We start from the raw sequence: 41390 nt of genomic DNA on the forward strand, positions 1-41390 counted from the left end.
CGCGCTCGAATACAGGAATTGGCATCGGATGTTTCAATCACGGAGGAGCGTATCGCCATCGAGGTGGCGCTTCTGGCCGATAAAGGCGACGTGACCGAAGAGACGGTGCGTCTCAAGACCCATTTGGCGCATATGGAGGAGCTGTTGGAGTCCGACGAGCCCGTCGGACGGCGTCTGGATTTTCTCTCGCAGGAAATCCAGCGCGAAGTGAATACGCTGGGCGTTAAGACACGGGACTGCGAGGTGGCGAAGTACGTCCTTGACATGAAGAGCGAGTTGGAGAAGATTCGCGAGCAGGTTCAAAACGTCGAATAGATGATGGGTGCGGCGAAGAAAGGCGATGTGTTTGTGCTGTCCTCGCCCTCGGGAGCGGGGAAGAGCATCATTCTCAGCCGGGCACGGCTCGCGGATCCGGCTATTCTGGTTTCGGTATCCGCCACAACGCGGTCTCCCCGTAAAGGGGAGACCGACGGCTGCGATTATTACTTCTTGTCGCATGCGGAGTTCATGAGGCGCGTGGATGGCGGCGAGTTCCTGGAATGGGCCGAGGTACATGGCAACCTTTACGGAACATTGCGCTCCGAAATGGACCGCCTGGCGGCATCGGGACAGGATGCGGTGCTCGAGGTCGACGTGCAGGGGGCGGCAAGTCTGCGCGCTCTCGGGTGTGCGATAGTGTCCGTGTTCATTATGCCGCCGTCGCTCGAAGAGTTGGAGCGGCGTCTCAGGCAACGCGGCACGGATACGGCGGAAGTCATCGCCCTGCGGGTAAAGAACGCCCGTGGGGAGATGGCGCGATACAAAGAATACGATTTCGTCATCGTCAACGATGACCTGGATACGGCCGTGGCCGATTTTCAGGCGATAATTCGGGCCCGGCGGTGTCGCGCAGAACGCTTCGAGTGCCGTCTGGAAGACGGCGGCGAGGCGTCCAGGGCGAAGGTGTAAGCAGAGAGGCTGCCCGCAGTGATGAACGGCGGCGGGCAGGCGAAGAGGAGGATGTGGCAGAGATGGCAAGAATGTACTCCCCGGAAGATTTTGCGGGAAAGACCGACAGTCTGTATCGATTGGTGCTTGCCGCGGCGCGCCGGGCGGCTCAACTCTCGAAACCCGATGCGCGCCCACTGGTGCCGGTGCGCTCAAAGAAACCCACGGTCGTGGCCCTCGAGGAAATCCTGGAAGGCAAAGTGGCGGTGGGCGAGGCCAGTACAGATGAAGAGGGCTACTTCGACTAAAGAGATCGTCCTGGGTGTTACGGGGTCGATCGCCGCGTACAAAGCCTGCGATATCGCGTCCCGGCTGGTCGAGAACGGGTATACGGTGACGCCGGTGTTGACGGCCTCCGCGCAGCGCCTGGTGGGTCCCGCGACGTTCGAGGCGTTGACGGGCCGCAGGGTCATCACGGGGATGTTCGAACCGTTCGCAAACCCGGAGATCGAGCACATCGCCGTGGCCCAGCGCGCCAACCTGTTTCTGATTGCTCCCGCAACAGCCAACATTATTGCCAAGGCCGCGCGCGGCATCGCCGACGATTGGCTCAGCACGACGCTGCTGGCTACGAGAGCGCCGATCGTTTTTGCGCCTGCCATGAACACCAATATGTACAATCATCCGGCCACACAGGAGAACATCAAGATACTAAAATCGCGGGGCTGCAGGTTTGTGGGGCCGGGGACGGGCAAGCTGGCGTGCGGCGCGGTTGGAATCGGCCGCATGCTCGAAGTGTCACGAATTCTCGAGGCGGTCGAGATCGCGTTGCACGAGACGAAGGACCTGGCGGGTTTGTTCGTCGTGCTCACCGCCGGAGGAACCCGGGAACCCATAGACCCGGTGCGTTTTATCGCGAATCGGTCTTCGGGCAAGATGGGCCGCGCGTTGGCAATGGAAGCCATGAAGCGCGGGGCCCGCGTTACCGTCATCGCCGGGCATATGGATGTGCCCCCTCCCGAGGGCGCCGAAGTGATCGTCGCGGAGACGGCAAGCAGCATGGCGGAAGTGGCCCTGAGCCTGGCGCAGGACGCCGACGTCTTCGTAGGGGCCGCGGCTGTTGGCGACTACCGCGTCGAGAGTCCCGCCACTACGAAACACAAACGCAGCGGCCTAGGGGTCCAGGTCGACCTGGTGGAGAATCCCGATGTCATCAGCCAGGTCAGCGCCGTAAAACGGGACGGTCAGGTTGTTGTAGGTTTCGCGGCAGAGACCGACGACCTGATCAAGAACGCGAAGACCAAGCTGAAGAAGAAGAAGCTCGACCTGATAGTGGCAAACAGGGTCGACATGGCAGATTCGGGTTTTGGCACGGATACGCTGCGTGGAAGCCTGATAGATGCCGATGGAAACGTCGAGGACCTTGACCTCGTCAGCAAGGAAGACGTTGCCAGGATTCTGTTCGACCGCGTTTCCGGCCTTCTGGATTAAGGGGTAAGGGCGATCCGCCGCCCCTCCTTGGCCGACTCATAGGCCGCCAGCACCAATTCGAGGGCGATACGGCCGTCCTTGCCCGTGGCGGCCGGCGGCGTACCGTTCAGCAGGTTGTCGACCCATGGGCGCGGCACCGCGGCGATCCGGTCTCCCTGGCTTGCCGGTTTTGGGATATCGAACGTCTGCCACGCGCGCGTATCGTAGCGGAACAGTTTCAGCGCATGCCCATCAGGACATCCAGGAACGCTGCACGAGGGCCCATCGCCGTAATTCTGGATGAGCATGCCCTTGTCTCCGTAGATTTCCGTGGTGCATTCGCCGGCGTCTACCGTCGAGCTGTTGAATATCGCGGCCATCGCGCCGTTTTCCAGCCGGAAAAGGGCAATGCCGTTGTCGTCGGGGGCGACGGAGGTCAGAACGTTGTCGATTTCAGCCATGACGCTGACGGGCTTGCCGAAGGTCCAGCACAGCCAGTCGATGGGATGGGCAGCGTCATCAGCGAACATGCCGATGTTGGTTTCGGCGCGAATATGCCAATTCGTAGGGCCGTTGATGAATGCTTCGCTGAATAACACGGGAATGCAGTGTCGGCGCCGGACCACGCCGATGCTTCCCAGCGCGCCGGTCCGCACCAGTTCACGCATTTTGATGTTGGCGGGGTCGTGGCGCATCTGCCATGCCATTGCGAGGATGATGTTGCTGGCGGCCGCGGCATCGTTCATACGGTCGCATTCGTCGAGCGTCATGGCCATGGGTTTCTGAAGGAGGATATGCTTGCCGGCCGCGGCGGCGGCGATGCAGAGTTCGGCGTGGCGGCTGGTTTCGCTTCCGATCATGACCGCCTGGACCCGCGCATCCGCCAGCACCCCGTCGACGGTGCTCTCGTATTGCATGCCCGTACGCGCGCAGATGGGCCGCGCGCGCTCGGCATTGTCGTCGTACGCCGAAATCAGCCGCACATCCGGAAAGTCTTTCATGACATCCGCGTACATGCCCACATGGCCGTGGGCAAAACTCAGCACGCCGATTCCGAGTGGGGGCTTCATGAATATCTCCTTTCATTCGAGGTGCATACTCCTAATTTAGAGCACGCGGCGAGCGCAAGTAAAGGAGAGAAGCCGCCGGGGGTGCAACAAGCGCAACGGACCGCGCGGCTTTGCCTGGCAAAACCTTGGGTCAGGGACGGCGAATTGATGGCGTGCTTTCTTTGTGCATTGAAGGTGTGCTTAAATCATAGGGTGCGGATGGTCTGGCGCAGTCGAAGAAATGAGGGCCGTTTTATGGAGGAAGTTATCCGAGTACAGGCGACGGATGCACTGATCGTGGTGGATATCCAGAAGGATTTCTGCCGTGGGGGGGCGCTGGCGGTAGAAGATGGGGATGCTGTCGTGCCGGTCTTGAACCGGTTGATACCGAAATTCGGGTGCGTGGTGTTCACGCGAGACTGGCATCCCGTTAATCATTGCAGCTTTGACGACGAACCGAGATTCGAGGACAAGAGCTGGCCGCCGCATTGCGTGGCCGACACTCCCGGCGCCGAGTTCCATAAAGATTTGAAACTGCCCAGTCACGCGATTGTCATCAACACGGCAACCGAGCCAGACGAAGAAGCATATAGCGGTTTCCACGGCACCGAGTTGAAGGAGCGCCTTAACGAGCGCGGGGTCGCACGGGTATTTGTGGGCGGCCTGGCAACGGACTACTGCGTTAAGTACACCGTTCTGGACGCCATACGGGAGGGATTCGAGGTGGTCCTGGTGGAAGATGCCTGCCGCGGCATCGATATCCCCCGGGGTACCGCGGCCGAGGCCCTTGCTGAAATGCGCCAGACCGGGGCCGTGCTAGTCCGCGCGGAGGACGTGAAGTAATGCCTGCGAAACCGTGGTGCCAACGCGAAGGGTTGGCGCTTCTGACCGACCTCTATGAGCTGACGATGGTCGCCGGCTTCTGGAAAGAGCGCCGTGCTGACCAGCGCGTATGCTTCGAGTACTTTTTCCGGCGCCTTCCTCCGAACGCGGGGTTCGCGGTCGCCGCGGGACTGGGCCCGTTTCTACAGTATTTGGAGAACCTCCGTTTCAGCGACGAAGATATCGCGTACCTGGATACGCTGGGCTTGTTCGACGAGGCGTTTCTCGGCTATCTGCGGGGGTTCAGCCCGAGTCTGACCGTCCGCGCGGCGCCGGAAGGCTCACTGGTTTTCCCCTACGAGCCGATTGTCCAGGTGGAAGGACGGATTCTCGAAGCGCAACTGGTGGAAACGGCGCTCTTGAACACGTTGAACTATCAGACGCTTATCGCGACCAAAGCCGCGCGGATCTGCCTGGCGGCCGAAGGCGAGCCCGTAATGGAATTTGGTTTGCGCCGTGCGCATGGTCCGGACGGCGGTCTCAGCGGTTCCCGCGCGGCTTACGTCGGAGGATGTGCCTCGACCTCGAACGTCCTCGCCGGGAAGATCTATGACATCCCCGTATCCGGTACGCATGCTCACAGTTGGGTGATGAGTTTTCCAAGCGAGTTGGAGGCGTTCCGGGCGTTCGCGCGGAACTATCCCGACCGGTGCGTGTTGCTGGTCGATACGTACGACACTCTGCGGAGCGGCGTGCCCAATGCGATCACGGCCTTCAAGGAACTGCACGCGAACGGGCACAAGACGCGCCCCGCAATCCGTCTGGACTCGGGCGATTTGGCCAAGTTGAGCAAACTCGCGCACGGCATGATGACGGAATCGGGATTCACCAACCCGCTTATCGTTGCATCCAACGATCTCGATGAAGATTTGATAGCGGACCTGAAACGGCAAGGCGCGAAGATCAACGCCTGGGGCGTCGGCACGCATCTGATCACGTCGGGGGACTGTCCGGCCTTGAGCGGGGTATACAAACTGGTGGCCGTCGCCGATGGCGAGACGTGGCGGCCGCGCATCAAGATATCCTCCAACATCGACAAGGCAACCGACCCCGGCCGGAAGCATCCGGTCCGTTTCTTTGACAGTCAAGGCCATCCCGTGGGAGACGTCTTGTATACCAACGGCGAACCGATCTCGAGAACGGGTGATATCGAAGGCCGCCGGCGGAGCGATCCGCACATTCGCGCTCGGATTCTGCATGCCGCACGCGGCGAAGACCTTTTTGAGACTTATGTTGAACGGGGCGAACGCAAAATTGCTCAACCCCCGTTGGCGGACATCCGGGAAAGGGCTCAACGGGGTATCGCGTCGCTTCCGGACGAGTTCAAGCGGTTGCGCAACCCCGAGATTTACCGAGTCATGCTGTCGGAATCGGTCGGAAGGGGTAAAGCCGAACTCCTGGAGAATCCGGATCTTGCCTGAGCGGTATGGGCGTTCCACGGCGGCCAAAGGGTTAGAATAAGAGGATACGGTCATCAGTGCAGAACCAAGGGGCGAAGTAGAGCTATGCGATTGGTCAAGATCGGAGTGGCCTCGGTCTCAGTGAAGGTGGGCGACTTCACGGGGAACGCCGCGCGATTACGCGAAGTGATTCAGGCGGCGCGCGCTCAGCGCGTGCATCTGCTTGTGACGCCGGAATTGGCTCTCTCGGGATACAGCCTGGAGGACCGGGTGTTTTGGCCTGACATCGCCCGCCGCAGTTGGCAAACACTCGAGGACCTTGCCGCGGACGCCAAAGGCATAGCATTCTTCGCTGGTCTTCCCGTGTGCATGGGAGCGATGATGTACAATGGTGCCGCGCTGGTGCACGATGGGGCGGTGCGCGGAGTTATCTTGAAGAAGTATCTGCCGACGTACAGCATCTTCTACGAAGGACGCAACTGGACCGCATGGCGCCAGGGCGTTACGGAAATACATGGTGTGCCGGCGGGCGATCTCGTGTTCAAACTCCCCTTTGGATGCGTAAGCGCCGAAATCTGCGAAGATCTGTGGTCAAGCAACCAGCCCGCGGGCGAGCGTGTGCGGGCGGGGGCGGAGATCATCTGCAACGGGAGTGCCTCGCCGTTCACGCCGCTCAAGAACGAACAGCGGAAACGGCTGGTGCTTGGCGCGGCGGGCAGTCTTGCGTGCGTCTACGCGTATGCCAATCTGCTCGGGTGCGATAGCAGCCGGTTGGTGTTTGACGGAGGAGGTCTGGTCGCTACGCCCGATGGGCTCGTTGCCGAAGGGCCGGTGCTTTCAAAAGACTACTGGACCCTCGCCGCGGGCGTGGTCAATTTGGACGATGTAGGGCGTGTCCGAGCTGAGAATTCGACCTGGCGGCACAACGCCGAAGAATCTCAGCACTCTTGTGGTCCGTTGTTCGTCGACATCTCTCAGGGCGCCTACACGCAGGCGGATGTCAGGGAGTATGCGGCGCAACTGCCTGGGAATCTGTTCCTGGCGAGCGGCTCTGAAATGAGCGTAGGCGCCGATGCTTTTCTGGATCAATTGTTTGATGCGCTCGTGCTCGGGCTGCGGGACTACTTCGAGAAGGTGGGCGCGTTCGACACGTTTCTGGTGGCGCTTTCGGGCGGCAGGGACAGTGCTCTCTGCCTGCTGCTTGCCGTGAATGCCGCGAAAGCGCTGCGGGCGGGCGGGGCCGCGGGAGAATATGCCCGCCGCGTGCGAGCGGCGTATCTCCCCAACAAAGAATTCAGCAGCGACGCCACGCAGTCGGCGGCGCGCGCTCTGGCCGAAGAGCTCGGCGTGCCGTTTACGGTATCGGACATCAGTGACGAAGCCCGGATTGCCTTCAAGAAGGCGGTTGAATTAGCGGGCGGTGCAGACAAGGTTACGCCGCTGGCAAGACAGAACCTCCAGGCCCGCATTCGCGGAAGCATGATGCTCAATTGGGCTAACAATGAGCGGGGCTTGTTGCTGGTAACCTCGAACTTGAGCGAGGCCGCCGTCGGATACACCACCACCGGGGGGGACAATCAGGGAGGGTACTCGCCCATAGCGAATGTCCCCAAAACCATTGTTTCCGCGCTCCTCGAACGAATTGCCGCGCGCGACAAGATAGCCGCTCTCGGGCAGGTGCTCGCAATACCGCCAAGTGCTGAGTTGGCCCCCAATCAAACCGACGAAGACGACCTTATGCCCTACGTGGTTCTGGATGATTTGCTGTTTCTGTTCGCGCGGCGGCGGATGAGCCTGCCCGATTGCTGGCGCATCCTCGTGTCCCGGCATCAGGACCACGATGCCGAGCAGCTCCGGACGTGGACCGCCCGCTTCGGAAAACTGTTCGTTCAAAGTCAATGGAAACGCGAGCAGTTGCCGGTCACGCTGAAAGTGTTGGACCTTGACCTGGACCCCAAAACGGGGTTCCGGTTCCCGGTGACCCAGAGCATCGAGGCCGAACTGGAAGAGTTGGCGGCCGCCAGACTCTAAACGTCCCGCTGTTCCAATTCGCGGCGCAGCGCGTCGAGGTTCTCGCGCGTGGCAGCGTCGAGATGGTCTTCCATGCGGGTGGCGCGTCCCGGTTTGTGTTGTGCCCTGTGAAGGCTGTCGCGGGCCTGTTGAAGGCTTTCCTCGATGGCGCGCAGGAAATGGTCGGGATGCATGGTGATAGCGCCGAGACCGGCGCACAGGTCGCGGATGCCGCGGTCGCTGGTTACCACGACTATCGAGGAACGGTCCCCGGCCTCGTAGACTTCACGCTCGATCAGCGCATCGGCGGTTTGTCGAGCGGGAGAGTAGATAACCTCGAGGCGGGGTCCCGAGAGAAAGGGCGAGACGAGGTCAGGGCGGCGTCCGCGTCCGTCAAAGATGATCTTGGCGGCCTTCCCGGCGTCGGTGCAGAATCGGGCCACGCGGTCGATGAGCGTTTCACGCGCGGCCTCAAAATCGCTTTTCGCCAATGCTTTCAGGCGGCGGCAGTGGTGAACGACGTTATACCCATCTATGTAGTAGAGGCTGGTCATCTCAGGCGCGGCGCATCCCTTTTGGCGATGCCGTCAGTTCACATAGACGCGATGGACTCTCGGCCCGATGCAGGACAGGATGTCCTGTCCAACGGTTCTGGCGCGTGCTGCAAGTTCGGCGACGGTGACAGTTTCGGCGCCGTCCGAACCGATAAGCACTGCCGTATCCCCGACGGTGACGCCGGGCACCTCGGTTACATCAACGACGATTTGGTCCATGGAAACGCGCCCGCGCACGGGGCAGCGGCGTCCGCGTATGAGCACATCGCCGTTGTTTCCGAACTGAGCCTTGTAGCCGTCGGCGTATCCTACGGGAATGAGCGCCGTGCGCGTGGGGCGCTGGGTCGTGAAAGTCCGCCCGTACCCGATACTCCATCCCGAGGGGAGTTCTTTAATGAGTACTATCTTGGATTCCCACCGGCCGACGGGGCGCAGCGGCATTCGTTCCGGGGGCGTATCGGTAGGCCAAACGCCATAGGTCATGAGCCCAGGACGCACCATGCCGAAGGAACTGGTGGGATGGCCGACGATAGCGCCGCTATTGGCGGCGTGCGCCACTTCGTAGGGAATGCCCTCTTTCTCGATTTGCTTGAGGATTTGTTTGAAAATACGGATCTGGTTTGCTGTCGCGGGGTCGTCGATGTCCTCCGAGCTTGAAAAATGAGTTGCCACCCCTTCGATGTCGACATGAGACACACGGGTGATGTGCCTCATGGCTGAAATGACGTTGTCCGGATCCAGGCCTTCGCGCCCCATGCCGGTATCGACCTTGCAATGGACCGGAATGACCCGGTTGCGTTTTCGCGCCAGCTCGCCCAGCCGTTCCGCGGCATCGACGTCCGACAGAACCAGGCGCAGGTTGTGCTCGATCGCTTCCAGGAACGCCTCCTGGGGCGGTTGTACGAGAACCGTGATCGGCGCGGTGATGCTGGCCGAACGCAATATAATGGCTTCTTCGACGGTTGCGACGCCGAGCATGGCAACGCCCGCCTGTACAGCCCGCTGAGCGATGGCCACGGAGCCGTGCCCGTAGCCATTACCCTTCACGACAGCCATGATGGCGCATTCTTTGGGAATCATGTCGCGCACGACGCGCAGGTTCTGTGCGTACGCGGCAAGATCGACAACAAACGTTGATTGTGCGGTGCTATCCATCTCAACTCCCTAATCCCAGGACGCGCCAGTTCAATTGCGCGTACCGGACACCCGAATACACCGTGTAAATGGCCACACCGATAATGGCCCAGAAGGATGCTTCAAGCAATACCCACGCATATTCCGTGGTTAATGCGGGTAGCCACAACGCGACCAGATTCTGGATGATGAGAAGCCCAAGAAACACATGTACGTAAACCATCTGAAGCACGGCCTTGGTTTTCCCGTACTTGTTTGCGGCGATTATGACGCCCTCGCTGGCAGCCAGCGACCGCACCCCTGTCACCAGGAACTCCCTCGCAATGATGACAACGACGGTCCAGCGTGGAACAGCGAGCTCGGGCATCCCGACCATCATGACAAACACGGTGCAGATGAGAATCTTGTCGGCAAGCGGATCCATGAGCTTTCCAAAATTCGTGATGAGATTGCGGGCGCGCGCGATTCTCCCATCGTAGTAGTCGGTGATGGTGGCGGCAATAAAGATGACGTAGCCGGCCGCGTAACACTCAAGGCGGTCTATGGACAAGAGGACCAGCAGCACCGGGGTCATGACAAGACGCAGCAGGGTAAGCTGGTTGGGCAAGTTGAGCAATGGACCGCCGGGTTTGGTTGCCGCCCTCCCGTTGGGTGTGTGTTCTGTCATGGGTGCGTTCATTGGATCAAGACGGACCGTTCCAACGTTTCGGTGTTCTGGCAAATACAATGCTCTCATTCTAACAAATCACACGCGGCGAAACACGCGCGCTGTTGGATGCTCAGGCACGGGGTGGAAGCAGGTTTTAGAGACCGGAGTCCCGGCCCGCTTCGGGTTCGAAGGGGTTGCCTTGAGGGAGAGGCCGCTCGTTCACATCGGGGGTGCCCGCCTCTACGCGCTCCTTGGAAGCGCCGGCGTCGGGCCGCACCACGATCTGGTACGTAAACCATCCCACGGCGAGAATTGCGCAAATGGCGGCCCATGTGAGCAATTCGGTTCGCCAATTCTGCGCTGCCATGGGCTCCTTGGCCGTGTTCCGCAAAATGCGTATCGGGGCGGGTTCGACGGATTCATGATAGAGGTTGATGAACCGCTCCGCATTCAAGTCCAGGAACGCGCAGTAGGACTTCAAGAACCCCTTGACGAAACAGGGCTCCGGCAGTTCCTCGAAATTGCTTTGTTCGAGCGCTTCGATGTAGCGAATAGGAATATGAACGCGCTTGTAGGTCTCGGTCAGAGTCAAGCCCCGCGCCTCGCGCCGCTCACGCAATTCATCGCCGGGAAAGGTGACCTTGCTGCTCATGCGACCTCATTCTTGGGCGGCGCGTTGACGAGAATTTCCCGCGCCTTACTGCCGATGTGTGGACCCACGATTCCCCTCAATTCCATCATGTCGATCAGACGTGCTGCCCGAGTATAGCCCACGCGCAGCCTTCTTTGCACCATCGAAATCGAAGCCTGCCCGGTTTCGAGAACGATCCGGACGGCGTCGTCAAACAGCTCATCGTCCTGGTCAGCCAGGTCGTCGAGGTTATCGTCGGCTTTCCCGAACCGCTCGATTTCCTCACGGTACTGAGGGGGAGCCTGGGTTCTCAGATACGCCACCAGGCGGTTCATTTCGTCATCGCTGACGAACGCGCTTTGGATGCGGGTGGGTTTGGACCTGCCCGGAGGGAGGTACAGCATATCGCCCTTGCCGATAAGCCGCTCGGCCCCGATCTCGTCCAGAATGCAGCGCGAGTCAACCCGCGACGACACCTGGAAGGAGATCCTGGCCGGGAAATTGGCTTTAATCACCCCGGTAAGGACGTCTACCGACGGCCGTTGCGTGGCTATAATGAGATGGATGCCGACGGCCCGCGCAAGCTGGGCCAATCGGGCAATGGCGTCCTCGACCTCTGCCCGGGCCAGCATCATCAGGTCGGCCAACTCGTCGATAACGCACACGATATAGGGCAGTTTGCGGATGATGTTCATCGACTCACCCGACTCCCCTTCGGTCTGAGGCATCTCGATTTCGCCGTTTTCGACGCTGGCGTTGTATACCTCGATGTTTCGTGTGCGGAGGTGAGCGAACAGGCGATAACGCTCTTCCATCTCGTTGATCAGCCAGTTGAGCCCCGATGCGGCCTTCTTGGCCTCGGTGATTACCGGAGTGATCAGATGGGGAATATCGTTAAAGATGGACAACTCGACCATCTTGGGGTCGATCAGCATCAACTGCAGGTCATCCGGGGTCTTCTCCACGAGGAGGCTGGCCAGGAGCGTTTTTACGCACACGGTCTTGCCGGCGCCCGTGGCTCCGGCAACCAGCAGATGGGGCATGGCCGCCAGATCCACCACATGGACCTCGCCGCCGATCCCTTTGCCCAACGCGAGGGGCAAAACGTAGTCGGAACGCGAAAACGCCCGAGATTCCAGCAACTCGCGAACCACCACCGTTTCGCGGTCCTTGTTAGGCACCTCGATGCCGACCCTGCCCTTTCCGGGGATGGGGGCTTCCACGCGTACGCGATAAGCCTTGAGCGCCAGGGCGATGTCGTCGGCAAGGGCATGAAAACGGCTTACTTTGATGCCCGGCGCGGGTTCGAGCTCGAATCGGGTAATCGTAGGCCCCCGCGTAACCTCGACGACCTGCGCCTCGATGCCGAAGGTCTTCAACGTATCTTCCAGGAGGGCACTGGTCGCATACAGGTGATCCTCCAGGTCCGGCTCGACTGGCGGCGGAGGCGTATCGAACATGCTGAGCGCGGGTTTGGCGTACCGCTTAGGATAGACATAATCGGGCGGAAGCTCGTCTTGCGGAGGCTTCTTGCGCCGCGGCAGAAGAGGCCTGCGCCGCATGGGAACGCTCTCTTCCGGCTCGCCGGATTCGGGGTCCGCCTCTTCTTCTTCGTGCAGGCCTGTGAGCTCTGCCGGTTCCTCGGAAGAAGCGCTCGAATCCGGTCCGGCGCCAAGCACGGGGACTTCCTCAAACGGAAGCTCCGGAGTCTCTGGAGGAGGCGGGTCTTCCGCGTTGGCCTGCCGCAATCCCGAACGTATCCGGATGCGGCGCTCGACGGGTTCGGGCGCGATTTCGGGTTCCCCGGCTTCCGCTTCCGGCTCCTCGCGTGACCCGACCACGCCCCATGCCTTGTCTTTGCGCCGAAGGACTTCGGCGGGGTTCTTCCGGCCAGCGGAGCCGCTGCGTGAGCTGTGACCAAGCAGCTCTATCCCGCGGGCTACCATGCCCGTCATCATCATGAAGGTCATGCGCAGAGCGTTAAGGGCTTTCACGAATAAAAAATCCGTGGAAAGCAGCAACCCTATACTCGAAAAGGTGAGCGCCACAACCGTGGCCCCGATCATGCCGAAATGAGTACGCGTGAGGTCACCGAAAAAGGCGCCAATCGTGCCGCCTCCGCCAACGCCTTCGCCAGCAGCCGTCAGCTGAATATGCAACAGCGCGGCAATTGAACACGAAAGCAAGAACAAACCGCCCACGCGCGACATCAACCGGTCAAGCGGCGTGTGACGCAGCAACATGATGCCCCACACACAGGTGATACAGTAGATAACGTGCGCGCCGTAACCAAGCAGAAGCGTCAGGAACCACGCAACCCAGGCCCCAGGCCAACCGAGAGGATGACCCGTGTCGCCGATGCCATCCATGGGACGCCGAATATTGCCTTCGTAGCCATCACTGACCAGCGCAAGAAAAAGAAAAATCGTGAAAGCAATAAACAGGACCCCAACAACTTCCCTCATGCGTTCGACAGAGATTTTCCGCGGCGAACCCATAACGTCTCCCCAAAATAATCACTTGACAAAGTGAGTCTAACAAATGAGGGCCGTTTTGGCAACTAAATATAGTATCCTGCCGGGGCCTGACCACAACCAATTGTGACTTTATTGTTTAGAGTGGTTTTCTTCTTGTTCCCACTACTGCATATTATGCCACGTGGGCCTCAAAAAGGGAAATTGCGTCGATGTTTTATTGATTCCGGCGCGGTAATTTTGGTGGGCAGGGGCCCCTAACGCGAGACTTGCAGCCAGGCGGACCGTATTCGTGTTTAGCGTTTTGCGCTCGGGGTCATATCGGCCTCGAGGTCGCCGGTAGCGAACTGCACGCCGTCCAGCAGGAATCGCAAGATCGCGGGATTCCAGAACAGGTCATGTTCGTGGCCGAGCCCGCAGTAGAAGACGCGTCCCTCGCCGTACGGCTTGATCCAGGCGAGCGCATAATCGCCGTCGGTGCGATGAAGCTCCGCCACATTGGGTTCGCCGGACTTCTTGAGGTCGAGCGAGAGCAACACGCGGTGGGTGTTGCGCGAATAGGGGCCTGTCACTTGGTAGATTTCATCACGAACGCTGAACTCGGGCCCATCGAACGCGCAAAGCAGGGGGTGGCCGGGCTCTTCGACGCGAATCGTGACCTCTTTATTCCAAGGATGGTTGTCGAAACGCCCGCCGACGATGTCGCCCCATTCCTCCCATTCGGCGAAGATGGCGAGCGCCGCATGAAGCGCCACAACCCCTTTGCCGTTTCGGACGAAACTCGCGAGGCTTTCCTTGAGCACCGCATCGCGTTTGCGTGCGGCGTCTTTGTCGGCGTCCGAAAGCGTTTCAAAACCGGGCGGAAGGAACAGCTCGCTGTTGGCGTTGTTGAAGAATACAGCGTCGAATCGCTTGAGGCTTTCGGGTTCGAAGACGGCGATATCATCCGAGAACTCAACGCTGAACGCCCCGGTTTTCTCGGCGATGCTCCGCAGGGCCGCCTTGCCATAGGGGATGGCGCTATGCACATATCCCGTCGGCACGAGGGAGAACACCAGCACTTTGCGCGGACTCTTCGGCGCAACCGTGGGCTTTTCCGGAGCGGCTTCGCGGATCTTGGCCAGTTCATCGTCCGTAGGCTCCGCCAGGGTCGCCGCTTCGGCTGCGCGAAGGTGAAACGTCCCGCCCGCCACAACGCACAACGCTATACAGGCCGCAGCTCTCATATCGCATCCTTTCTGACCGCGCACTCACGCGGCGGTCGAGGCCTCATGCGGAGCGAAGCGCTGACACGCTTCCATCCCGCATCAGCGTTTCAATGAGCCTATTCGGTTTCCACAATATACCCATGGTAGAGGCCCATATAGTAGGGCAGGAGAAACACGGCGCCGTCTGAGAGGCTCGTGCCGTTGCCTCCATTGTCCAGTCCCCACGGATCGTAGTTCCAGTGGTCGAAATGCGTCTCGTCGACGGGAATGACTTTGCCATTTACGCGATAGCCATTCCGCTCGACGTGCCCTCCTCGCAGGTACGGCAGCAGGGGCTGAATATCGATGCGGTGGCTGTTGATGTGGCGCCAATCGAACCGGTCGAGCGGGAAACGCATGAGGGTTTCGACCGAATCGGCCAGCCAATCGCCCCGCGGGTCAAGGTCGAGTTCGCCAAATGCGTCGGCAAACTTCTGTCCTGTTGCTTGAGACGCGTAAATGAAGTTGAAGAATGGGTTCATCTCCGGCACTTCGAGAGCCCAGTATCGCGCGAAACCGAGAAGATAGAAGTTGCGGAGGCGCGGGTCTTTCTCGTATTTGAGCAGATTGTAGTAGCTCATGAACGCCATTTCGTCGTCGGACTGGTTGCCGTCTCCCCATCCTTGGCTCATTTTGGGATTGGTGGTATTGGCGGCGTATGCGTGTTCGTTTACCAGGTGTTCAATGGCTTCGCGGTACCTGGGCTGGCCGCTGATGTGTTCTGCCGTCACCAGGTACGAGAGAATGCTGAGGGAATTCAGGCCGCGTTCTTCCCACCAGTCGATATCGTGGTTGATGTGTTCGGGACCGTACACCGCCCAGCGCGTCGGCGTTCCGTCCCAATCCACGAGATTGAACCCATGCTCGACCAGATGGTCCGTGATTCCCACGACCACGTCGCGCACGCGCAGTTTTTCCTCTTCGGAATCGGCCACGAGGTCGTAGTAAAGGCCGTAGAAGAAATAGTGGCCGTCGAGTTCATCGGAACTGGTATCGACCTTGTAATACCATTTTCCGTCGGCGCTGGTGGGCCAGCGCGGGTGGATGACCTTCCATTTCTTATCATTCCGCTGGTTTCGCTGGTCGCCTTCAGCCGTGTACTTCGTCTCGTTCGGGTTCCACCCGCCGTCGACGGGAACGACCGTGCGCGCCACGAAACCCGGCAGACTGGGTTGCGGCCCGCCCTGCGTAACCGCGCCCAGGAAGCGCAAGGCTTCGAATGCGTCCTTTGCGCGTTGCTTGGCTTCGGGATCGCCCGTCGCAGCATAGGCGAAGCACTCGCCGGCGCCATACATACTGGTCCACAAACCATCGTTATCGCTGTCGCGTTGTTGAATACCAACCTTCTTGCCCTGTTCGGATGTGGTCACCTCAAGCACATAGCCGTACTCGGTCCGTCGGTGGTACTTGTCGATCTCGTCCTCGTAGAAGCGCGCCTTTTCGGCCAGAGTCATGGGTTTGTACCAGATGCAGCCGACGCCTCCCGCGGTAGCTATCCAGGCGCGGCGTTCGCTGTCCACCGCAATGGCACGGATGTCGTCGTCGGGTACCCAGCGCGGCCCCTGCCGGTACGCCCAGTGCTTGCCGTCGTAGCGAACGGCCCCGATGTGCGTGCCGAAGTACACCGCGCCGTCCGTGCCGGCCGCCATGGACGTGAAATCGTTGTAAGGCAGGCCCTCGCGGCCGGTGTACAGGGTCCACCCACCGCTGAGGCAACCAGTGCCCTGGGGACTGGCGAACCAGAGCCGCCCCAGAGAATCGAACAAGACGCTCCGCACATCGGCAGGCGCCCAGCGGCGTGTGCTGTCTTCGGGGAACAGGGGCTGCCAGGCCGCGCCGCCGGTGCTGTAGAACAGGCCGCTGTCGGCCGCGGCCGCGAGTTCGCCATTGGGACCCCGGGCAAAGTCACGCACGGCGCGGTTGCCGGTCAGGAGGCTATTGAGCCCCTCGACGGGCTCGAGGCGGTTGATGGCCAACACGTACAGGCCGTCTTTTGTGCCGACATACAACCCGTTTGCAAACACGAGGCAGTGTACGTCTTCCGGACCGCTTGCCGTTGGGGGCAGGGCGGCAACGGGCGCGTCGACGGCAAAGAAGTACAGCTCCCCGCGAAAGACGAGTGCGAGATTCTGGCCGTCAGCAGCCAGAAGCGGGACGGAATCGCCCGAGAACCGCTCGACAGGGGTCCATGTGCCGTCTTTGAAATAGGCCAAGCCTTTGGCAGTTCCCGCCCACACGGTACCGTCTTCCGTCACCGCGATGTCGTTCGTATCCGCGCTCGGAAGGCCGGCCTTTTCGCCGTAAACGGTGCTCATCTCCTGATCGAAAACGCCCACCCGCAGTTGAGCGTCGCCCGCGTATGCCTGGCATGTCAGCAGGGCGCATGCTGCGCCCGCGATGATCAAGATTCCTGGATTCCAGTTCATCGTGCTATCCTCCTTTGAGTGAAAGGAAACAGGCGTGCAACGGGGCTCCCCTGACTATGAGCACTCCGTGTTTCGCGACTCTCGTGATGAGCAGCTTCCGCACCTGACAAACTATCGCATGTTTTCCGGGCGCGGTTCAATGAAGGATGAGACCGGTGATCCGGCAACTCGCGGAGCGGACGATGAACACAGAAATAGACGACAGGGAATGGTACGCGCGGGAATTCGGGCAATTTGTGCCGCCCGACGTTCTTGATTTCGGGGTCCGGGTGGCGCCATCCCCCGAATCAATGACGGCGGAACCGGTCCGGGCGGCCCTTTCTCATGCGCTGTTTGACCGGCCCCTCCGCATGCACTATGCGCCCGCAGACGCGCGCCCGGATACAAACGATTATGTCGGGATGCTCAGCGCCGAGGCGGAGCTGCCGGGCCTGTGGGGATTCGAGCCAGGCCAGTCCGGCCCGGAAACACTGCAGACAGCTCTCATCCAGAAGCGCTTTGCCGGCATCCTGGCCTGTTCCCCGGATGATCTGCCGGCAGCACTGCCCGATTGGGCGATGGAAATCATCGACCGGCTGGGGCGGCTGGTCGTGTTGGACGTGAGCTTGAGCGACGAGAACGCTGCGTGGCACGTCGCGCAACTGTGCATGCAGTATCCGCGAGCAAAGTTCGTTGTCGAGGCCGCGGGAAGCTATCAGACCCTCACCGAGGCCGCCCAGGGCCTGTACCAGTTCAAGGACGTGTTGAACCTATTCTTCACCACGGCCGGCGTCACGGAATGGCAGATTCTAGAAAGTCTTTTCGCCGCCATCGAACCCCACAGGATCCTGTTCGCGACCGGAGGGCGCCGCGCCCTCGAGCGGGGCAAGACGGTCGTCATCAATGACTACCTGGTCGAAACCGCGCCAGAGCACACAAAAGACTTCGACGGCGACACGCCCCCGTTCACGCTTCGCCTTTACGAAGAGGTCTGGGCAATTCGGTCCGCCATGGAACGCCTGGGAATCAATCGCGACCACATCCTCGACTTCTTCTGCGACAACGCCGAGCAACTTCTCAACGTAGCAACACGCAAACCATAGGGGATTGCTCGCGGCCAGCGGCGCCGGGAACAAGAGAGAGCCGGGGTCACGGCCTTTCAGGACTTCATGCGCAGGATTTCGTACCCGTGCTTGGGCGCGGATTTCCCCTTGAGCAAGACCGACCCGGTGGGCCGTGCCTCGGCCTTGTCCTTAATGATTTCGTACGTTGTTTCGCCCACAACGACTTGCCCCGGGCCTGCAATCGAGCAGAAGCGCCGGGCCACGTTTACCGAATCCCCCACAACGGTGAATTCCATCCGGTCGGGCGAACCCACGTATCCGGCCACGGTTTCGCCGGTATTGATGCCGATCCCGATTTCGAACGTTGGCTGGCCGCCGGTTTCCCGAAGGGCATTGAGGTCTTCGTTTTTCGCTTGTATGGCCATGGCCGCGCGCACGCAGCGTTCCGCGTCATCGGCAGCGGCGATCGGCGCGCCGAACACCGCCATAATCTCATCGCCGATGAATTTGTCGAGCGTCCCCGCATAGGTGAAAATGATTTCGGTCATGGCCGTGAAATGCTGATTGAGCATCATCACGAGTTCGGTGGGCGTGAGGCGTTCGGCGATCTGAGTAAAGCCGCGTATGTCGCAGAACATGGTGGTGACGGTATGTTTGTCGCCGCCGAGCTGCAGGGCGGTATCGTGTTTCATAACCTGCTCGACGATAGCCGGCGACAGAAATCGGCCGAGATTCGCGCGCCTCTTTTCGGTCGTGACCATTTTTTCGTAGAGGCGCACGTTCTCGATGGCCATCGCGGACTGGGCGGCAAGAGATGTGAACAGCTCGAGGTCCTCGTTGCTGAAGACCGCGCCCGGGCGGCTTGTGTCAAGGTAGATGGACCCAATAATGCGCCCCTCGGTCTTCAACGGAGCGCACATGGCGCTCGTGATGGCTTGCTGGATGATGCTTGCCCGCCCGCCAAACCGGTCGTCTTGATCTCGGCTGGCCATCAACACGGGTTCGCCTTTGTCGGCGGCTTTCTCGGCGATGCCCATGCTTGGCGAGCCGGCATGCAGCTCGTGGCCCATCTGGCGCGCCACCTTGACGGTCAGGCGGCCGGCCTGGTCGTCACGCAACAGCACGAAGCCCCGTTCGGCCTCCATGACTTCCATAACCTTGTCGAGCATTTCGCTGAGCCGCCGGTCCAGGTCGAATTCCGAGGCCATGAGTTTGCTCGCATCGTACAGTGCGGCCAGACGCCGGTAGGCGCGGCTCATGCTGAGGAGCTCTTTGCCCGTATCCACCTCTATGACTCGCGTCGTGCTGGCGTCCGAAAGCCCGCGCCTGCCGATCATGGTCATACTGTTGCCGATGCGATCCATCTCGGCGCGGATCAGGTTCAGATCCTGTATGATCGAGGAGTCTTGCGTCGGTGTTCGGGGCGCCATGACGCACCCCAGACCTTCCGGGTCGCGGTACACGATATGGCATTTGCTGCCAAGCCAGATATCGTCCTGATGGGACAAGACGCGTTCCACGATGCGCTGGCGGTTGACGTAAGTGCCGTTCATGCTCTTGAGGTCGATCAGTACGATTCTTCCGGCGCGGCACTCGATCTTGGCATGGTGACGGGACACCTCGTCGGCCAGCAGGACCGCGTCGTTGTCTTCGGCGCGGCCCAGGAGGATAGTATTTCCCGCAACCGGCAGGGTGATTGGCGCAAGGCCGGGTTGTTCGATATACAATTCTGCCATGGCCCGTGTCCTCTGGTCGGAGACGATTCTAACAACCCGGCGGGAAGGGGTCAACGCGAGTCCAGGAGCAACCAGCAGGCCGTTCTGTTCCTGAACAGGACGGGCGAGGAGACCCGCACATGCATCTGCAGGACCTGTGCAGCAAGTACAACATCCGGTTCAAGCGTCAACTGGGCCAGAACTTGCTGGTTGACGACAATATCAACCGCATCATGGCCGATGCGGCGAACCTGACAAAGGAAGATGATGTCATCGAAGTAGGGGCGGGATTGGGCGCTCTGACCCAGTATCTGCACCCGGTCGCGAAGCGCGTCCTGGCCATCGAGATAGATTTCTCGTTCATGCCCTGTCTCCATGACCGCTTCGGAAACGTGGAAAACGTAGTGTTGTTCCGGGGAGATGTCTTAAATCATGGCGTGGACAAACTGGCCGGCGAATTCTTGCCGGGGGGAACGCGCTACCACATGCTGTCCAACCTTCCCTATTACATCACGACGCCCGTACTGTTTCATTTCTGGGAATCGCCCCTGCCGATGCAGCAGATGGTCGTAATGGTGCAGGAGGAGGTGGCTTTGCGGCTTACGGCGGCGGTCAACACTTCCGACTACGGCATGCTGGCGATGGCCGCGCGCTATTACGGGGAGATTGACATCGTGCGCCGCGTCTCCCATACCTGTTTCCGGCCAATGCCCAAAGTCGATAGCTGCATCGTGCGCTTGCGCAGGCATGAAAGCCCTCTGTATCCTGATGTCGACCGCGGCTTCCTCATGAGGCTGATGCGGGCGGCGTTTGGACAACGCCGGAAAACGTTGTGTAACTCGTTGACGAAGTCGGGGAACTTCGGCGCGCCGCGCGACGCCGTTCTCGAGGCCATGGCAGCCGCATCGATCGCGCCCCAGCGGAGGCCACAGACAGTGACCCTGGATGAGTTCGCGCGGCTCGCACAGGAGATCCGCTCCCGGCTCGATACATAGGGTCCGATTCGTAAACCACAGGAGCATCGCGCTAATGAACGAGCCAACACAGCCGCCGGCGGCGGAGACGAACGGGGCCGGGGATACGCCGGAGAAATACGATGCCTATGTTATCGAGGCTCTCGCCAGCGGAGTGTTGGCGCTCGATCTCAAGGGCCGTATCGTGGCGGCAAACGAGGCGGCGTGCGCTCATCTGGGCATGGGACCGCGCGCGTTGACCGCGGGCGCCTCGCTGACGGATTTTCCCAAACTCGACGCGATGGCGCCCTACTTCGTCCAGGTCTTGAGGACAGGGCATGCCATTGAACGCCAGGAACTGGTTGTTGATATGGAAGACGGCGAGAATAAAGAGATCGGGCTTTCCGCGGGGCCGCTGATGATCGCCGGCGTCATACAGGGGGTGGTGTTTCTCTTTACGGACATGACGGAACGGCGAAAATTCGAGCGGGCGGCCGAGATCAACCGGCAATTGGCGGCGCTCGGAGAACTCACAGCCGGCGTGGTTCACGAACTGCGCAATCCTGTCAGCGTTATCAGCGCCATGGCCGAGATCCTCATGCGGAAATTGGGCGAGGAGGATGACCGCCATTCCGCCGCAGCAACCATTTACCGGGAAGCGGGAAGCCTCGAAAAAGCCATTTCTCAGTTTCTGGGATTTGCCCGGCCCTACGACGTTCATCCCGTCCATTGCACGCCGGAGGAAATCGCCAGCCGGGCTGTCCAGCTCTGTTTGCGCCGGGCCGAGAAGTTTGGCGTAAACCTGCGCAGCCGCGTCGCGCCCGATCTGCCCGAAATGCAAGCCGACGTGGGACGGGCCGCTCAGGCCCTTGCCAACATCATCAACAACGGCATCGATGCTTCGGGACGCGGCGGCGGGGTGTGCCTGAATGTCCGGCAGGAAGGCAATAAGATCGTGTTCGAGGTCACCGACACCGGCCCGGGCATATATTTGAAGGCGGGCGAAGATGTCTTCAAGCCATTCTTCACCCTGAAAGAAGGCGGAACAGGACTGGGCCTCGCCATCGTGCACAGGATCATCACGGCGCACGGCGGGGCGGTGAGCCACTCCAACCGGCCGGAGGGCGGCACATGCTTCGAAGTCCGCCTGCCTATCGAGTGGGGTGCCCGCCGGTAGGAGCCTGCTGCGGCGGTTCAGCGGGAAGATACACCCGCACTACCGTCCCCTCTCCGGGCATGCTGAAGACGCAAACATGCCCCCGGTGCAGGTCTACGATGCGTTTTGCGCCTGCCAGAACGGGCCGGTTCGAGAAAATCTCGGATGGGCCGGCTGGCTCGAATATTCGTGCCAGCGCGTTTGCATCCACCCCGCGTCCGGTGTCTTCCACGGTGAGCAAGACGTAGGGTCCCGGCGTTAGACCCGTGGCCCGCGTAATGCACCCCTCTTCGAGCCGAAGGTTTCTCGTCTCCAACGTTACGCGCCCTTCGTCCTCGATGGCGTCCAGAGCGTTCAAGGTCAAAGCCAACACCAACTCCTCGAGCAGGCCGCCGTCGCCGCGAACGGGCCATCCGTCGGGATTGACGCGCCGCCGGATGACGATTTGCGGCAACAAGTGGGGCTCTTCCTCGCGAAGGACGTTGCAGATGTGGGTATTCAGGCATACCGGCAAATGGGCGTGTTTATTCTCTTGTGCTTCCGGAAGCGCGAGGGGGCCGCTTTCGCTACGGGCGTACGGTGCTGCTGTATGCGTGCTTTGTTCGCGGCCTGTCGCATGATAGACAGCTGCGCTCACGGGTTGCCCTCCCCACGGCACCGCAGACCTCATGCATTTCTGGCATGCACCGAAATGTTCGAGGTTTGTGCCAGCCCTCTTCGTATGGTATGCGCACCGAGAGGTGTTGTCAATGGCGCCCACGGCGCGTGCCAGCGCGGGACATACCAGACCGGCCGGGAAGAACCATGAAATGTGACTCACAAGAAACAGGAGGGCTAGAGGCCCGATACCTGACTCCCCCAAAACAGGACACGTCTTCGGGAAGAAGGCACAGACATTCTCCGCGGATGAGGTCAATCCCGACGGGACTACAACGTGAGGCGCCCGGATGTGCCGGGCTTTCGGCCCTATGGGGCTATACACGCCCGCTGACCCGGCCCTTCAGACCGGGCCGGCATGTTTCGCACCCTTGGCGCTCCAGGGGGCTGCGCTATGGCCTGCCGTTGGCGCTAGAGAGGAAGTTTGACAACGCCGGAGTAGCCTGTCGAAGCATAGGCCGCCGACGTGCCAAAGCGGAGTTTCGAGGGTGTGCTCATTACGGGGACGATTTCCTCGAGCAGGCCCTCGCCGGAGCTGAAGTCGTACAGGGCGATGGCGTTGCCTCCGAGAACCACGTAGGCGCTCGAACCCCAAGCGTCCAGAAGGCTCCCCCAGTCCTTGGTCACCAAGACCGGATTGCCCAGCGCCAACGCACCGTCAGGCGAGACCGAGACCGCGTACAACTTCAGTCCTTCGGCATAGGTTTCCAGATACACCTTTGACCCGCGCCCGAGCATTTGGCTCGTGCCCTCCGACAGTTGAATCTCGTCGAGGGATTCAACCTCTTCCGCGCCATCCCAGTGCACGGTCCGCAAGTAGGATTGAAACTCTCCGCCTTCGAGCCACTGGTCGTCGCTCAACGCCAGCACGCCGTTTCCGGGCTCGTACTGGACGAAGATGCCCGGCACGTTCGCGCTCGGACCCGCCGATGGGGTTCCGGCCAAGTCAATAGACGTAACGAAATAGGCGCATTGCGGGTTGTCCGGCTCCTTCACTGGCTCGACCTCGACCGGTTCGCAGGTGGTCAGATACATTTTGGCGCCCGCCGCGTTGAGCGAGACGATGTTGTCAAATGCGAGGCCCGCCGTGCCCGCGAACACCCGGTCAGCAAGGTCAACCATGGCGAGCCCTTGATCCGCTGTGTCCGGGCCCAACACCGTATCGTAACTGTCGGCACGGCAGCGCAATACCAGCCTGTCTCCCAGAAGGAAGACCGCATCCGAGTGATATGAGGGGTAGAACGGCCGTCCAATAATGGCATCGGCCGTCGAGGCGTCGCGGTCGACTTCCGGGACCGGGCCATAGGGATACACCGGCCAATACCACCAGTAAAGCGGCTGGACCGGTACCTGGAGGGTGTCAAGTACCAGAGGCTGCGCCGGGTTCGAGCAGTCGACGATGGCCACCGTGTAGTAGGGCGACTCGACCCAGCTGGCCCCCACGAGAACAACCAAGTTCCCGTAGACCACCGTGTCCACCAGTTCGCCAATCTCGACTTCGACTTCAGCGCCGGATGCTTTCGTCAGTTCGGTGGGTCGAACGACCGTCTTCCCCGTGTCGTAGTGGGCAATCACTTCGGCGCCCACTTCCGGCGTTACCTCAAGAAAATCGGCGACATATTCGGCAAGCACGAGCCGGTTTGTGACGGACGGCGCGTCCAGGTTGCTCCCGTCAATCGTCACCAGCTGTTCCATCGTTATGCCGTAATAGTTGCCTTCGTAGTCGAAGGAACGAACCGCGGCGCCCGTGAGGTCGACGTGGCCGCGCACGGATAAGTCTTCGGGCGACCACGACACGAACTGAAGCCGTTCATACCCGCCCGAATCGTTCCAGCCGCTGAAGGGGACTATCAGAAGGTCATCAAACACCGAGAAAGCCTTGACATCGCTGTAAGCGCTGGACCAACTCCACGCCTCTCCGAACGAAACACGGTCAATGAGCGCCGGGCCGCCGGGGTCCGCCACGTCAAACAGACTCACGCACACGCGCTGGCCTTCGGTATCGTCCACGCCCAGCGCGATGAGCCGGTCGCCGCGCGGTTCAATATGCGTGGACCATCCGGGCACCTCCAGTTCACCCACGAGAGTGGGCGCGGCGGGATCCGACAGATCAACCACGAACAGCGGATCCTTGACTAGAAAAGTCACGATATAGGCTTTGGGCCCGTCAAACCGGGTAGCGAACACCGATTCGCCTGACGCGCGTTCCAGCTCAAGTTCCGCAAGCACCGTGAGATTGTCGGGGTCCGCGAGATTGATGGTCGTGAGAAAGACGCGCCGCTGGTCTTCCCAGGCGCCTGTCACGACGCGCAACGTCCCTTCCCACGCGTCCAGCTTGTAGCGGTCCGCCACGTATCCGCGCACATCCACCGAGCCGCGTACCTCCATCGTGCCTTCTGGGTCGCTGATATCCACGTAGGTGATCGTGGTCGGCTCCGAGGTCCACTGGGCCGAAGACGCCACGAAAATGGCTGTCGGCGTAGCCTGGATCACGTTGCCCGTTCCGCCAAACGAGACCTGGTCCGCCTGATAGATATTGTCCGCGTCTGCCACGTTAACGCTGGTCACCCACGAAGCGCTGGATTGGTCTTTCACGGCGACCACGCCGTCCCAATACCAGTCGAACTCGGCGCAGACCGCGTAGAGGACGTCGCCGACCAGCCGGCTGTCGACAAAATCGCCTTCCAGGGCAATGGAGGAAAGGAGTTTCGCGGATGCAGGCGCCGAAACATCGGCGATGAACAGCCGGCCCTGAACGGTATAGTTTATCGTGTTGCCGTCCGTTTCGTAGTTTGTTGCCTGGCCGACGAGGACATAGGCGCGGCCGTCGCGCACGTACAAGTCCCTTGGATACCCGTAAGTTGGAAGCTGGGCCAGGACTTCTTCGGTGTCCAAGTCGACCAGGGTCAGCCCCCGGTATTGATTCAATACGTAAAGAATGTTGGCATCTCGTCGGAAGACGTCGGGCTCGGTCACTTCGCGCGAGACATCTCCACCTTCTTGTCCTTCCCCGTCGGCTACGGCGTCTGGCGCCTCATCCCACCTCCACCATCCGTAGTTGCTTTGGCGCAGATCGGCGCTGGTGAACTGGTAACCGGTGTCTTCCGGCAGCACGAACGGACAGCCCACGGCTACCGCTAACACCACAAGAGCACAAGGGATTGAGAAGTATCGGCGCATGACCGTTCTCCTTGGTAAGCAGGGCTTCTTTCGGGCGGGCCTACAGGTTCAGATCGAGCCCTCGATCGCCCCATACTCAGCCTCAAACGATACACCCTTATGCTTATTCTACCACCAGGAACAGCCGCTATTACGGTTTCTTTCGCGGTAGAGATGACAGCCTTCGAGGCAACGTCGAAGAACTGGCAAGACGAGAAGACGGGGGTTCACAACGGGGAGCCTACGGAGAGCGCCGGCGGGCAACGACTGTCTGAGTTGCGTTGCCCCCGCCAGCCAAGGTCTCGTCGTGATTGATGGGGGCCGAGTGTTCCCGCCAGAAAAGGGGGCATGTTGGCTAAACCATTGCATTTGCTTGGGTTCATTGTGATCGGGAACGTTGAATTGCTTTCCGTTACGTGGTAAAGTACCCGTTTCTCGTAGGGGTAATGCTTGTCTTCTTGAGAAAGAGCAGATTGTTTCGGTGAATCCTGCGAGAGTTCTGGGATTCAGGAGTATCGAACGCGATGCCAACGTACACGTACGAGTGCCGCAATTGTCATCACACGGTGGATGTCTTTCACGCGATGACAAAGTCCCCCCGCGTGAAATGCCCGGCCTGCGGCAGTTTGCGCATGAAGCGGCTGCTTGGAACAGGCGCCGGGGTCATCTTTAAAGGTTCCGGCTTCTACGAAACGGACTACAAGAACGGGCGCACAAAAGGCAAGTCGACGGAAGAAAAACCTGCAAAGGGCGAAACTGCCTCCAAGAGCGAAAGCGCTTCGAAACCCGAGAGTGCGGGCAAGTCCGAATCCTCGGGGAAAAAGAAGCCGGATGGCGGGAAAGCGGCGTGAAACGCGCTCGAAATCTGCATACAGCTTTGTATTGCATAGGGTCACTCACTTGCCGGCGGCAGCGGTGAGTCGTTCCGGTCCTCTACGCGCGAGCGGCGTGGGTAGAGAATGCAGGGGGGGAGGATCGTTCTGTTTTTGCCGCAATCGCCGTGCAGACGGCAGCGAAAAGAGGTAAGAGCTGTGAACACCGCGGAAATCAAAGCATTAAACGACCGGTATATAATCAACACCTACGGCGAGCGGAAGCTTGCTTTCGTCAAAGGTTCGGGAACCCGCCTGTGGGATGCCGACGGCAAGGAATACCTCGATTTCTTCGCGGGAATCGCCGTGGTCAGCCTGGGCCATTGCCATCCTGCCGTCACGGAAGCCATTTGCCGCCAGGCGGGCACTCTTGTGCACGTGTCGAATCTGTACTACATCGAGCCGCAGGTCCGGTTGGCGCAGCTTCTCAGCGCGCACTCGTTCGCCGGCCGCTGGTTCTTCGCCAACTGCGGCGCCACGGCGAACGAATCGGCCATCAAACTTGCGCGGCGGTACTGGGCGGAACAGGGGACGCCCAAGCCCCATATCATCGCGGCCGAACATTCGTTTCACGGCCGCACGCTGGCCACCATCACCGCCACGGGCCAGAAGAAATACCAGGCAGGATTCGAGCCGATGATGCCCGGGTTCAGCCATGTTCCGTACGACGATGTGGCGGCTCTGGAAGAGGCCATCACCCCCGAAACCGGCGCCATCATCCTCGAGCCCATCCAAGGCGAAGGCGGCGTGCGCGTGCCCCGCGCGGACTATCTGCCCGCTGTCCGGCGTCTGTGTGACGACCGTGGACTGCTGCTGATCTTCGACGAGGTTCAGACCGGCATGGGGCGCACCGGAAAACTGTTTTGTCATGAGTACGCGGGCATAGCACCGGATATCATCACTGTCGCAAAGGCCTTGGGCAACGGTGTCCCTATAGGCGCCATGGGATGCACGGAAAAGGCGGCTTCGGGCTTTGCGCCGGGGATGCATGCCACGACGTTTGGCGGGAACCCCTTGTGCACGGCGGCCGCGCTCGCAACCCTCGAGGTGATGCTCGCAGACGGCTTTTTCGAGGGCGTGCAGGAAACCGGCGCGTATTTCATGAACGCGCTCGCGGAGCTGGCTGCCAAGCACCCGGTGATCAAGGAGGTCCGCGGAAAAGGGCTCATGATCGGCGTCGAGATGCGGGATGCGGTCGCGCCCGTGCTGGCCAGGATGCTCGAGGCCGGCATCGTGTGCGGCCCGGCGGGACCCAACGTCCTGCGTTTTGTGCCGCCGTTGATCGTTACCAGGAAGGACGTCGATCGCGTGGTTTCCGCCCTGGACGCAGTATTGGGAGAGGTCTGATGTTTACCGACTTTCTATCTCTGGCCGACCTGACAACCGCCAACATACTCGCATTGCTCGAGCTGGCCGATCTGCTCAAGGCCGATTTGAAAGCGGGCAAACGCGAGCATCCTCTGGAAGGCCAGACCCTCGCCATGATTTTCGAAAAACCCAGTCTGCGGACCCGCGTCACCTTCGAGACCGGCATAAGCCAGCTGGGTGGCCACGGGATCATGTTGGAAACGGGGCATATCCGCTTAGGAGAGCGGGAATCCGTGCCGGATGTGGCCCGCAACCTCGAACGCTGGGTGGACGGCATCGTGGCCCGGACGTTCAGTCATGAGACAGTGGAACAACTTGCGGCCTACGCACGGATACCCGTCATCAATGCGCTTACGGACAAGTTGCATCCCTGCCAGATCCTGGCCGACGCCCAGGCGCTTCGCGAACACAAAGGCGCGTTCGAGAATCTGAAACTCACGTTCGTGGGCGACGGCAACAACGTCTGCGCCTCGTGGTTCCATTTCGCGGCGCGGGTCCCTCTGAACGTAACGCTGGTCTGCCCGCCGGGGTACGAGGTCGATCAAGACATCTTCCGGCTCGCCCAACGCGAGGGCAAGGGCGAGGTGACGATAACTCACCAACTGGAGGAAGGCCTCGCGGGCGCCGACGCCGTGTATGCGGATGTGTGGGCCAGCATGGGGCAGGAAGCCGAGAGCGCCGAGCGCGCCAAAGCCTTCGCCGGCTACCAGGTGAGCGCGCGCGTCATGGGCATGGCCAAACCGGACGCCGTGTTCATGCATTGCCTGCCGGCTCATCGCGGCGAGGAAGTCACCAACGAGGTCATGGACAGCCCGCAATCGATCGTCTTTGACCAGGCAGAGAACCGTCTGCACGCGCAGAAGGCGGTCATGCTCACCCTTATGAAGAAAGACGCCCGTGGTCTGAATCGGAAACAGAAGCAACACGCCGGCGCGTAATGCGGCGGCGGTGTTCAGCAGGGAGTAAACGCTATGGCGGCGAAGATAAAGAAGATCGTTTTGGCGTATTCGGGCGGACTTGATACGTCGGTGATTCTCAAGTGGCTCCAGGAAGTCTACAAAGCCGACGTCGTCGCCTTCATCGCGGACATCGGGCAGGGCGAAGAAACCGCGCCGGCTGTCGCGAAGGCCAAGGCGACGGGCGCATGCAGTGTCCATTGCGAAGATTTGCGCGAGGAATTCGTGCGGGACTTCGTGTTCCCCGCGATGCGGGCGAATGCGCTCTACGAGGGGCGCTATATGCTGGGCACGAGTGTGGCGCGCCCGCTGATTGCAAAAGCCCAAATCGAGGTCCTGCGCAAGGAGAAGGCGGACGCCGTAGCTCACGGCGCGACGGGCAAGGGCAACGATCAGGTGCGGTTTGAACTGACCTACCTGGCATTGGAGCCGTCGGTCACGATTATCGCCCCCTGGCGCGACCCCAGATGGGAACTCACCAGCCGCACAAAAATGATAGAGTATGCCAAGACGCACGGCATCGAAGTTCCCGTGACGCTCAAGAAACCGTATTCGTGCGACCGCAACCTGCTCCATCTATCGTTCGAAGGCGGCATCCTCGAAGATCCGTGGGCTGAACCGCCGGCGGATATGTTCCAGCTGACCGTCGATCCCGCGGATGCTCCCGATGCGCCCACGTACGTCGAAGTCGCGTTCGAGGAAGGTACGCCGGTCGCCGTGGACGGCCAGGCGCTTTCGCCGGCCGCGCTGTTGGCCAAGCTCAACGCTGTCGCCGGCGCTAACGGCGTCGGCCGTGTGGATATGGTCGAGAACCGGTTCGTCGGCATGAAATCGCGCGGCGTGTACGAGACACCGGGGGGCACCGTGTTGTATGCTGCTCATCGGGCGGTGGAATCCATCACCATGGACCGCGAGGTGATGCTCCAGCGCGACCAGTTGTCGCCGAAGATCGCCCAGTTGATGTATAACGGATTCTGGTATTCGCCGGAGATGAAAGCCTTGACGGCCTTCATTGATGCGTCGCAACACAACGTGACCGGCACCGCGCGCATCAAGCTGTACAAAGGAAACTGCACGGTGGTTGGCCGGAAGGCGCCGAAATCGTTGTACGACGAGAAGATCTCGACCTTTGAGGAAGATCAGGGGGCCTATCAGCAGGCCGATGCGGGTGCGTTCATCCGGCTGAACGCCCTGCGGCTACGGGTTCGGAACAGGGCAGGATTGCTGTAGCAGCACGCGCACGAGGACACGCGGATGGCGAAGCTTTGGGGAGGCCGTTTTCAGGACCGGGCGGATGCGCTGGTCGAGGCGCTTGGCGAATCCGTGTCGTTTGACGCCCGTCTCGCCCCGTGGGACATCCGCGGAAGTATTGCCCACGCCCGTATGCTCGGCGAATGCAAGATCATCTCGAAGAGCGATGCCCGCAAAATCATTGCCGGTCTTGACGAGATCGCCAAGGAGGTCGCTGCGGGAACGTTTGTGTTCGATGCTTCGCTGGAGGATGTGCATACCAATATCGAGACCGCTCTGGTCCGGCGCATTGGAGACGCGGGCAAGCGGCTTCATACCGCGCGCAGCCGCAACGACCAGATTGCACTCGATGTCCGTCTCTGGATGCGCGACCAGATCGACGCCGTGCGGGAACTGGTGCGCGGGCTGCAGCGCGCGTTTTTGGACATGGGCGAGGCGCACCTCGAGATCATTCTGCCGGGATGCACGCATCTGCAGCATGCCCAGCCTGTGTTGCTGGCCCACCATCTTCTGGCCTACGTGGAAATGCTCGAACGGGACCAGGAGCGCTTCGGCCAGTTGTACAAGCGGGTCAACGTGCTGCCTCTGGGGTCGGCCGCCCTCGCGGGGACGTCCTACCCCATCGACCGCAAGATGGTGGCCCGCGAATTGGGGTTTGCGCGCATCTCGGGAAACAGCATGGATGCGGTGGCGGACCGCGACCATCTTATCGAGTTCTGCGCGAACGCCGCCATTTGCATGATGCACCTCTCGAGATGGTGTGAAGAGCTGACCCTCTGGTCCACTCCCGAGTATGGATTCATCGAGATCGGCGACGCGTTCACCACCGGCTCGAGCATCATGCCTCAAAAGAAGAATCCCGATGTCGCTGAGCTGGTGCGCGGCAAGACCGGCCGCGTCTATGGCGATCTGATGGCTCTCCTGACCGTCATTAAAGGCCTTCCCCTCACCTATAACCGCGACCTGCAAGAGGACAAAGAGCCGCTGTTCGATGCGTGCGACACCTTGCGGGTGTGCTTGTCCGTCCTGGCTCGCATGACGCCGTCCATAATCGTCCAGGGCGACCGTATGCGAGCGGCAGCCCAGGAAGGGTTCATGGAGGCGACAGATGTTGCCGACTACTTGGCCGAAAAAGGTGTTCCGTTCCGCGAGGCCCATGAAATTGTGGGGCGTATCGTGCGGTATTCCATTGACCACGACAAAAGGCTGCCGGAACTGTCTCTCAAGGAATATCAAGGTTTCTCTCCGGAGTTCCAGGGTGATATTCTGTCAAGGCTTACGCTGAACAGCATGGTGAGCCGCCGCTGTCACGCAGGGGGTACCGCGCCCGCGCGGGTTAGGGCGGCTTTACGTAAGGCGCGGCGTGTAATAGATGCTGGTAACGGGTAATTCCCGAGTATCTGGCAAACGCCGCAGCCGATTATGTGGTAAACTTAGAAATGCAGTCCTAAAACTGGGGATCACGCATGGCCGAACATTCCAAGATTCTGGTTGTGGATGACGAGGCGGTCATCCGCGAGCTAATGTGGGATATTCTTGCGGAAGAGGGCTATCCCGTCGAGGCAGTGTCTAATGGCCGGGCAGCATTGGACTTACTACAGAAATTCGATGATTTTGTCCTGCTTTTTACGGACATTATGATGCCCGAGATGGACGGCATCCAGCTGATCCGTGAAGCCCGCAAACTGAAGCCCACCCTGATCCCCATTGTCATGACCGGTTTCGCCACGCTTGAGACCGCCCGGGCAGCCGTTAAGGAAGGCGCTTACGATTACGTTCTTAAACCTTTCAGTCTCAGTGAGATAAAGCTGGCGGTCGCCAATGCCCTTGAACGATATCATCTGGCCAACGAGAACGCGCGTCTCCGTGAAGTGACGGAGTTGTTCACCTACAGCGAGCAAGTTGTCCGGTATCGTGATGAAGCGGCCTTGCTGGATTTCGTGCTCAAAGCCGCCTTGGAGCGTGTGGGTGCCAAGCGGGGCTCGATCATGCTCACCACCCGCGACGGGCGCGCCCTTGAAGTCGCTGCCAGCGTGGGACTGCCCGAAGAGGCGACCCGCGATTCGGTAAGCATCGGGAAAGGCATATCGGGGTGGGTCGCCCAGCATGCGTCGCCCCTTCTGGTTGAAGATATCGGCAAGGAACCTGAGATCAAGAGCAGGAGCCGCCATCTCAAAGATGCCTCATTTATCTCCGTGCCGCTGGAACGCAAAGCCCCCGTCGATGGCTGGCGGTATCCGGCGCCCGCCGGGAACGGTCCCCGGGTGCTCGCGGTGTTGAATGTCAGCAGCAAGGAAAACGGGCGCCAGTTCAACGAGGGAGACCTGAAAACCCTGAACGTTCTGGCCAATCACGCCTCGATTGCCATCGAAAACGTGCGCCTGATCAACGATATCGAACAATCGCACCTATCCACGCTCACCTCGATGGCGCTCCTGATTGAAGCAAAAGATCCCTATACCCACGGACACAGCCAGCGGGTGCGGGACCTGTCGGTGTTGGCCGCGCGGCGCCTCGGGCTGCCTCAACCCGAAATAGACCTGCTCAACCTCGGGGCAGGGCTGCATGATATCGGCAAGATCGGCGTCAACGACGGCATTCTCAACAAATGCGAGCCGCTCTCCGATCAGGAATGGGATATGATACGCCTCCATCCCATTATTGGATATGACGTGTTGGAACCCGTCCACTTCCTCACCAAAGGCCACCTCGCTCTTGTCCGTTATCATCACGAGCGCGTCGATGGTAACGGGTATCCCGATGGATTGGCCGGCGACCAGCTCCCTGAAATCGTGCGCATCCTGACCGTGGCAGACGCCTTCGATGCCATGTCGAGCAGCCGGGCGTACCGGCGCGGCATGCCGAGCGACCACATTGTTCAGGAATTACGGCGCTGCTCGAACGCTCAATTCGATGCCCGCATCGTCAATCTGTTCATCGACATGCTCCAGACGGGAGAGGTGAGTCTTACGGGCTGAGGTGTTCGAGCCGGTTTCCCCCAGATGCCGCCGCGTTCAGAAATTCCCCACAAGAGCCTCGGGTACGGCGCCTCGTTTGTCAGCCCGGCTGTTGACGTTCCGCTTCGCAAAGACTTGTTCGAGCGCGAAACCGCTGTAGAGTTCAATGACGAGCGGCGTCCACGAATTCGACAACAGCACATGAACGCCCCGCGCGCTCAATTCCCGGACAACCACCGCCAGTGCCCGCTGTTCTGCTTCTCCAAACCCCCCTTTTTGATAGGCCGTGAAGCTGGCCGTGGCTGAAACGGGGTCATACGGAGGGTCGAAATATATGAGATCTTCGGGTTGCGCGCGGTCCAGCGCCGATTCGAATGGCCGCGTCTCTATACAAGCATGCTGCAAGGCCCGGGACACCGCCAGAAGGTTGGCTTCGTCGCAGATTCGCGGGTCCTTGTAACGGCCCATCGGCACATTGAACTCGCCCCGGCTGTTCTCGCGGAAAAGACCGTTAAAACAGGTCCGGTTGAGGTAGATGATCCGCGCGGCCCTGGCAGCCAGCGATTCGGGCTTCGTTGCGCGCACGGCGTAGTAGTGTTCTTTGCAGTGGCACGCCTTATGTTCGCGCAACAGAGCGATGACCTGCTCCACATCGTGCTTCACCCCTTCGTAAGCGGCCACCAGGTTGGGATTGTTGTCTGAAAGGTACGCGGGTTCTTCGAGAGCGCCGTGCCGGTACAGTTCGAAAAACAACGCGCCGCCCCCCACAAATGGTTCGTGGTACCGGCCGAATCCTTCCAGGCGCTTGATACGCCCCATAAGTTCAGGAAGCAGTTGCCGCTTGCCGCCCGCCCATTTCAGAAAAGGTCCGGGCATTCTCATGGGGTCGGATGCCTGAACAAACGGGAGCTGCGTCTGTTCTCTCAGCGAGTCTCTGCGTCCGCTTTCACGCATCGCGGCTTCTCAGACGGATTTCCGCTCGGACGGCCGCCATCCGAACCAGGATTTCACCCGGTACCGCAGTATCATAAGAATCATTTCAAGCCCAAGAAAGAAGGCGCGGACCTTGCTGCCTGTAACCGACGATTCTCCGACGCGCTTGCGGTAGTTTACCGGGATTTCAATGAAGGGAAGGCCGTTGAGGATCGTGAGCAGCATGAGGTGCGGCCCGAACGCCGAGCCGCCAACGGCGAACTGCGGAGCAATCTTTTCATACGCCGCCCGGTGATAGAGCCGCATCGAGCAGCCCACGTCGGTCAGCAAGGTTGTATTGAACAGGAATTCCATCATCTTGCCGACCGCCCAGTTGCCCCACTTCAGGAAGAAGCCCATATTCGCGCCTTCCCACACCAGCTCCCGCTGGGTGCGCGTGCCGAACACAACGGGCACGTCATCCGAATACGCCAGCAGTTTCGCCACGTCGTGCCCCGAAAACGTCCCGTCGGGTTCGGAGATGATGAGCAGGTCCCCTTCCGCTTCGGACAGCCCTTTCTGAATGGCGTGGCCGTATCCCTGCTGCGTTTCGTATACGAGACGGGCCTTGGTCCGCGAGACTTCCTCGTCGGTGCCCTCGGCCGCGTTGTTGTTGACCACGACAACCTCATCCACGTATCCCGACGCGAAAAAATCCTCGATGGCCTCGCGAATCGAGTCCTTCTCGTTATACGTTGGAAAGATAACGGAAACTTTCTTGCCGTCCCACATAACCTGCTACCAATACGTGTACAGCATCGTTTCCGTCAACCAGCACTGGGCAGCCAGAAAACATACGGTGGCCGCCAGCGGACCGATGCTGCGGGTTTCGCGTCCGATGCGGTCGAGCAAGTGGGCCGCAGGGACAACCAAGAACGGGATGATATACATGGCGGACCGTTCGCCCTCGCCGCGGGCAAGGTAGAACAGGTCCAGGACCAACAACGTCAAGGCGAAGAGCAGGAAGAGCGTACGGGTATCCGGCTCGGGCTTCAGTAGACGGCGAAGAAACAGCACGGATACGGGAATTCCCGCAAAATACAGCCAGCACAGGGGATTGAGGAACTTCCAGGCCCACCACGGGAAACGGGGCGTGATGAGGTCGAGGTTCGCCTGATCGGTTTCGAATTGCTCTTTGCATATCCGAAAACAGGCGATGACGTCGAACCCGGACCACCACCTCACGGCGAAATGCGTCGCGATGAAGGCCGTCAGCATCAATGCCGCCGTTTGAAACACGGCCAGACGGCTTCCTCTCTGGAAGAGACGCCACAGGCCCACAAACGCGAAGAACGCTCCAATCGCAACCAGCGAGAATGACAGAAGCGACATCAACGCGTAGAGGAACCCTGCAGCCAGAGCATAAGGGATCGAGCGGCGGTGCAACGCGCGCCAGAACAAGAACAGCGTTGTGAGTGTAAAGGGCATGAACAAAATGTCCGCGCTGGTAGCCGTGAACAGCACGATCGTCGGAACCACCGCGTACAGGGTGCACGCCGTGCGAGCTACCCGAGGCCCCGCCATGTCCCTGGTCCAGAAGTACAGCGGAATGACCGCGGCCGCGCCGAAAAGAATCGTCGTGATGGCCAGAGGCAAGGGCGCCTGCGTGAACGTGACCATCGAGAACACCCAGAGCAGAGCCACCGGACCCGGCGGATGGACCTTCGAGTGCATCGACAGGTGCGGGTGCATCTTGATGTAGTCGCGGAAAAGGCCCTGGAGCGATGTGCCTTTCCCGATATCCACGATGTATTCTTTGTCGTGGCGTTCGTAGGGAGCGGCGATTCCTGAAGGGCCCTCGCGAACCATCGCGAGAGCGGCTGGGAACAAGATGGCGAACACCAACAATCCCGCGACAAAAACGCGGCCCGTCCTGGGTGACCAATTGTCTTCAAACCAGTCCCCTCGCCGCAGACGCCAGAACCACAATGCGAACCCTCCGAGAAACACCGCCGCGGCCGGGAGATGCCAAGGGAGCGACGCAAGGTCGAGCTCAGGACGCAGCAAACCGTAGAACGGCGTGGGATGATAGTAGATGCCCTCAAAGCCCAGGGCCCATACAGCCGCCGCGGCGAGAAGATACCACATGAGCCAGCGCACGTAGACGCCCACAAGACGCTGCGCCGCGTGTGTCTCAGAACCGTCTATGAGGAACCCCGCTGCCATGCGCCGTATTGTAATGGAGACGGGCATGCCAGTCCACTTTGCAAATGATGGAACCAAGACACGATATATGGGGATTAATGACCCGCGCCCCTCATCCGAAACCACTAGGGATTGTGGTAGAACCTTTGACTTGACAATATGTATGCTGTAATATTTTGAACGGCCTAGATATGGTAGAAAGATGAACGTCCCGCGAGACACCTCCTGGTACTACAATCTGGTTTGGCGCAGCACGGCTTCCGGAAGGCGGCTGCGCCGTGCGGTTGTTGTCTCTCTGTTTCTCCACGGCTTCATTCTCGTGGGCGTGTTCATCGTGTTTGCATTCCACGAGCCCCCGGAACCGATCCCCCTGTATCAGGTGCAGCTTCTGGACGATGCGCAGAATATCGATGCGGAACCTGTTGAAGAAGCGGTCGAGCAACCGGAGCCTCAACCGCCGCCGCCCGAGCCCGAACCGAAACCTGAGCCGCCCAAGGAGGAGCCCAAACCCGAACCGCCTCCCCCCGAACCCAAGCCTGAGCCCAAACCCGAACCAAAGCCCGAGCCCAAGCCCGAACCAAAGCCGGAGCCCAAGCCGGAACCAAAGCCTGAGCCCAAGCCCGAGCCCAAGCCCGAGCCCAAGCCCGAGCCAGCCCCGGAACGGCCCGCCGAGGAGGCCGTCAAGCCCGTGAAACCCAAAGAGACGGGTGTGACCATGGAGAATCCGCTCCCGTCCGAACTATCCTATTGGGCGCGGATGGTTCAACGGAAGGTGACTAACTACTGGACCGTCCCGGGCGGTATTCCCATCGATCTGCAGAACAACCAGGCAAAGATATCCTTCTGGGTCGACCGAAAGGGTAATCTCATTGGCCAACCGGAGATCGTTCAAGAGGCTAACGATCCCGCACTGGCCCAGTCCGGGTTGCGGGCGGTGCAGTTGTCTGCCCCGTTCCCGCAGTTGCCCGATACTTACAGCGAACCGGAAGTTCAAGTTGTCTACACGTTTACCCTTGTACGATAGGAGACGTATTGTGAGAAGTTGGTGTCTGACTGTTATCGTAGTGCTTTGTGCCCCTCTCGCCTTCGGTCAGGTTGAGATCGGCACCACGGGGCAAGCCGAGGGCCGCATCCCGATAGCCATCCCGGATTTCTGCACCGCCCCGGGCCAGGAAGCGCTCGGCAAGACCATGGCCAGCGTTCTGGCCTACGACCTTTATTTCTCGGGCATTTTCGGTATTGTGCCGCCCACCGCGTACCCTCCAAACTTCACCGGGTTCACGCGCGACCCCCAAACCATCGATTTCGATGCATGGCGCGGCACCAAGGCCGAGTTCCTCGTGCACGTGTACGTGGTGTCCGACGCGAACGCCCTCACCGCCGAATGCCGTCTTTTCGACGTGTTCTCCGGCGAGATGGTGAGCGGCAAGCGGCTTTCAACGCAGGGCGAAGAATGGCACCGGCTGGTCGCCCACCAGTTCGCTGACGAGATTGTGCGCCACCTGACCGGCGTGCCCGGGTGCGCCTCGTCGCGGATCTGCTTCAGTGGCGGCGCCACGGGCAAGAAAGAGATCTATATCGCCGACTACGACGGAGCCAGCGTGAAGCAGATTACCCAGCACGGCTCGATCTCGATCCTGCCCAAGTTCTCGCCCGACGGCCGCAGAATCGCGTATCTTTCGTACAAAGATCGCTACCCGTTCCTGTACGTTCTGGACCTCCAGACGGGCGAATCGCGGCCCTTGTCCAAGCAGGTAGGGCTCAACGTCGCCCCAGCCTGGTCCCCCGACGGCAACCAGCTTGCCATGGTCCAAAGCAAAGACGGCAACAACGAGATCTACCTGGTGAACGCCGACGGATCCAATCGGCGGCGCATTACCGATAACAGCGCCACCGACACATCGCCCACATTTGATCCGACGGGCACGAAAATCGCCTTCGTGAGCGAACGCGGAGGGGCGCCCCAGATCTATGTGATGAATGTCGATGGCTCCAACGTCAAGCGCCTGTCGTATCAGGGGGGGCGCGCATTCGACCCCGTATGGTCGCCGGACGGCGCCAAGATCGCCTTTGTGATCGAGAAACCCGGCGACGGTCCCGAGATCTACGTTATGAACGCAGACGGCACTGAGGCCAAGCGTCTGACGAACTCAGCCGGAAGCAACGAGTCGCCCACATGGTCGCCCGATTCGCGCCATGTAATGTTCGCATCGACACGGAGCGGACGCTGGGAACTCGGCGCCGTAAACGTTGAGACGGGCGAGGAGCAGCGCATCAGTATCAACGCCCAGTTGGCCTTTCAAGGGCCGACATGGGGACCCCGCAGACAGTAAGCTGCAACCTCGGAGCGCAGGTCCGCACGGCCCTGATTCTTTGTGACACATTGAAAACACGCGCCATTTGCGCGACACTACACCTACCATGGGCGAAAAAACCATCGTACAGAACCGCCGCGCGCGGCACGACTACCACATCCTCGAACACTACGAAACCGGTATCGCTCTCCAGGGCACCGAGGTCAAATCGATCCGCGCCGGCCAGATCACCCTCAAAGACAGCTACGCCGAGGTCGAAGGCGGCGAACTGTATCTCATAGGCGCGCACATCGCTCCTTACGAACAGGGCAACATCTACAACCATGACCCCGAACGGCGGCGCAAACTCCTCATGCACAAGCGCGAGATCATCCGCATCGGCCACACCATCGCCGAAAAAGGGTTCACGCTCGTGCCGCTCCGCGTCTATTTCAAAGACGGCCGCGCCAAAATCGAACTCGGACTCTGCCGCGGCAAACAGACCGTCGACAAACGCCAGACCATCCGCGATCGCGAACAATCCCGCGAAGTCGACCGCGCACTCAAGGATATGAAACGGAAGAAGTAGGCAGGAGCCGTCTACTCCGGTTTGGGACCGGCGTTACGTGTCCTTCAACAGGGGGCGGGGTTTCCACTCCGCCATTCTTCTTTGTCGCCTTCGCCGTGATTTGGCGATGGGACGTGCCTATATCCGATCGATAGCGTATCCAAGAAGAAGCGGGCCAGCTTGACCCCTTCAGAGTCGGCGCTTTGTCAGGCCGCATGGTCCCCGGGTTTCATCCGGGGCTATTCAAACTGGCCCCCCGCGGGGCCCGTTGGTGGAGACACCTGCATCGCGCTCCACCGTGTCCGTCTCGCCCGCTCCGTCCACAAGACCCGAACTCTTTACCGGGTGCCGCGCGCTATCCCAACCGTCCTATGGCTCACAGGATAGCCAAGGCTTCGGTAGTGACCCATTCATTCATGACGGCGCCCCTGCCCGTATTCGCGGTCAGGACGCTGGACGCTCACTGATCAGCGCATTCAGGTCGTAATGAGTATACGGCAGGTTACAAGCCGGTTGCTCCACGGTGCTGTTCGCGACCCACAGCTCCAGGGTGGCCGGTTTGAACAGAGCGTCGTGCATGTTGCTTTTCATGGCCACGCCGCGCGCCATCATGTCCAGTGCGATCTGCGGCGTAATCTGGCCGTACATCTTCTCAACCCGGTCAGCGAGGCACATGTACCGATTGCCGGCCGACATCAGTACTGCATCTTCAAACGGGCGCGGAAGGAGGTCTTGCTTCTCATTAGGCGCGACAAACGTTATGGTGTCGGGCTCCGCGGCTACGCCGAACGCACTGCCTCTGCCTTCGTCGGCTTTTGAATCACTCACGCAATAGTAATACTGGCACGTGCGCGGCGTTTCCAACATGATACGGCGAACGTCGTCGAGGGTCTCGGCCTGTTCGAGACAAAGGCGGACAAGAATCGTCATCGGCATGCCGTCCCACTCCCCCTCGCCTTTCCCGCCCATCTCACCGATGGCAATGCGTTTCGTGCTCATCCCTGTCACGCTTCCGATTGTGCCGGAGTATCCCACGTTGACGAAGGCATTCGCACCGTCAGGTTCCTGGATGATGACCAAGGCGTATTTGTCCAGTCCCGCGTCGCGCATGTAGTCCAACACGCGGCCGTGAAGGAGAGCGCCGTCGGCGGTAGCCTTGCCCCAGAAGGCAAACCCGCTGCAATGGAACAGCTCGGGGAAGATGGTGAAATCCTGGACCTCCTCCTCCGTCAGCCCCGTGGCTTCCGCCATGCCCCTGATCTCATCCTTAATCCCTTGGGGTATGAATGGGCTGGTACGCTCCCAGGCTTCCCGGATGGTGACGCTGTAGTCCTTTTCCTTCCATGCCAAGGTACCAATGATCTTGACCTGCTTGGCCCCCTCGAGGATTTCATTCTTCATCAGCGTGCCGTGCTGTACGCCCATGTCGTAATACGAGCCTTTGAGATGGAGCACGCGCGTCGTCCCGATCTGTTCGAGGTAGGCTGGGCCGTGCTCGGCAAGCAGTTTCCTCGGTGCTTCCGGAGCGATAACGGCGGGGAGCATGTCTTTCTCGTCACTCGTGCCGACAAGCCAATGGTCGGGCGGAAGCGTGCGCTCAACCGCGGACTCTTCGGCGGCGTTCAGTTTGGCCTCCGTCTTGGCGGCGGTTTCCGAGAGCACGCCGGGGACGGGGGATGCCGGCGCCTGTGCGGCCGGTTGCGTGTCTTCGGCAGCAGGCTCGGACGGAGACCCCTGCTCGGATTTCTGGGGACTGCAGCCCAAACAGAGGCCGAAGAAGAGCAACATCAGCAGAAAAAGACTGAAAAGGTTCCGCGTATGCATGGTAATCTCCTTGCAAAAAGTGCCGACCTGAACTTGACGCAGAGATCCGCGTCGTGATTTTCAGCACGGGTTTCGCCTCAACCCGTGTCGAGGCGTGCATCCCCAACCTCTTGACAGAAAAGATACTACGCTTGAACGACTTGCCTGTCAAAGAGCCGCGAAGGCCGTCAATGACTGCCGTGATATTCCCGCACCAGACCGGGCATTTCGCCCAAGCTGCTCATCATGTGATATAATGGCGTCTTGCACGCTCTGGTTCCTGTCGTCGAGCGCGCACGTCCCTTCGTGGGGGCGACAAGGTTTCGACGAGGGTGAGAGAAGCGTGTGCTGCGTGCCGAGGTTGATCGGTTGGCCTCGTTAAAAGCCGATCACGTTTCAACTGCCAACGAACCATTGGCAATGGCAGCTTAATGTTGCCCGTCTTACCACTGACCGCCTGCTAGGTGGCTAAGGCGACGACAGCGGGCCTCGTCCCCGGACGCCGGCGGAACGTTCGGACGGCGAGTAACGATTCCGTCTAGCGACCCGGAAAAGCCAGCCTGAGGCGTTCCCGGGCGGCGAATCCTCAAAGGACAGGCTACGCACGTAGACGCGCACGTGGAAGCGCCTTCGGACGCGGGTTCGATTCCCGCCGCCTCCACCATTTT

At 60.4% G+C, this 41390-nt stretch carries 34 protein-coding genes and 1 other RNA gene; 20 read left to right on the top strand and 15 right to left on the bottom strand.

The window, feature by feature from the left end; all coding sequences use genetic code 11:
* The 4 genes from PLJ71_01775 to coaBC all read left to right on the top strand — a co-directional run.
* The coding region (locus PLJ71_01775; protein HQM47382.1) for a DUF1732 domain-containing protein at window positions 1-315 on the top strand (315 nt) is incomplete at its 5' end.
* Between the two features lie 3 nt (window positions 316-318).
* Window positions 319-948 carry a guanylate kinase gene (gene gmk / locus PLJ71_01780; protein HQM47383.1) on the top strand — a complete coding sequence of 210 codons (630 nt, stop codon included), beginning with the start codon at window positions 319-321 and terminating at the stop codon, window positions 946-948.
* Between the two features lie 62 nt (window positions 949-1010).
* A complete protein-coding gene (gene rpoZ, locus PLJ71_01785) occupies window positions 1011-1235 on the top strand; it encodes a DNA-directed RNA polymerase subunit omega (protein ID HQM47384.1) in 225 nt (74 codons plus the stop codon).
* Window positions 1213-2418 (top strand): bifunctional phosphopantothenoylcysteine decarboxylase/phosphopantothenate--cysteine ligase CoaBC, encoded by a 1206-nt coding sequence (gene coaBC / locus PLJ71_01790; GenBank protein HQM47385.1) that lies wholly within the window; start codon window positions 1213-1215, stop codon window positions 2416-2418. Before rpoZ ends, coaBC begins: the two co-directional genes overlap by 23 nt.
* On the opposite strand, the gene PLJ71_01795 is transcribed toward coaBC, so the two are convergent.
* The gene (locus PLJ71_01795) at window positions 2415-3467 is read right to left on the bottom strand and encodes a Gfo/Idh/MocA family oxidoreductase (protein ID HQM47386.1); all 1053 of its coding nucleotides are present in this window, start codon (window positions 3465-3467) and stop codon (window positions 2415-2417) included. The two genes, coaBC and PLJ71_01795, sit on opposite strands and share 4 nt — an antisense overlap.
* Window positions 3468-3701: 234 nt before the next feature.
* Here PLJ71_01795 and PLJ71_01800 point away from each other — a divergent pair, with 234 nt between their 5' ends.
* The 3 genes from PLJ71_01800 (at window position 3702) to nadE (ending at window position 7759) form a co-directional block, all read left to right on the top strand.
* Complete coding sequence (locus PLJ71_01800; protein HQM47387.1) at window positions 3702-4289, top strand: nicotinamidase; 588 nt, start codon at window positions 3702-3704, stop codon at window positions 4287-4289.
* Entirely contained in the window at window positions 4289-5749 is a 1461-nt protein-coding gene (locus tag PLJ71_01805; GenBank protein HQM47388.1) for a nicotinate phosphoribosyltransferase, read from the top strand. Before PLJ71_01800 ends, PLJ71_01805 begins: the two co-directional genes overlap by 1 nt.
* 84 nt (window positions 5750-5833) lie before the next feature.
* Window positions 5834-7759: an NAD(+) synthase gene (gene nadE / locus PLJ71_01810; GenBank protein HQM47389.1), complete on the top strand. Its 1926-nt coding sequence runs from the start codon at window positions 5834-5836 to the stop codon at window positions 7757-7759.
* On the opposite strand, the gene PLJ71_01815 is transcribed toward nadE, so the two are convergent.
* The 7 genes from PLJ71_01815 to PLJ71_01845 form a co-directional block, all read right to left on the bottom strand.
* Window positions 7756-8292: an NYN domain-containing protein gene (locus PLJ71_01815; GenBank protein ID HQM47390.1), complete on the bottom strand. Its 537-nt coding sequence runs from the start codon at window positions 8290-8292 to the stop codon at window positions 7756-7758. The two genes, nadE and PLJ71_01815, sit on opposite strands and share 4 nt — an antisense overlap.
* 33 nt (window positions 8293-8325) lie before the next feature.
* Window positions 8326-9447 (bottom strand): alanine racemase, encoded by a 1122-nt coding sequence (alr, locus tag PLJ71_01820; GenBank protein HQM47391.1) that lies wholly within the window; start codon window positions 9445-9447, stop codon window positions 8326-8328.
* Window position 9448: 1 nt separating this feature from the next.
* A complete protein-coding gene (gene pgsA, locus PLJ71_01825) occupies window positions 9449-10093 on the bottom strand; it encodes a CDP-diacylglycerol--glycerol-3-phosphate 3-phosphatidyltransferase (GenBank protein HQM47392.1) in 645 nt (214 codons plus the stop codon).
* A gap of 136 nt (window positions 10094-10229) precedes the next feature.
* Complete coding sequence (locus PLJ71_01830) at window positions 10230-10727, bottom strand: helix-turn-helix transcriptional regulator (protein ID HQM47393.1); 498 nt, start codon at window positions 10725-10727, stop codon at window positions 10230-10232.
* Window positions 10724-13204, bottom strand: coding sequence for a DNA translocase FtsK 4TM domain-containing protein (locus PLJ71_01835; protein ID HQM47394.1), 2481 nt, complete (start codon window positions 13202-13204; stop codon window positions 10724-10726). The genes PLJ71_01830 and PLJ71_01835 overlap by 4 nt, the downstream gene beginning before the upstream one ends.
* Window positions 13205-13476: 272 nt before the next feature.
* On the bottom strand, window positions 13477-14406 hold the full coding sequence (locus PLJ71_01840; GenBank protein HQM47395.1) for a ThuA domain-containing protein: 930 nt from the start codon (window positions 14404-14406) through the stop codon (window positions 13477-13479).
* A gap of 98 nt (window positions 14407-14504) precedes the next feature.
* A complete protein-coding gene (locus tag PLJ71_01845; protein ID HQM47396.1) occupies window positions 14505-16853 on the bottom strand; it encodes a hypothetical protein in 2349 nt (782 codons plus the stop codon).
* 182 nt (window positions 16854-17035) lie between these two features.
* Here PLJ71_01845 and PLJ71_01850 point away from each other — a divergent pair, with 182 nt between their 5' ends.
* The gene (locus PLJ71_01850) at window positions 17036-17935 is read left to right on the top strand and encodes a hypothetical protein (protein ID HQM47397.1); all 900 of its coding nucleotides are present in this window, start codon (window positions 17036-17038) and stop codon (window positions 17933-17935) included.
* A gap of 56 nt (window positions 17936-17991) precedes the next feature.
* Here PLJ71_01850 and PLJ71_01855 read toward each other — a convergent pair whose 3' ends face one another.
* A complete protein-coding gene (locus tag PLJ71_01855; GenBank protein ID HQM47398.1) occupies window positions 17992-19632 on the bottom strand; it encodes an adenylate/guanylate cyclase domain-containing protein in 1641 nt (546 codons plus the stop codon).
* Window positions 19633-19751: 119 nt separating this feature from the next.
* Between PLJ71_01855 and rsmA the strand changes: the two genes are divergently transcribed.
* Window positions 19752-20606: a 16S rRNA (adenine(1518)-N(6)/adenine(1519)-N(6))-dimethyltransferase RsmA gene (rsmA, locus tag PLJ71_01860; GenBank protein HQM47399.1), complete on the top strand. Its 855-nt coding sequence runs from the start codon at window positions 19752-19754 to the stop codon at window positions 20604-20606.
* A gap of 34 nt (window positions 20607-20640) precedes the next feature.
* Entirely contained in the window at window positions 20641-21741 is a 1101-nt protein-coding gene (locus PLJ71_01865) for an ATP-binding protein (protein HQM47400.1), read from the top strand.
* Here the strand turns inward: PLJ71_01865 and PLJ71_01870 are convergent.
* Both PLJ71_01870 and PLJ71_01875 read right to left on the bottom strand, forming a co-directional pair.
* A complete protein-coding gene (locus PLJ71_01870) occupies window positions 21716-22357 on the bottom strand; it encodes an ATP-binding protein (GenBank protein ID HQM47401.1) in 642 nt (213 codons plus the stop codon). The genes PLJ71_01865 and PLJ71_01870 overlap by 26 nt on opposite strands.
* Before the next feature lie 431 nt (window positions 22358-22788).
* Window positions 22789-25557 carry a beta-propeller domain-containing protein gene (locus tag PLJ71_01875; GenBank protein ID HQM47402.1) on the bottom strand — a complete coding sequence of 923 codons (2769 nt, stop codon included), beginning with the start codon at window positions 25555-25557 and terminating at the stop codon, window positions 22789-22791.
* Window positions 25558-26060: 503 nt separating this feature from the next.
* Here PLJ71_01875 and PLJ71_01880 point away from each other — a divergent pair.
* The 6 genes from PLJ71_01880 (at window position 26061) to PLJ71_01905 (ending at window position 32961) form a co-directional block, all read left to right on the top strand.
* Entirely contained in the window at window positions 26061-26387 is a 327-nt protein-coding gene (locus tag PLJ71_01880; GenBank protein ID HQM47403.1) for a zinc ribbon domain-containing protein, read from the top strand.
* Between the two features lie 180 nt (window positions 26388-26567).
* A complete protein-coding gene (locus tag PLJ71_01885) occupies window positions 26568-27755 on the top strand; it encodes an acetylornithine transaminase (protein HQM47404.1) in 1188 nt (395 codons plus the stop codon).
* A complete protein-coding gene (argF, locus tag PLJ71_01890) occupies window positions 27755-28714 on the top strand; it encodes an ornithine carbamoyltransferase (protein ID HQM47405.1) in 960 nt (319 codons plus the stop codon). The genes PLJ71_01885 and argF overlap by 1 nt, the downstream gene beginning before the upstream one ends.
* A gap of 33 nt (window positions 28715-28747) precedes the next feature.
* Window positions 28748-29962, top strand: a complete 1215-nt coding sequence (locus PLJ71_01895; GenBank protein HQM47406.1) for an argininosuccinate synthase — start codon at window positions 28748-28750, stop codon at window positions 29960-29962.
* A gap of 24 nt (window positions 29963-29986) precedes the next feature.
* Entirely contained in the window at window positions 29987-31372 is a 1386-nt protein-coding gene (argH, locus tag PLJ71_01900) for an argininosuccinate lyase (protein HQM47407.1), read from the top strand.
* Between the two features lie 77 nt (window positions 31373-31449).
* Window positions 31450-32961, top strand: a complete 1512-nt coding sequence (locus PLJ71_01905) for a response regulator (GenBank protein HQM47408.1) — start codon at window positions 31450-31452, stop codon at window positions 32959-32961.
* Between the two features lie 36 nt (window positions 32962-32997).
* Here the strand turns inward: PLJ71_01905 and PLJ71_01910 are convergent, their stop codons facing one another.
* The 3 genes from PLJ71_01910 to PLJ71_01920 are packed head-to-tail and all read right to left on the bottom strand — an operon-like array spanning window position 32998 to window position 36105.
* The gene (locus PLJ71_01910; GenBank protein HQM47409.1) at window positions 32998-33894 is read right to left on the bottom strand and encodes a DNA adenine methylase; all 897 of its coding nucleotides are present in this window, start codon (window positions 33892-33894) and stop codon (window positions 32998-33000) included.
* Between the two features lie 9 nt (window positions 33895-33903).
* On the bottom strand, window positions 33904-34644 hold the full coding sequence (locus tag PLJ71_01915; GenBank protein HQM47410.1) for a glycosyltransferase: 741 nt from the start codon (window positions 34642-34644) through the stop codon (window positions 33904-33906).
* Between the two features lie 6 nt (window positions 34645-34650).
* Entirely contained in the window at window positions 34651-36105 is a 1455-nt protein-coding gene (locus tag PLJ71_01920) for a glycosyltransferase family 39 protein (GenBank protein ID HQM47411.1), read from the bottom strand.
* Window positions 36106-36259: 154 nt separating this feature from the next.
* Between PLJ71_01920 and PLJ71_01925 the strand changes: the two genes are divergently transcribed.
* The 3 genes from PLJ71_01925 to smpB all read left to right on the top strand — a co-directional run bounded on the left by PLJ71_01925 (window position 36260) and on the right by smpB (window position 38940).
* On the top strand, window positions 36260-37081 hold the full coding sequence (locus PLJ71_01925; protein ID HQM47412.1) for a TonB C-terminal domain-containing protein: 822 nt from the start codon (window positions 36260-36262) through the stop codon (window positions 37079-37081).
* Window positions 37082-37091: 10 nt separating this feature from the next.
* On the top strand, window positions 37092-38390 hold the full coding sequence (gene tolB, locus PLJ71_01930) for a Tol-Pal system beta propeller repeat protein TolB (GenBank protein HQM47413.1): 1299 nt from the start codon (window positions 37092-37094) through the stop codon (window positions 38388-38390).
* Between the two features lie 88 nt (window positions 38391-38478).
* A complete protein-coding gene (smpB, locus tag PLJ71_01935) occupies window positions 38479-38940 on the top strand; it encodes an SsrA-binding protein SmpB (protein ID HQM47414.1) in 462 nt (153 codons plus the stop codon).
* A 423-nt stretch (window positions 38941-39363) separates the two neighbouring features.
* On the opposite strand, the gene PLJ71_01940 is transcribed toward smpB, so the two are convergent.
* A complete protein-coding gene (locus tag PLJ71_01940; GenBank protein HQM47415.1) occupies window positions 39364-40743 on the bottom strand; it encodes a C45 family autoproteolytic acyltransferase/hydrolase in 1380 nt (459 codons plus the stop codon).
* 287 nt (window positions 40744-41030) lie between these two features.
* On the opposite strand from PLJ71_01940, the gene ssrA reads away from it, so the two are divergent.
* Window positions 41031-41386: a transfer-messenger RNA gene (gene ssrA, locus PLJ71_01945) on the top strand.
* The last annotated feature ends 4 nt before the right edge of the window (window positions 41387-41390 follow it).

The organism is Candidatus Hydrogenedentota bacterium, from assembly GCA_035416745.1.
Classification (GTDB): domain Bacteria; phylum Hydrogenedentota; class Hydrogenedentia; order Hydrogenedentales; family SLHB01; genus UBA2224.

Bases quoted from the DNA above. Each gene is read 5' to 3' on its own strand.
- gmk (HQM47383.1), top strand. From the start codon at position 319: ATGGGTGCGGCGAAGAAAGGCGATGTGTTTGTGCTGTCCTCGCCCTCG.
- rpoZ (HQM47384.1), top strand. From the start codon at position 1,011: ATGGCAAGAATGTACTCCCCGGAAGATTTTGCGGGAAAGACCGACAGT.
- coaBC (HQM47385.1), top strand. From the start codon at position 1,213: ATGAAGAGGGCTACTTCGACTAAAGAGATCGTCCTGGGTGTTACGGGG.
- PLJ71_01795 (HQM47386.1), bottom strand. From the start codon at position 3,467: ATGAAGCCCCCACTCGGAATCGGCGTGCTGAGTTTTGCCCACGGCCAT.
- PLJ71_01800 (HQM47387.1), top strand. From the start codon at position 3,702: ATGGAGGAAGTTATCCGAGTACAGGCGACGGATGCACTGATCGTGGTG.
- PLJ71_01805 (HQM47388.1), top strand. From the start codon at position 4,289: ATGCCTGCGAAACCGTGGTGCCAACGCGAAGGGTTGGCGCTTCTGACC.
- nadE (HQM47389.1), top strand. From the start codon at position 5,834: ATGCGATTGGTCAAGATCGGAGTGGCCTCGGTCTCAGTGAAGGTGGGC.
- PLJ71_01815 (HQM47390.1), bottom strand. From the start codon at position 8,292: ATGACCAGCCTCTACTACATAGATGGGTATAACGTCGTTCACCACTGC.
- alr (HQM47391.1), bottom strand. From the start codon at position 9,447: ATGGATAGCACCGCACAATCAACGTTTGTTGTCGATCTTGCCGCGTAC.
- pgsA (HQM47392.1), bottom strand. From the start codon at position 10,093: ATGACAGAACACACACCCAACGGGAGGGCGGCAACCAAACCCGGCGGT.
- PLJ71_01830 (HQM47393.1), bottom strand. From the start codon at position 10,727: ATGAGCAGCAAGGTCACCTTTCCCGGCGATGAATTGCGTGAGCGGCGC.
- PLJ71_01835 (HQM47394.1), bottom strand. From the start codon at position 13,204: ATGGGTTCGCCGCGGAAAATCTCTGTCGAACGCATGAGGGAAGTTGTT.
- PLJ71_01840 (HQM47395.1), bottom strand. From the start codon at position 14,406: ATGAGAGCTGCGGCCTGTATAGCGTTGTGCGTTGTGGCGGGCGGGACG.
- PLJ71_01845 (HQM47396.1), bottom strand. From the start codon at position 16,853: ATGAACTGGAATCCAGGAATCTTGATCATCGCGGGCGCAGCATGCGCC.
- PLJ71_01850 (HQM47397.1), top strand. From the start codon at position 17,036: ATGAACACAGAAATAGACGACAGGGAATGGTACGCGCGGGAATTCGGG.
- PLJ71_01855 (HQM47398.1), bottom strand. From the start codon at position 19,632: ATGGCAGAATTGTATATCGAACAACCCGGCCTTGCGCCAATCACCCTG.
- rsmA (HQM47399.1), top strand. From the start codon at position 19,752: ATGCATCTGCAGGACCTGTGCAGCAAGTACAACATCCGGTTCAAGCGT.
- PLJ71_01865 (HQM47400.1), top strand. From the start codon at position 20,641: ATGAACGAGCCAACACAGCCGCCGGCGGCGGAGACGAACGGGGCCGGG.
- PLJ71_01875 (HQM47402.1), bottom strand. From the start codon at position 25,557: ATGCGCCGATACTTCTCAATCCCTTGTGCTCTTGTGGTGTTAGCGGTA.
- PLJ71_01880 (HQM47403.1), top strand. From the start codon at position 26,061: ATGCCAACGTACACGTACGAGTGCCGCAATTGTCATCACACGGTGGAT.
- argF (HQM47405.1), top strand. From the start codon at position 27,755: ATGTTTACCGACTTTCTATCTCTGGCCGACCTGACAACCGCCAACATA.
- PLJ71_01895 (HQM47406.1), top strand. From the start codon at position 28,748: ATGGCGGCGAAGATAAAGAAGATCGTTTTGGCGTATTCGGGCGGACTT.
- argH (HQM47407.1), top strand. From the start codon at position 29,987: ATGGCGAAGCTTTGGGGAGGCCGTTTTCAGGACCGGGCGGATGCGCTG.
- PLJ71_01905 (HQM47408.1), top strand. From the start codon at position 31,450: ATGGCCGAACATTCCAAGATTCTGGTTGTGGATGACGAGGCGGTCATC.
- PLJ71_01910 (HQM47409.1), bottom strand. From the start codon at position 33,894: ATGCGTGAAAGCGGACGCAGAGACTCGCTGAGAGAACAGACGCAGCTC.
- PLJ71_01915 (HQM47410.1), bottom strand. From the start codon at position 34,644: ATGTGGGACGGCAAGAAAGTTTCCGTTATCTTTCCAACGTATAACGAG.
- PLJ71_01920 (HQM47411.1), bottom strand. From the start codon at position 36,105: ATGCCCGTCTCCATTACAATACGGCGCATGGCAGCGGGGTTCCTCATA.
- PLJ71_01925 (HQM47412.1), top strand. From the start codon at position 36,260: ATGAACGTCCCGCGAGACACCTCCTGGTACTACAATCTGGTTTGGCGC.
- smpB (HQM47414.1), top strand. From the start codon at position 38,479: ATGGGCGAAAAAACCATCGTACAGAACCGCCGCGCGCGGCACGACTAC.
- PLJ71_01940 (HQM47415.1), bottom strand. From the start codon at position 40,743: ATGCATACGCGGAACCTTTTCAGTCTTTTTCTGCTGATGTTGCTCTTC.